The following is a 57,671-nucleotide window of genomic DNA, read 5'->3' as shown; positions in this document are numbered from 1 at the left end:
TAAAAATTTTTTTTGGTTAAAAATGCGAAATCTAAGCTGTAGCAAAAAATTTTAATTAAGGTAAATTTCACATATAGATTTTAACAGTGTATTACAAACGATCAATTGATGATCGATAAGGAAATATCCTGTTCAATTGCGGTTTTTCAGGATAAAGGGTAAGAATTTTGCGCTGAACAGACATTTTTTGGCTAATAATATTCTGAAATAAATTGATCAAACAATGATCAGTTAACTCTCTTGTAATTTAGTTGCGGTATTAAAAGCAGATTAATAATTATTATGGCAATCGAAAGGGGTTAAATTTGTTAGTTGAGTGTTAATTTCTGAGTGTTTACAGACGCGGCATATTGCTTTTCAATGCGTAGACGTTAAAAGGCATTTGATTTACTATTTATTCAGAAGCAACGTAACAGAAGATTTTAAATTTATTACTAACCACAACGTATTCAGTGTTATTTTCGGCCAGAAGTCATTCCTCAGTTGAAGGATATCTGTGTATGGCCTTCTGAAAATATACGGATTATCACCATGGGATGGACCCTGCTTTATTCTATAAGGTCGCGTCACCCATTCTGCTAAAAACCTTTCGGTGGCGTTTTTAAATCCTTATAGCGGTTATTGTACCTGGTACAACAAATCTATATCTGTTTAATTTACAGAGGGGAAAGTGTTCCAAATGAAAATCAAAAATGTGGCGCTGGCGATTGCCGCGGCGGGGCTGCTGTTATCTTCTCAATCAGTACTGGCAAGCAGTGATTCTGGCGTTAATGCTTCTCTGGATACCGGTGCGGGTTCGCAAAGTACGGGCGGGGTGATCAATTTTACCGGGAAGATTACCCTTATTTCCTGTGATATTACTCCGGCCTCTAAAAACAAAACGGTAGACCTTGGGGCGTGGGCAAAAAGCTACTTTGACGATCACAACGAAACGACGCCGCGCGAGTTCAAAATCAACGTGGAAAACTGCCCGGAGACGGTTGAATCGGTTGCGGTACTGTTTGACGGAACCAAAGATACGGTGAATGACACACTGCTTCAGGTTACGCCGGGTGAAGGTATGGCGACGGGTGTCGGCGTGAAGCTTTATAACAGCGATCGCAGCACCGCGATTAAACCGGGTACGGTATCTGAAACAACCGCACCGGATGATCAAGGCAATGCTGAATTAACTTTCTATGCCGCACTTGACAAAGATGGCACGGAAATCAACGCCGGCGATGTTAACGCCGTATCCAACTTCCTGATGGTTTATAACTGATTTCACTGTCAGCCACCTCCAGAGATAATAATGATGAAACGTTTATCGTATATTATGCTCACTGCATTAATGGTTAGTTCTGCGTCAGTTTCCGCTGGCGTTGTAATGGGGGGAACACGGATCGTATACCCGCAAAACAGCAAGGAGGTGGCATTTTCTGTTTCTAATATGGAAAGTGCGGTTCCCTATCTTATTCAGTCGTGGGTTGAAGGCGATGGGCCGGATAAAAATAACGCTGCGCCATTTATTGTCACACCACCTCTGTTCAGACTTGATCCGGAGCAGACCAACACGCTGCGTATTCAATATACCGGCGCTCCGCTGCCCACAGATCGTGAATCTGTATTCTGGCTCGATATTAAAGCGATAGCGCCAAAGCCAAAAGAGAGCAGCAACGAATTACAGGTAAACGTCAAATCGAAATTTAAAATATTCTACCGCCCGGACAACCTGAAAGGGGACGCCGCCACGGCCTGGCAGAAAATAACGTTTTCGCGAACGGGAAAAGGGCTTAAGGCCGCTAACCCGACGCCATACTACGTCTCTTTTTATCGTCTGACCGTTGGCGGGCATAAAATTGAGCAGCCGGGCATGATCGGTCCAGGGGAAACCCGGGAATGGCCTGTGTCCGCCTCCGGGGGCGTAAGCTGGTCGGCTATTAATGATTTTGGTGCCATCACCGCCACCCACACCCAGCCTCTTTAAGACCATGCCTTTTCGCCTGTTTCGTTACGCGCCGCTTTCGGTGTTGCTGCTTAGCTTCAGCCGCGCGGGGATGGCCGAGGATTACTTTGATCCCGCCGCGCTGGAGCTTTCCTCTACTGAACAGAAAACGGCGGATCTGCACTATTTCTCTGAAAAGGGCGGGCAGATGCCAGGCACCTGGCTCGTGACGCTGGAGATTAACGGACGCGAGGAGCGGCATCAGGAGATCACCTTCGTCAATGAGAAAGGCAGCCTGCAACCCGTTTTTAGCGTATCGCTGCTGGAAGCGCTTGGCGTAAATGTAGGGGCCATTCCTGCATTCTGCCGGTTGCAGGAGGGAGAAACGTTCACGCACCTCGAGGATTTTATTCCGGCAGCGCGAACTTCTTATGATTTCAACCAGCAGCGTCTCTTTCTCAGCCTGCCGCAGGCGGCAATGAAACACCGCAGCCGTGGCTACGTGCCGCAGTCGCAGTGGGACGATGGTATCCCGGCGGCATTTACTGATTACAGTCTGTCGGGCGGTCAGGCCCGTCATCAGAGCGGGGTCACAACATCCAGCTATCTGAGCCTGCGTAACGGCATTAATCTGGGGGCGTGGCGGCTGCGTAACACCTCGGCCTGGAGCTACAGCGACGCGGGCGGCGACCATTTTCAGTCGCAAAGTAGCTGGCTGACCAGGGATATTCGCCGTCTTAACAGCCAGCTACGGATCGGTGATGCCTGGACCGCAGGCGACGTCTTCGATAGCGTGGCGTTTCGCGGGGTACAGCTCTCATCAAGCGAAAGCATGTTGCCCGACAGCCAGCGCGGCTTCGCACCAACCATCCGCGGCGTCGCACACAGCTTCGCTAAAGTCTCCGTTTCGCAAAATGGCTATGTGATCTATGAAACCTGGGTGGCCGCCGGGCCATTTATCATTAACGATCTGTTTCCGGGCGCACAAAGTGGCGATCTACAGGTTACGGTCACGGAAAGTGACGGCTCAACGCGCGTCTTTACCCAGCCCTACTCTGCGGTGCCGTTTATGCGACGCCAGGGCAGCCTGAAATACAGTCTCAATGCAGGACGATTTCACTCCGGCTCCGGTGATGCGCGTTCGCCCGATTTTGTTGAAGGCGCTTTCTTCTACGGTCTGCTCTCCAGGATGACGGTGTATGGCGGCTTTCGTACGGCGAGCAACTATCAGGCCGGTGCAATTGGCGTAGGCAGAGGGTTTGGCGCATTTGGCTCGCTGGGTATTGATGATACGCTGGCAAAAAGCCGTTTACCCGACGGCAAAAGCGCGATGGGGCAGGCGTGGCGCATTCAGTACCAGAAAGATTTCAGCGCTACCGGCACCGCCTTCAACCTGGCGAGCTATCGCTATGCCTCGCGCAATTACTACGAATTTAGTGAACTGAATCAGTCTGACAGCCAACAGCTGCAACTCAATAATCGCCGTAGCCGCTCGCAGGTCACTTTTTCACAGACGCTGGGTCAGTTCGGCAGCCTCAGCGTCTCGGCATGGATGCAGGATTACTGGCATACGTCCGGGCAGGATAAAACCATCCACATTGGCTGGTACACCAGCTGGCGGGGTATTTCCTGGGGCGCGGGGTATGACTACACCGACTCAGCGCTTGAGCAGCATCCCGATCGCACCGTGTCGTTTAACGTCAATGTTCCGCTTGGCAACTGGCTGCCGGGCAGTTCGGTCAGTTACTACGCCAACCACAACAATCGTGGGATGACCACGCAGCAGGTGTCACTCAACGGCAGCGCGCTGGCGAACCGCAACCTGAATTACAGCGTTCAGCAGAGTAAGACCAGTGAGGGAGAGGCCGACAGCACCAGCCTGGCGCTGCAATACAACGGTGGCTACGGCAACGTCAGCCTCGGTTATGACCACAGCCGAAACGGTAGCAACGCGAGTCTTGGACTCGCCGGAGGCGTTATCGCCACGCAGTATGGCGTCACGCTTAGCCAGCCGCTGGGCGATACCGTCGCCCTGCTGCGCGTGCCCGGCGCGGCGAACGTTGAGCCGAAGGGCTATAACGGGATCCATACCGACAGCCGCGGCTATGCGGTCATGCCAACGCTCTCGGCGTATCGCAAAAATACCGTCAGCCTTGATACGGCGACGCTGGGTGAGAACGTCGACATTGAGCAAAGCGGTCTGACGCTCATTCCCACCAGCGGCGCGGTGGTGCTGGCCAATTACACAACCCACATTGGTTATCGCGTTCTGTTTTCCCTGCGCTACCACGGCGAACCGTTGCCGTTTGGCGCGCAGGCTGAAGTGGTGGAGCAGAACCGCCATTCTGCAAACCGAAGCATGGTCGCTGACGGCGGTCAGGCCTACCTGAGCGGAGTACCCGAGCGCGGCACCCTGCGCGTCACCTGGTATGAAAACGGGGAGCAGCAGCAATGCCAGACACCTTTCAGACTGGGGAAAGCTCATATGGCCCCCGGCATCGCTACGCTGTCTCTTGAGTGCCACTAGAGGAATATCATGCGTCACTTTATTCACTGGTTTTTCTATCTGAGCCTTCTTTCGCTTTTTGGCATGCTGAGTTTTCATGCGCACGCTCAGGCCTCGCCCTGCCGCACCACGCGCGATCAGTGGGTTGTCCAGGTACCCTACGCCATTGGATATGCTCCCGGCACCGCGGATTGGACGCCGGTTTCCGCGCCGATACAGTCTACCGGGCAAGACTTCTACAACTGTGATGGCGGTAGTGACCCCTGGCGTAGTATCGGATTTGTCGAGCTGGATAACCCCGTCGGCACCGTGGTGGGGGAAGACGGTGCGTCGCGGCACGTCTACAAAACCCAGATTGACGGCATCGGCTACGCGCTCGGGTTTCGCGAGCAGCAGTACTGCGGCGCCGATGCGATACGCTATATTGACGGCACAAGTCAGGTGAATGGCAATGAGTCCCGGCGCATTTGCGACGCATCGCAAAACCCCGCCTTTGCCAGCGCCTCAACGTACAAAATGCAGTTCTGGGTGGTGTTCTACAAAATCCCGACGACCAGCGCCATGCCTGACGATAACGCCAATTCCCAGGAGCAAAATGTCGGATCGCTGATATTGCAGGCGGGAGAAAATCAAGCCAGCGCCACCAACGTGGCGACACCGGTACAGATCCATCTCGCCAGCTTCACCGTCAGGCGTACCAGCTGTTCAGTGGGCTCTCGCAGCATTCTTGTTCCCATGGGGAGCGTGAGCCAGCGTGAATTTCACGGCATCGGCTCCCGCGCCGGAGGCGGACGCTTCAGCATTCCGGTGACCTGTGAAAATAACACGGCGGTTAAGATGGGTTTCTTTGGCGATACCACGCCGGGCAACGATCGGGCGCTGGCGTTGACGAAGCAGGAGGATAGCGCCAGCGGTGTCGGGATCGAACTGCTTTACGGTGACAATACCGGTTCGGTTCAGGGGCAGGTGGTATCGTGGAACACCCCGCAGGTGTCAGCGCTTGGCCAGGTGGGGGATAACCAGACGCAGACCTTCTGGTTTGATGCGCATTACATTCAGACGGAAGAGAACGTAACGGCGGGAAAAGCGGATGCGATGGCCACGTTTAACCTGATTTACAACTGAGTTTCCCCTGCGCAGCGGCAGGGGAGAGCGATCAGAACGCGGTCTTACTAAAACCCGTCATCTCTTTCAGGCCCATTTCGCGGCCAAGCTCAGTCATCGGGTGCACCACCACCAGGCCACGGACGCTTTTCTTCAGCTTGCCCATGTCGGCCTGCTCTTTTTTGGTGATCGCGCGGCGATGCGGCATGTTCATCAGCTTCTGCGCCTCTTTACTCAGCTTCTGGCCTTTCACATCGCGCAGGCGCTCAATTTCCGCCTCCAGCTTCTCGGACTCTTTTTCCAGCTCGGCATATTTCTCGGCGGAATCAACAAGGGAGAGGCCAGCCATCTGATGGCGGATCAGATCGAGACGGTCGCTCAGGCGTTTAATTTCGTTCTTTTCGACTTCTTTCATGACAAATAACTCTGAAAACGGGGAATTTACAGGGAAGGATACACCAATGTGTGCGGGCTTACTTCTGAAACGCTTTTTTTAAGCTGATTTTAGAAATCAGCTCAGTCAGGGAAAGCACCATGGTGGAGCGGACAACTTGTTGATAACGCAGCTTTTGCATCATGTACAGCTCTGGGTCGCTGTCATCAAACTGAGGTGCGGGAGGGAGCGCGGCTACGCAGTGCAGTTCGCCGAAGGGCCCCAGGATCTCATCATCGGTAAAGGTGTACTCATTGCCGTCATGATTGAGCTCTTCGCGCAGCGCCATTAACAGCTCGGCGTCTTCATACTCCTGACGGTTCAGCACGCCAAGACCGTAAATCAGCTTCAGCCGTACCGATAAATCGCCCAGCGGTCCGTCTCCGTCCAGTAACGGTTCTACAGCATACTTTACCGCGTAGTCGTCTTTGCGAAACACCTGAAGCACCAGAATGTTCACCGCCTCGGTTAACAGCTCAACGGCGGCAATCAGGAAACTTCGTACGGTTTTGCCAGCATTCAGACGCTCAAGCACACGATTTTCAAAGGCCTGGGTTTGTTCCATTATTGCCTGCATATCTGACAATCTGTTATTCGGGCGCAGGCTAACCTGCGCCGGACTCTGCATCATTTGGTTGCGTTGTATGCGCTGACCGCCTCCGCAACCACGTCACTGTTGGCATCCAGACCGGAAATCTGCGCCAGCGCAGCCTGTGCGCCTTTGTCATCAATCAGCTGAGCCAGCTCAATCGCCTGCGGGTCCTGCTCGCTGCGGTAGTGCATTGCGGCAGCGATTCCCTTCACCAGGTTAGCGTGCGGCAGACCGTATTCCAGCGTGCCCAGCAGCGGTTTAATCAGGCGGTCGCCCGCGCTCAGTTTACGCAGCGGCTGACGACCCACTCGCTCAACGTCATCTTTCAGATACGGGTTTTCAAAACGACCGAGGATTTTCTGGATGTATGCTGCGTGTTTATCAGCATCAAAACCGTAGCGTTTGATCAGCACCGCGCCGCTCTCTTCCATTGCCCCTTTGACCACCGCACGGATGTTCTCATCGAGGATCGCGTCACGAATCGTCTGATGACCGGCCAATTTCCCGAGGTACGCGGTTATAGCATGCCCGGTGTTCAGCGTGAAGAGTTTACGTTCGACAAATGCCATCAGATTATCGGTTAATTCCATTCCCGGAATGGTCGGCAGCGCGCCTTTAAACTGAGTTTTATCAACGATCCACTCGCTGAAGGTTTCCACCGTCACTTCCAGCGGGTCGTTGGTGGCGGATTCTGATGGCGGAACGATGCGGTCAACGGCGGAATCCACAAAACCAACGTGCGCTTCAACCCAGGCTTTATCTTCCTCAGCCACAGCGGCCAGAACGTGGCCTTTCAGCTGCGTGGTGCCGCGCACCATATTTTCACAGGCGATGATGTTCAGCGGCGTTTCAACGCCTTGTGCTTTACGCTTCGCCAGGCCTTTCGCGACCGCCGGGGCGATACGCTCAAGCACCACCGGACCCACGGCTGTGGTGACCAGATCAACGCTCGCGATGAGGTCAATCACGTCGTCGCCAATGCTGCTTACCGCGTTGACGCCAGAGACCGTTTCAACCTGTTCGTTTTCACCCACCACGTGAACCTGATAGCTATGACGGGCATTCAGGGCATCCAGAACCACCTGATTCACATCGGCGAATGTCAGGGTAATGCCTGCGTCTGCCAGCAGTTTACCAATAAAGCCACGTCCGATATTACCTGCGCCAAAATGTAATGCTTTCATAGTGTTAACCTTCATCAATGTTTTTACCCGAGAGGGCTGGGGTGAGGAACGTTTTCCCCTCACCCTAGCCCTCTCCCCGGGGGGAGAGGGAAGAGGCGCTGTTACTTGTTAAGCAGAGCCAGAACTTCTTCAACGCTGGTGGTGTTGGCCAGACGCTCAATAACCGTTTCGTCATCCAGCGCGTTGGTCAGGCTGGTAATCACCTGGATATGCTCGTTGTTGCGAGCGGCGATACCAATCACCAGACGGGCGATGTCGTCCTCTTCTTCACCGAAGCGCACGCCGTCAGGATACTGACAGAACACCACGCCGGTTTTCAGCACGCGGTCTTTCGCTTCAACCGTACCGTGCGGAACCGCGATGGATTCACCCAGGTAGGTTGGGGTCAGCTTTTCACGCTCCAGCATCGCCTCAACGTACTCAGGCTGAACGTAGCCGCCTTTCACCAGCTGCTCACCGGCGAAGCGAATGGCCTCTTCTTTATTGGTCGCCGTGCGGCCAAGGAAGATGTTTTCTGCGCCCAGTTTGAACAGATGCGCGTTGCTCTCGTCGAAGCTGTCTTGCAGGCTGGTGCGCACCTTCACTTCGTTATCTTCATGGCGCTGGGCCGCAACCAGACGTTCTGTCAGGCTGGTGTACAAGCCGCTGTCGAGGAAGTTGGTCAGGGAAATGTGCTGCGCCTGCGGCACCTGACGCATGGCGCGCTCGGTCAGATCGCGGTGCGTGATCACCAGGTCAACGTCCGGCGGCAGGTTGTTAATCGCGCTGTTGGTCACGGAGATGTTGGTCAGACCCGCATCCTGCACTTTCTTACGCAGCACGCCCGCACCCATTGCGCTGGAACCCATACCGGCATCACAGGCCACGATAATTTTACGCACGTGGCTCAGGTCGTTAGAGACATCACCCGCCGCCAGCGGCGTTGCGCCTTTGGATTCGGCTTTCATGTCATGCATACGACGGGTTGCCGCTTCGATATCGTCGTCTTCTTTCACCTTGCTGGTTTTCAGCAGGATAGCGGAGACCACGAAGGAGACGGCCATGGCCGCACAGATCGCCGCGATGTTCGCGAAGTAGGCGCCTTTCGGGGTCATCGCCAGCACCGCCAGAATAGAGCCTGGAGAAGCAGGAGACACCAGACCACCGCCCAGTACGCTCAGGGTGAATACGCCGGTCATACCGCCAAGGATAACGGCCAGGATCAGACGTGGGTTCATCAGCACATACGGGAAGTAAATTTCGTGAATACCGCCCAGGAAGTGAATGATAGCCGCGCCGCCAGCAGACTGTTTCGCGCTGCCGCGACCAAAGAACATGTATGCCAGCAGAACGCCCATACCCGGACCCGGGTTCGCTTCAATCAGGAAGAAGATGGACTTGCCGAGATCGTGTGACTGCTGAATACCCAGCGGTGAGAAGATACCGTGGTTGATGGCGTTGTTCAGGAACAGGATTTTCGCCGGTTCAACGAAGATAGACGCCAGCGGCAGCATGTCGTGCGCCACCATGAAGTTAACGCCCGCCGCCAGCAGCTTGGAGAGCACTTCAACCGCAGGGCCAATGCCGAGGAACGCCAGAATCGCGAGGATCATCCCGATGATGCCCGCGGAGAAGTTGTTCACCAGCATTTCGAAGCCGGATTTGATCTTGCCATCAACCCAGACGTCAAATTTCTTGATCGCCCAGCCGCCCAGAGGACCGGCAATCATCGCACCGAGGAACATCGGCATATCCGCACCGACAATCACCCCCATGGTTGTGATGGCACCCACGACACCACCACGGTCACCGCCCACCAGACGACCACCGGTATAACCGATGAGCAGCGGCAGCAGGTACGTAATCATTGGGCCAACAAGTTTCGCCAGCGTTTCGTTAGGCAACCACCCTGTCGGAATAAATAATGCGGTGATAATACCCCACGCGATAAACGCGCCGATATTTGGCATCACCATGTTGCTGAGGAAACGACCAAAGCTTTGCACTTTGATCTTAAAATCGGATGACATAAAACACCCCTTCTTATGTTTACGCTTAGGCTTGTGGCCCGAGGTTTATCGTTAATGTGCGGCGGCAGAGGTAGCCGGGCCCTGTTCTGATGCTGTGAAATCTGGCACTGAATCGTTCAACTGTCCAGACAGCGGAATTTTGTGTGATCTGAATCACATGAATGTAGGGGGTGAGGATATTAATGAAGTGATCGCGATCACATAATGGGTGTGTAAAAAAAATACATTGCTCAGAATTACGCCAAAATGAGGGCTATTTTGTGATTAATATCACAATGTTAAGTTGGCTGTTTGTTTCCAGATTGTGATTTGATTCACAAAATATTTTTATGCAGATTTATCCCGTATCCCCTCACGGCAGGAATGCGATACGTACACCTGCCTTTTTTCACGGCTTGATCCATACTGACCTCTTTATGGGCATTAAGGATAAGCAATGAAACTCATCGGCAGTTATACCAGTCCTTTCGTGCGTAAGATTTCGATTCTCCTGCTGGAGAAAGGGATTGAATTTGAATTCGTAAATGAACAACCGTACAACGCAGAGAACGGCGTTGCGCAGTACAACCCGCTGGGGAAAGTCCCGGCGCTGGTAACGGACGAGGGCGACTACTGGTTTGATTCCCCGATCATTGCGGAGTACATCGAGCTGCTTGGCGTTGCGCCAGCCATGCTGCCGGCGGATCCAAAAGCAGCGCTGGCGATGAAGCAAATTGAAGCCCTGGCGGATGGCATTATGGATGCGGCATTAACGTCCGTACGCGAGCAGGCAAGGCCCGCCGCCCAGCAGTCAGAAAATGAGCTGCTGCGCCAGCGCGAAAAAATCAGCCGCAGCCTGGATATGTGCGAACAGCTGATCCGCGACGGGAAAATTCAGAGCGATAGCCTGAATCTGGCGACGATCGCCATCGCCTGCGCCATTGGCTACCTTAATTTCCGCCGCGTCTCGCCGGGCTGGTGCGTGGATCGTCCGCTGCTGGTCAAACTGGCGGAGACGCTCTTCCAGCGCGAAAGTTTCGCCCGGACTGAACCACCAAAGGCTTGATGCGGGTTATAACACTTCCTGGCGGGAGGCGGTACAATCCCCCCACATGTTAACTCCCTCTCCCGTCGGGAGGGGGGAAGATATTTACTCGCCAGGCGCATTCATGACTACTCATCATTCCCTCTACAGCCAGATCCCCGCTACCGATCGTCTGCTTCGTGATCCGCGCATCACTGCGGTGCTGGAGCAGTTTGGCCATACTGCGACGGTCGACATGCTACGCCAGCTTCAGGACGATGCGCGTCGCCATATCCAGGCTGAAAACGCGCTACCCGGCTGGTGCGAGGCATGGGCGCAGGAAGTTGAACGCAGGCTGAGCAAGCACGCGCAAAGCGCGTTGCGCCCGGTTATTAACCTGACGGGCACGGTTCTGCACACCAATCTGGGCCGGGCACAGCAGGCAGAAGAAGCAATAGAGGCCGTCACCCGGGCCATGCGCTCGCCGGTGACGCTGGAGTACGATCTGGACGGCGCCGGGCGCGGGCATCGCGATCGCGCACTGGCGGATATTCTCTGCCAGATCACCGGCGCGGAAGATGCCTGCATTGTGAATAACAACGCGGCGGCGGTGCTGTTAATGCTGGCGGCCGCCGCGAGCGGAAAAGAGGTTGTCGTCTCTCGCGGCGAGCTGGTGGAGATCGGCGGGGCGTTTCGTATTCCGGATGTCATGCGCCAGGCGGGCTGCACGCTGCATGAAGTGGGCACAACCAACCGTACCCATGCAAAAGATTATCGCGCGGCGGTGAATGATAACACTGCCCTGCTGATGAAAGTGCATACCAGTAATTACCACATTGAGGGGTTCACCAAAACGGTGGAAGAGGCCGAACTGACCGCCATAGGGCGCGAGCTAAACGTGCCGGTGATTGCCGATCTCGGCAGCGGGTCGCTGGTGGATATGCGCCAGTACGGTCTGCCGAAAGAGCCAATGGTGCAGGAAATGGTTGCTGCGGGCGTAAGCCTGGTCAGTTTCTCCGGCGATAAACTGCTGGGCGGGCCGCAGGCGGGGATTATCGTCGGCAAGCGCGAGCTGATTGCGCAGCTACAGCAGCACCCACTGAAGCGTGTCCTGCGTGCCGATAAAATGACGCTGGCCGCGCTGGAAGCCACGCTGCGGCTCTATCTCCACCCGGAGAAACTGGCTGACCGCCTGCCCACGTTGCGTTTGCTGAGCCGTGATGAAGCCTCTGTTCGCGCGCGGGCGGAAGCGCTACTGCCGCAGGTTGCTCCTCATTACCCTGAGTTTGAAGTTCGTATCGAGCCTTGCCTGTCGCAAATTGGCAGCGGCTCGCTGCCCGTGGACAGGTTACCGAGCGAAGCGCTGACGTTCACCCCGCGCGACGGACGCGGAAGCCAGCTTGAGGCGCTGTCGGCGCGCTGGCGTGCATTACCGACGCCAGTGATTGGCCGGATCGGTGATGGTCGTATGTGGCTGGATTTACGCTGCCTGGAAGATGAAGGGCGGTTTCTGGAGATGATGTTGAAATGATTATTGCCACCGCCGGTCACGTTGACCACGGCAAAACCACGTTATTGCAGGCCATTACGGGCGTGAATGCCGATCGCCTGCCGGAAGAGAAAAAGCGCGGCATGACCATTGACCTGGGTTACGCCTACTGGCCACAGCCCGACGGTCGCGTGCTGGGCTTTATCGACGTGCCCGGCCACGAGAAGTTTCTTTCCAATATGCTCGCGGGCGTGGGCGGGATCGATCATGCTCTGCTGGTTGTCGCGTGCGATGACGGGGTGATGGCGCAAACGCGCGAGCATCTGGCGATCCTGCAACTGACGGGAAACCCGCAGTTGACCGTCGCCCTTACCAAAGCGGACCGTGTGGATGAGGCGCGTATCAACGAGGTGCGTGAAGAGGTACTGGCGGCGCTGAGTGAATACGGTTTTAAGGATGCCGCTCTGTTTGTCACCGTGGCGACAGAAGGCCGCGGTATCGACGCTCTTCGCGACCATTTGCAGCAGATCCCGTCTCGTGAACATGCCAGCCATCACCGCTTCCGTCTGGCGATCGACAGGGCGTTTACCGTGAAAGGGGCTGGGCTGGTGGTGACCGGTACCGCGCTGAGTGGCGAAGTTAACGTGGGCGATACCCTGTGGCTGACGGGCGTGAACAAACCGATGCGCGTGCGCGGGCTTCACGCGCAAAACCAGCCGGTGGAACAGGCCCATGCCGGGCAGCGTATCGCGCTGAATATTGCTGGTGATGCCGAAAAAGACCAGCTTAACCGCGGCGACTGGCTGCTGGCCGACGCGCCGCCGGAGCCTTCTGAACGGATTATCGTTTCTCTCCAGACCCACACGCCGCTGACCCAGTGGCAGCCGCTGCATATCCATCACGCGGCCAGCCACATCACCGGACGCGTGTCGCTGCTGGAAAACGATCTCGCCGAACTGGTGTTCGACTCCCCGCTCTGGCTGGCGGATAACGACCGCCTGGTTCTGCGCGACATCTCCGCGCGCGAAACCCTGGCGGGCGCCCGCGTGGTGATGCTGAATCCGCCCCGTCGCGGCAAGCGTAAGCCCGAGTATTTAGCGTGGCTGGCCTCGCTGGCCCAGGCCCGTGACGACAAGTCTGCGTTAGATATCCACCTTGAGCGTGGTGCGGTGGATCTGGCTGCGTTCGCCTGGGCGCGCCAGCTCAGCGGTGAAGGATTGCGTCTTCTGACGCAGGAGCCGGGTTTTATTCAGGCTGGCAACAGCCTGCTGAACGCGCCGGTGGCGGCGCGCTGGCAGCGTAAAGTGTTGAGCACGCTGGCGACCTACCATGAACAGCATCAGGATGAGCCAGGCCCGGGCCGTGAACGTCTGCGGCGCATGGCGTTGCCCATGGAAGACGACGCGCTGGTGCTGTTGCTGATTGAAAACATGCGTGAAAGCGGCGTGATTGCAAGTCATCACGGCTGGCTGCACCTGCCGGAACACAAGGCCGGTTTTACCGCTGAGCAGGACGCGGTCTGGCAAAAAGTGGCGGCGCTGTTTGGCGATGAACCCTGGTGGGTGCGCGATCTGGCGCGTGAAACCAATACCGATGAGCAACTGATGCGTCAGGTACTGCGGCATGCGGCGCAGCAGGGCATGATTGTGGCGATCGTGAAAGATCGTTATTACCGCAACGATCGGATCGTGGCGTTTGCGAACCTGATCCGGGAGCTGGATCAGGCGCGCGGATCAACCTGCGCCGCAGACTTCCGCGATCGGCTGAATGTTGGACGCAAACTGGCGATTCAGATCCTGGAGTATTTCAACCGCATCGGGTTTACGCGTCGTCGTGGCAATGACCATGTGCTACGCGACGCGCAGTTATTTCCGTAAGCGTTAAGCGCTGCGCGCCTGCTTCTGCTTAGCCAGCCAGACCGCGCCCAGCCTTCCCGCCTGGTTACCCAGCTCGCAGGGAAGGATGGGCACCCGGAGCGCTTCCCACTCCTCGAATCGCTGTAAATATTTATCCAGCAGGAGATAGATTTTCTCCTGCTCACTAATGCCGCCGCCAATCAGCACCGCCTGCGGATCAAACATAGAGATCACGCTGTAAATACCGCGCGACAGACAATGCGCCCACGCTTCAATGGCCTCGCGCAGATGCACGTCGCTGTCCATGCGTTTAAACAGCTCCTCACCATCAGGCATCTCATCTTCCGACACGGCCAGCGCGCGGCGGCAGGCTTTCATCAGGCCACTGGCGGACGCCACTTCATGCATCGGCTCGCCCTCATTGCCTACGGGCAGCACGCCAAACTCACCCGCCCGGTAGTGCGACCCGCGGTAGAGATCGCCCTCCATGACGATACCGCCGCCGATGCCGGTGCCGATGGTGATGCAGACGAAATGCTCATAGTCCTTGCCCGCGCCCTGCCAGCGCTCGCCCAGCGCCGCGCAATTGGCATCGTTTTCGATTGTCACGGGGAGATCGGTCAGCTGTGCGAACAGTTCGCACAGGTTTTCGCCGTCAAGATAGTCCAGCGCCCCGGCTTTGGCCGCTTCGCCGGTATGGTGATTGATATGTCCTGGAAAACTCACGCCAATACTGGCGATCTCGTGCTCCTGGCAGTACTTATCCACTACCGCTTTCCACTTCTCTTTGAAGGTGCTTTCATCGTCCGGCGTATCATATTCATCGGATGTCAGTTCTTCGCCGTTTTCATTAATTACGCCGTGTTTGATGTGGGTTCCACCCACGTCAAAGCCGATAAATAGCTGCATTGCATCGTTCCTCATGAGCCCTTGAGCTATTAAGTATGGCTGCGGCGGCAGAAACGAAACGTAAAGTACGGTAATCCGTGATGCGGCTCGTAAACCCGCTACCCGCTGGCGAGAAAATCACCAGCCGGAACTACCCTTGTTGTACAACAACAGCAAGGAGACGGTCATGACAAACAATCCTCCCTCATCGCGTATCCAGCCTGGCGAGTATGGTTTTCCCCTTAAGCTGAAGCCCCGCTATGACAACTTTATCGGCGGCGACTGGGTGGCGCCCGTCGACGGTGAATACTATTCCAACCTGACGCCCGTTACCGGCCAGCCGCTGTGTGAAATTGCCAGTTCGGGCAAGCGGGATATCGATTTAGCGCTGGATGCGGCGCATAAGGCGAAAGATAAGTGGGGGCAAACGTCCGTTCAGGACAGAGCGGCCATTTTGTTCAAAATCGCCGATCGGATGGAGCAGAATCTGGAGCTGCTGGCGACTGCAGAAACGTGGGACAACGGCAAGCCGATCCGCGAAACCATGGCGGCGGACGTGCCGCTGGCGATCGACCATTTCCGCTATTTTGCGTCCTGCATCCGTGCCCAGGAGGGGGGAATAAGTGAAGTTGACAAAGATACCGTGGCGTATCACTTCCACGAGCCGCTCGGCGTGGTGGGGCAAATTATTCCGTGGAACTTCCCGCTGCTGATGGCGAGCTGGAAAATGGCGCCCGCGCTGGCGGCGGGTAACTGCGTTGTGCTGAAACCTGCACGCTTAACGCCGCTTTCGGTGCTGCTGCTGATGGAGGTAATTGGCGACCTGTTGCCGCCGGGGGTCATTAACGTGGTCAACGGGGCCGGGGGAGAGATCGGCGAATATCTGGCTACTTCAAAGCGTATCGCCAAAGTGGCGTTTACTGGCTCAACGGAAGTGGGTCAGCAGATTATGCAGTACGCGACCCAGAACATCATTCCGGTCACCCTGGAGTTGGGCGGGAAATCGCCGAACATCTTCTTTGCCGACGTGATGGATGAAGAGGACGCCTTCTTCGACAAAGCGCTGGAAGGGTTTGCGCTGTTTGCGTTTAACCAGGGCGAAGTCTGCACCTGTCCGAGCCGCGCGCTGGTGCAGGAATCCATTTATGAGCGCTTTATGGAGCGGGCGATCCGGCGCGTGGAGTCGATTCGCAGCGGTAATCCGCTGGATAACGTTACCCAGATGGGGGCGCAGGTATCGCATGGCCAGCTGGAAACCATCCTCAACTATATTGATATCGGTAAAAAAGAGGGGGCCGATGTGTTGACCGGCGGTCGTCGTAAGGTGCTGGGCGGCGATTTGCAGGAGGGCTACTACCTTGAGCCGACTATCCTGTTCGGTAAGAACAACATGCGCGTTTTTCAGGAGGAAATTTTTGGACCGGTGCTGGCCGTCACCACGTTTAAAACCATGGACGAGGCGCTGGAGCTCGCCAACGACACGCAGTATGGCCTGGGGGCGGGGGTCTGGAGCCGTAACGGTAACCTTGCCTATAAAATGGGCCGCGGCATTCAGGCCGGACGCGTATGGACAAACTGCTATCACGCCTATCCGGCTCATGCGGCGTTTGGCGGCTACAAACAGTCGGGCATCGGGCGCGAAACCCATAAAATGATGCTGGAGCACTACCAGCAAACGAAATGTCTGTTAGTCAGCTACTTCGATAAACCGCTGGGGCTGTTTTAATCTCCCGGGCGGCCTGAGCCGGGTTAAAGCCGGGTGGCGGCTTCGCCTTACCCGGCCTACTTTTTACTCCCTCTCCCGTGGGAGAGGGCTGGGGTGAGGGCAACAGGCCGCAGTTATTCAGCCTTCATCCACCCATATCCGCATTTCCCCTTCTCCCCGGTTTGCCCAGCTGAACCACGGAATAAAGGTCAGCGTCTGGGGCTGACGTTCTACCGGCGAGTGGTCGTACTGCCACAGGGCATCAGTGTCCTTCGCCTGACACCCGATCCCTTCCGCCTGTATCAGCATCTTGTGCGCGAAAATGCCTTTGCCTTCAAATACCCGAAACGCGCTGTCTTGCGGCAAAGAAAGGTTATGCAGATTTGCGCCGTTATCGGCTTCTTCCAGGCAGTAAACCAGCGGCCCACGCTGCAATGCGACTTTCCCCGCCTGCTGGCGCACCTGCGGGTTGCCGTACACGCGGCGGACCGGCATCGGTAACGTCAGCGTCAGCGTGTCGCCTTCCTGCCAGTTGCGGTTTAGGTATAAGTATCCACGGGAGACCTCGCCTGTAATGGCTTGACCATTGAGCGAAACAGCCGGTTCCGCACACCAGTCCGGCAGCCTCAGGGCCAGCGTGTGAGTCACCGGAACTGGTGAGGTTATCTCGATTTTTACCTGCTCATGCCACGGATAGTTTCCGCTAATCCGCAGCTGGAGGGTGTTTTCCCCCACCGGAATGGCGACATCGTTTCCCACGTACAGGTTGATCAACAGCGCGTCCGGGCGAACGGTATAAATATAGTGCCCCAGCGAGGTCAGCACGCGCGCAATATTCGGCGGGCAACAGGCGCAGCCGAACCAGCGCTGGCGCACCGGTTTCACGTGGTCATAGATATGGTTAAAGGCCAGTGTTTTCGGGTGCACTTCCAGCGGATTTACATAAAAGAAATGCTTACCGTCCAGCGCCATGCCACCCAGCACCGTGTTGTATAGTGCGCGCTCCATCACGTCGGCGTAGTGGCCGTCCGCCTCCATCTCCAGCATCCGGCGGGCAAACATCATCAGGCCGATGGAGGCGCAGCTTTCGGCATAGACCGTATCGTTGGGCAGATCGTAATCGCTGCTGAATGCCTCGCCGCTGCTTTGCGAGCCAATCCCGCCGGTGATGTACAGCTGGCGCTGTGCCATGTTGTTCCACAGCCGCAGGCAATCCTGACGTTTCCCTTCGTCGTTGCTCAGGCGCGCCAGATGCGCCATGCCCGCCATCAGATAGACAAAACGCACGGCGTGGCCGATGGCCGTTTGTTGTTCGGTAAGGGGCTGATGCGCCTGGCTGTAGGCTTTGTCCTTGACCATCCACGCCGGGCCATAGGTGTTCCAGTATGACGTTCTGTCGCGCTTCTCATATTCGATATCGTAGAAGTGAGGCTGTGTGCCGCGTTCCTCAATAAAGTATTTCACCAGATTGAGATAGCGTGGCTCCTGCGTGACGTCGTACAGCCGCATCAGCGCCAGCTCGATTTCCGGGTGGCCAGGATAGCCGTGCAGCTGGTTTTCGCCCGGGCCAAACACGCTGTCGATATGATCCGCCAGCCTGCACACCACGTCCAGCAGGCGGCGCTTTCCGGTTCCCTGGAAATACGCCACACCCGCTTCAATCATATGCCCGGCGCAGTACAGTTCGTGGCACTCGGCCAGATTGGTCCAGCGCTCGGCCGGTGCTTTCACCGTGAAATAGGTATTGAGATAGCCATCTTCACACTGCGCCGCTGCGACCAGCTCGATCACCTCGTCGGCGGTTTTTTCCAGTTCGGCATCCGGCTTCTGGCACAGCGACCACGCCACGGCTTCGAGCCATTTCGCCACGTCGCTGTCCTGAAAGACCATCCCGTAAAACGCCCCCTGTTCCAGACCGGCCGCGATGCGGAAGTTGGCGATGGCGTGGCTGGGTTCAGCTTCCGCCACGCGATCGTTAAGCGCATCCCACTGGTAGGGGATTACCACATCGCGGACCAGCCGTTGGTACTGACCAAGAAACGGGTCGTTGATTTTCAGCTGATGCAGGTCGGCTTCCATTATGGTCATATCGTTCTCCTCAGGACTGTACATGACGCTGGCGCAAATCGGTTGCAATGCGCGACATCACGGGATTGTTAAGCCTGCACCAGCGGATAGCGACCGCCAGCAGCAGGTGGAAAAGGGCAGGGAGCAGCGTCTCCATGGCGGTGATGCCCTGCAATGAGGCGGGTGTCTGGTTGCCCGCGCCTGGCTGATAGGCCACGGCAATAAACACCAGGCTGATGATCCCGGCGCTGGATGCCCACGCGAGCTTGATGAAAAATAGATTGAAGGCGAAATTCATCCCCGAGGAGCGCACGCCGGTTTTCCATTCGCCGTAGTCATCGGCAAAGGCCATTAGCGAGAAGTGAAGCGGCAGGGTGAAGCCCAGGATCACGCCGTTACTTAAAATCACGATAAGCCAGAGCGTCTGGTGCGCCGGGCCACCTGGCAGGAACCACATTCCCATAGCAAGCGCAGCGAGTACCAGGTTGGTGTAGTAGTAGAGTTTGACGGTATCAATCCGCCGCGACAGCGGGTTGACGATCACCGCGCCCAGAATGGCGGCAAAGGTCACCATGGTGAAAAACAGCGAGGTGTACGCCGTGCTGCCCTGAAGCACATAGGTGATGAAGTACATGTAACCGCCGCCGCGAATGTTGAAGACGTTGATCAGCAGAAACGACATCACCAGCATCAGCAGCAGCTGATCGTTTTTACGCAGGCCCGCCAGGTGCTCGCGCAGGGTGAATTTCCCCATCAGCGCAAGCGGGACGCGCTCGCGCACCCAGAAGAAGCAGCACAAGAACATCACCACAGCGATGGCGCACAGTACGCCGACGCCCAACTGATAACCCCGGGCGGTATTGCCCTGTCCCAGCTCTGACACCAGCCACGGCAGGCCAACGGAGACCAGAAAGCCCGCCACGCCGCACAGTACGAAGCGCCAGGACTGGCAGGATATTACCTCGTTGTGGCGGGTGGTCATGGTGTTGATCAGCGCGCAATACGGCACGTTGATGGCGGTATAGCCTACGGACAACAGCAAATAGGTGCCGAACGCCCAGGCGATTTTCACGCCCATGCTGGCGTCCGGGACGGTGAAGGTCAGCACGCCGACGATCCCGATGGGAAGCGCGACCCACAGCTGCCACGGACGAAAACGCCCCCAGCGGCTCTGCGTGCGGTCGGCAATCACGCCCATCACTGGATCGGAAATCGCGTCAAATACCCGAAGAGCAATAAACAGCGTGCCCACCAGCGCGGGCGTCAGGCCAAATACATCGGTATAGAAAAAGGTCAGGAAGTTCATGATCAGGCAGGTAATTACCGTGCCGCCCGCGTCGCCCAGGCCGTAGCCAATTTTCTCGCGGACTGACAGTCGGTCATCGGCTGCCTGTTTTGCAACTTCTGCGTCTGTAATCGGTGTGGAAGTCATGGGGGAACTCCTCGATAAACGATTTATTATCGTATTTGTGCAAGGTACCCCATTTATTCTGCATTCAACGGGCAGACCAACAAGGGAAGGGAAAAGTATAAAAAGGTGACGATTCCGACCTGATGGTAAAACTGTGAGTTTGATCGAGCTGTTCTGCTGATATTTATTAATAATCAAACAATAAACGCAATATTAGCCACCATAAAAGCGGGAAATTGAATATCCATGCTTGAATTATCCATAGCACTTCCGATTAAGGTTCAAAATGGCGGGTTATTTATCTCCCGGGGCGTGGGTCGTCATCCCGCACGAAAATTATCTTCGTGGGAGATAATCTTTGTCGAAAAAGGGACATTAACGATCCAGGAGGAAAATACGCTGTTTGAGGTAAACGCCGGCGAGAGTTTATTACTTTGGCCGAAGCGGCGGCATGTCGGCGTGGAAGATTTTCCGGGCGATCTCAAATTTTACTGGCTGCATTTTGAGGTGGATGAAGGCTTGCCTGCGTTGCCAGGTGCGACGCCACTGTCGATTGAGCAACACTGTAGCGTGCGGGATCCGCAATATGTTATTGCGTTATTCCGTCAGTTTTTAAGCGAGCAGGAAAAATTACAGCGTAGCCAGGCGCTGGAGATAATTTTGCTGTTAATTTTGCAGCAGATATCGCTCTCGCCGGGATATGAAGATAAAGCGGATGATGCGGGCGCAGCAATGGCGTGGAAGGCCAAACAGCTTATCCGCACTCACTTTCATTTGCCCATATCCACTTCACAGCTGGCGAAAGAGCTGCACTGCAACGCAGATTACCTGGGGCGAGTATTTCGCCGGACGTTTCATTTAACCCTGACGGAGGCAATACACCGCCAGCGCGTCAGGGCCGCTGAAAAATTGTTGCTGAACGATGCGGCCTCATTAACTGAAGTGGCCACCCGGTGCGGTTTTAATGACGTGGGTTATTTCCGGCAGATATTCTCGAAACATACCGGGTTAACGCCCGCCGTCTGGAAACGGCGGTACTGTAAAGAGCATATTAATTCCGGATGATTACTGGCCGTAATAGGCATTTGCGCCATGCTTGCGCAGGTAATGCTTATCCAGCAATTCCTGCTGCATAACCGGAAGCTGTGGTGCAAGCTGGCGCGAGAAAAGCCCCATATAGGCGCACTCTTCCAGCACCACGGCATTGTGTACCGCATCGGCAGCGTCTTTGCCCCAGGCAAACGGGCCGTGAGAGTGTACCAGCACCGCCGGGACCTGCATCGGGCTTATGTCGCGCTCCTCGAAGGTTTTGATAATGACTTCCCCCGTCTGGTATTCATATTCACCCGCGATTTCAGCCGTGGTCATCAGCCGCGTGCAGGGGATCGCACCGTAGAAATAGTCCGCGTGCGTCGTGCCCCATGCGGGTAAATCCTGCCCCGCCTGCGACCAGATGGTGGCGTGGCGGGAATGGGTATGCACGATGCCACCAATTTCCGGGTAACGACGATACAGCGCGAGATGGGTCGGGGTGTCGGAGGAGGGTTTTTTACTCCCCTCGACCACTTTACCCGTGGCGATATTTACCACCACCATATCTTCTGCGGTCATCACGTCGTACTCCACGCCGGATGGTTTGATCACCATCATGCCGCTGTCACGGTCAACCGCGCTGACGTTGCCCCAGGTGAACGTCACCAGCTGGTGGGCGGGCAGGGCGAGATTTGCCGCCAGCACCTCGGCTTTGAGTTGTTCTAACATGTCATGCCTCCTTCCTGCATTCGTGCTTCAATCCAGCGGCGCGCCTGGATGATCTCCAGTACCGGCTCTTTGGCTTTTTCGGTCCACATTTCAATCAGAAATGCGCCGCGATAGTTAAGTTGATTTAGCGTGTTAAACACGCCAACGAAATCGACGCAGCCCTCGCCAAACGGCACATCACGGAACTGGCCGGGGCTTTTTTCGGTTACGGGCCGGGTGTCTTTCAGATGGATAGCGGCGATGCGGTCAATGCCCAACGTCAGCTCGGCGGTGACGTCGTTGCCCCACGCGCTCAGGTTGCCGACGTCCGGGTAAACGCTGAACCACGGCGAGGCGAGCATGTCGTCCCACTTTTTCCACTTGCTGATGGAGTTCATAAACGCGGTGTCCATGATCTCTACCGCCAGCATTACCTGCGCGGAAGCGGCCTGCTCTACGGCCCACGCCAGCCCTTCGGCAAAGCGCTGTTGCGTGCCCTCGTCATGCTCCTCGTAGTACACGTCATAACCCGCAAGCTGGATGGTGCGAATACCCAAATCACGGGCCAGCCGGATGGCTTTGGTCATGATCTCGCGGGCGCGTTCGCGCACGGTGTCATCGCGGCTGCCAAACGGGAAGCGACGATGGGCAGACAAGCACATCGACGGGATGGCCACGCCGGTCTCCAGCATCGCTTCCACCAGAGAGGCGCGCTGCGTGGTACTCCATTCAAGGCGCGATAAACGCTCGTCGGTCTCATCCACCGACATCTCCACAAAATCGAAGCCGCAGCTTTTTGCCAGAACCAGGCGCTCCGGCCAGGAGAGATCTTTTGGCAGCGCTTTTTCGTAAATGCCTAACGGATGCTGACGCATGGTTACTCTCCCCAGATGTCGCGAATTTGCGAATGGAATGCTTGTGCCACCTGCGGCGGATTGGCGGCGCCTGCCAGCGCGCGCCCGGCAATGAAGGCTTTGACGTTGATCTGCTTAAACAGCGGCAGGTCAGCGGGGGTGATACCGCCAGTGATGGAAAGCTGTAGCCCGATATCGGACAACGCCTTCATTTTGCTGAGATCCGCCTCGCCCCACTGCTGGCCGCTGGCCTGTGCGTCGCGCCCGCGGTGGTATATCGCCTGCTTCACCCCGATGCGGTGCCACGCGCGCGCGTCGTCCAGCGTCCAGTTGCCAAACAGCTCCATCTGGATCTCGCCGCCGCCGCGCAGTGCGACCTCGTGGCCACGTTCAACGGTGGCCAGCGGGGCGGCACAGATGATGGTCATCCAGTTTGCGCCTGCGCCAAACGCCTGCTCAGCCAGCGTTTCTCCGGCATCGGCGACTTTCCAGTCCGCCACGATAATTTTATCCGGACACTGAGCGCGCAGGGCGCGAACGGCGTTTAGCCCTTCGGTCAGACACAGGATGGTGCCGGCTTCGACGATGTCGACGTGATCGGAAAGCGTCGCGACATCCCGCTGCGCGGCCTGAAGTGAGGTGTGGTCGAGCGCCAGCTGCAATAATGGTCGGCTCATAGGTCGTACTCCTTAACACGGGCGTGATAGCCCTGTAATGCTGAAATCAGTAGCTGGTAACGGTGATATTTGCGCTGGTAGGCGGCATGGGCACGCATGTCAGGTTCAATCATCCGGATGTCATGCCTGAGGGCGCGCTGAGCGGCGTAAAAATCGGGATAGAGACCTGTACCGACGAGCGCGGCCAGCGCCGCACCGGAACAGCCGGTCTCTTCCACCTGCGGGAGTTCAATCGCCAGGCCGCTGACGTCCGCGAGCATCTGCATCCACACGTCCGAATGGGTGGGGCCGCCCGTCACGCGCAGGGTCTGCACGTGGGGAAAGCGTTCGAGCATACGGTTGAGGTGGGTCATGTGGCTGAATACCACCCCTTCATAAACCGCCTGGAGAAGGTGCGCGCGGGTATGCAGCGCCTGCAAACCATAGAAGCCGCTGGTCATCTCCAGTCCGGCGTTGCTGCCGTAGAGGAAAGGCAGGAAGAACACATCGCTTTCAGCTTTTGGCAGGCTGGCCACGGCGTGGTTAATCTCATCGAATGACATTTCGCCCCATTGGGCCGTCAGCCATTCCAGGTTGCCGGACGAGGTGGGGCTGGCTTCGTGAACGATGAACTGCTGCGGATGGACATAGCGGCCATAGACGTAGGGGAACGGCTCGTTGTCGCGGATGCCGTGGGCAATCCCACTGGTCACGGCCCAGGTCCCCATTACGGCATTCAGCGTATTTTCGTCATGCAGCCCGGCGCAGATCGCGGTGGAAACCACATCAAACAGTCCACCAACGACGGGAGTACCCGCCGTGAGACCGGTCAGTGCGGCTGCCTGAGCGGTGATTTCCCCGCAAATTTCTGCTGAACCGATAATAGGCGGCAGGGCACCGTCAATGTCGCTGATGCCGAGCCAGCGCGTGAGCTGCGGATCGTACTGCCCGGTATTCATGTTGTAGAGATTGGATTCCGAGATGTTGCTCTCTTCGCAGCCTTTGACTCCGGTCAGACACCAGCGCAGGTAATCGTGCGCCATCATCACGCTGCCGATTTGCTGATACCGCTGCGGCTCGTTCTCTTTAACCCAGCGCAGGAGTGAGGCCGGATGCCCCGTCCACAGCGTCTGGCGAGTATGCGGATAGAGCTTTTCGGGTATACCGTCCTGCTGCCAGCGTTGCACGATCTCCAGCGCACGGCGATCGGAGGAGAGTATGGCGTTACCCAGGGGGCGATCCTGTTTATCGAGCAAAAATAGCCCCTTGCCCTGGGCTGAAATGCCAACGCCTTTAATCTGACCGCCGTCAGCGCCTGAATTTTTAAGCAGCAGGGCGACGGTTTTGTGGCAGTGCTGCCAGAGCTGGTGCATATCCCGCTCGGCGTAGCCAGCGCGTGGGCTGAGCGTGGCCACTGAGCGGCGTTCAATACAGACTTCTTTGCCCTGGCTGTTGTATAAACCGGCTTTCAGATAAGTACCGCCACAATCGATACCCAGCCAGAAGGGCTCTTTTTCACTCATCTTCTTCTCGCTTAATTGCCGGGTGGCGCTTCGCTTACCCGGCCTACGGTTTGGTTTAGTGAATCAGGTGAGGGCCTCAGGCCGCACGCTTATGCGAGTTCACCGTGGGGTTGGGCTCTGCTCCGGCATCGCATTTCGCCGGTAACATCAGGGCCAGCAGCGATGCCAGCGCCAGCGAAACCGCCAGGCAGTAAACGCCTGCGTCTTTGCTGTACAGGGTGATCAGTACGCCTACCGCATAAGGACCGCAGAACCCGCCGAGGTTGCCCAGGGCATTAATCACGCCGCGTGCGCCACCCGCCATCTCAGCGCTGAACAGACGCGCCGGGATGGTCCAGAACACGCCCGCTGCGGATTGCAGGAAGAAGCCACAGCCCACCAGCGCGGCATAGGCCAGCCAGGTGTGCTCTTTCAGCGCCACGGAGAGGAACATGCAGAGCGCAAAGCCAATCAATGGCAGGGAAACAAACAGCTTGCGCTTGCCGGTGCGGTCAGAGAGCGTAGAGAACAGGAACATGCCGGCAATGGCGCCGATGTAAGGCAGAATGGCGAGCATTCCCACCTGGCCGATGCTGGTGTGCGTCAGTTCTTTCAGAATGGTGGGCAGCCAGAGGGTGTAACCGTAAATGCCGGTCTGGTAGAAGAAGTTGAGGGCGATCAGCTGCCACATGGTTTTGTCAGACAGCACTGCGCTGAGCGAGGCGTTTTTCACCTCTTTACCCGCAATGGCCTGCTGCTCTGCCGCCAGTGTTTGTACCAGGTAGTTTTTCTCGGCCTCAGAGATCCAGCGCGCTTCCTGCGGCCGGTCGTAGACGGTGAACGCCCACAGCACCAGCACAACAACGGACATCAGACCTTCAATAATGAACAGCCAGCGCCAGTCGAGAGCGGTGATAATCCAGCCCGACAGTGGGGCGGTGATGATCCCGGCGATGGGCACGAACATGATCACAATCGCGTTGGCGCGGCCGCGCTCGGCATCCGGGAACCAGTTACTGATCATCGTGAGCACAACGGGCAGCATCCCGCCTTCCGCCACGCCGAGTAAGAAGCGCAGCACCAGCAGCTGATACTGGTTGGTTACAAGCCCGGTCAGAACCGAGATCACCGCCCAGGCAACCAGCGACCAGCCGATAAACTTCTTACCGCTGCCGTGCACGGCAATTTTGCCGCCGGGAACTTGCAGGAACAAATAGCCAATAAAAAAGATCCCCCCCGCCAGGCCCGCCATCGTGGCGGAAATGCCCAGCTCTTCATCCATACCGCCGGGCATCGCAAAAGCTATATTTACGCGGTCCATATAGGAAATAATGCAGGCGATAAGAATAGGGGGAATGATCCTTAGCCAGCGCTGGCGCGGAATGTCCGCGTGTAGAGCATTAGAAGAAATATTCATAGTTAATATCTCAGTGAAGGTAACCGGAAAATGTATTCTTTATTTTTATTGTGATGCTTTATTCATAGCGCTAATGCCGTCGCGCAAAATAGCGATGCGATGGCTGACGTCAGCATTAGCATTTATTTCCAGTAATTTAATACCGGAGAATTTCAATGTTGCGGCGCTCGCCGCAGTAAACAGCGTTTTTACATGTTCAGTGGACATGAGACTGTCGGCACAGAACGAAGAAAACGGCGCGTGCAGATCCTGCCATTCTCCGTACTCACCGCGAGGGGTCGTGCCCGAGAACATCAGCGCCCCCAGTTTCCCGGCAGCGAGTGCCGCCTGAACATGTTCCAGCGGAAGGGCGGTGTTGCGACCTTCGATGGCCGAACGTGCCCAGTTGATACAGACGCTGATATCGGTCTCTCTCACTACCTCCAGCACCTGCTCTAAGGGCAAGAACCCTTTACGCGGCGCCGGGCTATTCATCGCATCACAGTGTTCCAGCACCAGATCGCAGCCCCAGTCCCAGCTCGCGATTTCCCTTACCGAGCGGGAGAATGCTTCTGTCGCTTGCTCGACAGAATCATTACCCGCCTGTGGTGCGGCCTGCATTTCCAGAGCGACCACTTTCCCGGGAAAGCGGGTGTTAACGGCATCAATCTTTTGATGCAGATGGCGGTAATATTCAATGCACGCTTTACGTTGTTCTTCGTCCGCGGACGCCAGGCCAAACGCGCCGTTGCTGCCGCGGCGGCGCATGGTTTCCATAACGGCTGTGACAACGATCTGCCAGTTGCCCGGCGTATGACGAAACAGCCATTCATCACCAAACGGATGGAGATTTTCAAGGCAAGGTTGTTCCAGCCCGCGAATATTTGGCGTGTCGGAAAGTTCCCGCCAGAAGGCGTGTTCTTCCTGCTCCCCTTTCTGGTGAAACGAGGGTGCGCAGGGGTACGCACCAATAATAAAACCGGTGTTGGTCATTTCGCATTCCTGTATTTATCAGAAAATTAATCTAATTCGCTGATGGCCACTTTCACCACAATTTTACGAATTGCGGATCCCTTGTTTTTAATACAGGCAGGACGGTGAACATCCTGCGGGAAAAATATGGCGTAACTGCCAGGGATCATTTCGATAAACGACTCGTGTTCGCTGTCGTGATAAAAAATAATATCCCGTTGCTCCAGCAATGATTCGCTGATTTTGTTATTCCCGGTATCAATAGCAATACCGATTTTTTCTTCGCCCCAGGCCAAAAACTGGATATCCAGATAGCGGCGATGGACTTCAGGGCGGTTCTCGTGCTGTTCCTTTGTGGTGAGGTCGAGAACCTGGGCAAAAATGTTGCGGCCTTCAATTTCGATCACGCCCGGCGCCAGGGTGGTGAAATCCGTGGTACGCAGAAAATTAAGCGCCTTTTCAATCGCCAGCGGCAGGCGACATGGATTTGGCTGTGTAATATGTCCGAATATCATGACCCACTCCTTACAGAGACTGGATTTTCGCCCACACGCTGTCGTCAATCGTGATGCCGTTGCGGCGGTTCTCCTCCAGCAGGCGTGTGAACTCATGGCCTGGCAGACGGACGGCGACGTTTTCATCAGCGCGTTCTGCGGTGGTGATGAAGTCCATGATGCGCTGTAGTTTGGCATCGCGGGTTGGGCCGTCGATCAGGCGATTCACTTCGATGGCGATAAAGATCTGCGATACGCCGTATTCGTCGCTGTTGTCCTGGGTCACTTCCGCAACGGATGCGCCGTCAGAGAGCAAGGTGGCGATCATGTCGAGCACAATCGATAAGCCAGAACCTTTCCAGTAGCCCATGGGCAGTATGCGGCGGTTTTTCTCAATCACGCCCGGCTCTCTGGTTAGATTGCCCTCATCGTCAAAGCCGCCGTCGACCGGTAATTCGCGTCCGGCCAGGCGATTCACCTCCAGCATGCCGTAGGAGAACATCGACATCGACATATCGACCATGGTGATTGGATTCGACGGAATGGCAACGATCAGGGGGTTTGTGCCGATGCAGCATTCTTTTGATCCCCACGCGGGCATCACGGCAATAGAGTTGGTCCAGCAGATGCCGATATAGCCTTTCTCCGCCGCCTGCCAGCCGTAGCTACCGCCGCGCATCCAGTGGTTAGCATTACGCAGCGCTACCAGGCCGATCCCGTGATCGGACGCCAGCTCGGTAGCACGGTCCATCATCTTCTTCGCCGTCAGGTTGCCGATGGAACGCTGCGCATCCCACTGTTCGATGGCGCCTAATGTCGTTACGCGTTTCGGCTGGGCGTCAGGGAGGATGTCGCCTGCGTCAAGCTGCTGAATAAATCGCGGGAAGCGGTTGACGCCGTGTGAATAAACGCCGGACTCCGTGGTGCGGGCGAACATCTCAGCGCAGGCGTCTGCGGTATCCGCTTTTACACCGCGATCGAGCAGAACCCGATTGAACGCCGCTTTCAACTCTTCGAAGGTCACTTTCATCCCTGTTCTCCTGTTTTTTTAGGGGCAAGTGCGAGTGCTTTTTTATCGCTAAATTTCACTATGCGAAATCTGATTTCAAATATAGCGATCAAATTTTGTCAGATCAACGACATTCACGTTTTTCAAAACCGATTAAAATCAAATGGTTGTGTTTTTTCTGTTGAGATCGTGAACTAAACCACACTTTGCGCTACCATCAGGGCGCGATAAACAGGAGCCATTTGATGAGCATAAAAGAGAGCGAAATGACGCAAGAAAAAGAGAGGCCAGCAGGTAGCCAGAGCTTGTTTCGCGGCCTGATGCTGATTGAAATCCTCAGTAACTATCCAAACGGGTGTCCGCTTGCGCATTTATCAGAACTGGCGGGGCTGAATAAAAGCACCGTGCACCGGTTATTGCAGGGGTTGCAGTCGTGCGGGTACGTGACGCCGGCGCCGGCGGCAGGGAGCTATCGTCTGACCACCAAATTTATCGCCGTCGGGCAAAAGGCGCTTTCATCGCTCAATATTATTCACGTGGCGGCGCCGCACCTCGAGGCGCTGAACATTGCCACCGGCGAAACGGTCAACTTCTCCAGCCGTGAAGATGATCACGCGATCCTGATTTATAAGCTTGAGCCAACAACCGGTATGCTGCGCACGCGCGCATATATCGGCCAGCACATGCCGCTCTATTGTTCTGCGATGGGCAAAATCTATATGGCGTTTGGTCATCAGGATTACGTGGCGAGCTACTGGGAAAGCCACCAGGAACAGATCCAACCTTTGACCCGCAACACCATCACCGAACTGAGCGCGATGTATGATGAGCTGGCGGAAATTCGCGATCACAGTATGGCGATGGATAAAGAAGAGAACGAGCTGGGTGTGTCATGTATCGCCGTGCCGGTCTTTGATATTCACGGGCGCGTGCCCTATGCCATCTCCATTTCGCTGTCGACGTCGCGCATGAAGCAGGTGGGCGAGAAAAACTTGTTAAAACCGCTGCGTGACACGGCGGAAGCTATCTCGAAAGAACTGGGGTTTAACGTGCGCGAGGCGTAACTGATGAACCGATTTATTCTGACGGATCCTGAAAAATGTATCGGGTGCCGCACCTGTGAGGTGGCGTGCATGATGTCGCATCAAAGCAGCGCCACGCCAGAAGCGTTTACGTCACGTATCCGCGTGGTTAAGGGGGGAACCTTCACCACAGCCGTGGGCTGCCATCAGTGTGAAGATGCGCCCTGCGCGAATGTCTGCCCGACGGGGGCCATTCACCGTGCTGCGGGAGCCTGGCTCGTTGAGCAGGCTCGCTGTATCGGCTGCAAAAGCTGTATGGTGGCGTGCCCGTTCGGGGCAATGCAGGTTCGGGTTGTGGGAGATCGCGTTCAGGCGCTGAAATGTGATTTGTGCATGCATCGCGAGGGCGGTCCCGCCTGCGTCGAAGCCTGTCCCACCCACGCGCTGCGCTGCATAGACCCCGCCAGACTACGCGTGGAACGGCTGCGTAATCTGGCCTGAGGTTTTATTAACCGGCCTCGCGCCAGGCGTTCTCAATCTCTTCGGCGAGAATTTTCACACCCGCTTCGATTTTTTCCGGGTCCGGGACGTAGTTCATGCGCATGCACTGGTGCGTATGCGGCCACGGCTTATCCAGACCCGGGAAGAAGTAATCCCCCGGGACCATCAGCACGCCACGCTTTTTCAGACGCTGATAAAGCAGCTCTGTCGTAATGGGCAGATCCTTAAACCACAGCCACAGGAAAATTGCCCCTTCCGGTTTATGGATCAGGCAGCGTTCCTCCGGTAAGTAGCGGCGAAGGATGGCGATAGTTTCCTGAACGCGCTGAGAGTAAAACGGCTTGATCACCTCATTCGACAGGCGCAGCAGGTCGTTACGCCTGATCATCTCGCACATCATCGCCGGGCCGATGCCGCCAGGGGAAAGGCTGATAATGCCGTTCATGTTGGTAATGGCGGTGATGATTTTCTCGTTAGCAATGATAATGCCGCAGCGGCTGCCCGGCAGGCCCAGCTTGGAGAGGCTCATGCAGAGGATGATGTTCGGGTTCCACAGCGGACGCGCTTCGCTGAAGATGATCCCCGGGAACGGTACGCCATAGGCGTTATCGATCACCAGCGGGATGCCGTGCTGATTCGCCAGCACATCCAGCTTCATCAGCTCGTCGTCGGTGATCACGTTCCCCGTCGGGTTGGTGGGACGAGATACGCAGATCATGCCCGTCTCTTCACCGATATGCAGATGTTCAAAATCGACGTGATATTTGAACTGGCCCTCTGGCAACAACTCGATATTCGGACGTGCGGAAACAAACAGGTCTTCTTCGAGGCCGGCATCGGCATAGCCGATATACTCCGGTGCCAGCGGGAACAGCACTTTTTTCGTTGTGCCGTCGGCGCGGCGTCCGGCGAACAGATTGAATAAGTAGAAAAACGCGCTCTGACTGCCGTTTGTCAGTGCAATGTTCTGTGGTTCGATATCCCAACCCAGCGCTTCCCGCAGCATTGCCGCCAGAAGCGTCAGTAGTTCTGTTTTACCCTGAGGGCCGTCGTAATTACATAGCGCATCGGTTGCTTTACCGTTTTCCAGCATGTCTGCCAGCAGCGTCTGGAAGTAGGTGTTCATCTCCGGAATTTGAGCCGGGTTTCCGCCGCCAAGCATGATAGCGCCTGGGGTGCGCAGCCCGTCGTTGAGGTCCTCCATCAGGCGGGTAATGCCTGAATGGCGGGTAAATTTGTCGCCGAATTGTGAAAACGTCATAGCAGGTGATCTGTCGGGCTTAATATGAAAGGCAGTAACCATAACGCCAGCACCGTGTTGGTGCAAATCGGCGGATGTGGTCGGATTTGTTGTTTTGTATGGTGGAGAGGGATTATTGCAGTGAATCGTTCTGATGAATGTCTCCTCACCCCGGCCCTCTCCCCAAAGGGGCGAGGGTGAAAGACCGCACCGTGCAATCCCCTTGCCCCTTAGGGGAGAGGATTAGGGTGAGGGGGCTGTTCTACTGATTACCCGCCCACACCACCATCACCTTATCGCCCTTGTGCTCGCGCACAAAGCCGTAGCCTTCTTTCATTGACAGCGTTGTTTGCTTGCCTTCACCCACAGCCGGATGACGGGCGCGGAACTGCCCCAGAAGCTGCCAGTGGGCGACAGTTAACGCCTGTTTACCCGTGACGTCCTGCCAGTTCATATCCGAACGGGTTCCCTGTAGCGGATCGGAGCCCGTCGGACCAAATGGACGCTCTGATTCATCGCCGTAATAGATCTGCACGCTTCCCGGCGCCAGCAGCAGTAACTCAGCGGCGCGCTGACCCCCTTCACGGAACAGACGCGTATCGTGGGAGGAGAGATAGCTCAGCACGTTAAAACTTTGCAGCTTTTCTGCCATTTGCTGCCAGGTCAAATCCATATCTGCCAGACAGTCCACTGCTTTCGCCGCCTGCTCCTGATAGTCAAAGTTGATCATCGCATCGAAGCCGTGGCGGTAATAATCGCTCTGCATCACGCCGTGGCCCCAGGATTCACCGGTCATCCAGAACGGCGCATCGTCGAGTTTTTTGTCCGGGTTGGCTGCCTTCCACGCGGCCAGCGCCTGGCTGGCCTGGTCTTTCAGTTGCTGCCAGGCTTCATGCTCAACGTGTTTGGCGGTATCGACCCGGAAACCGTCGATGCCGTAGTCACGTACCCACTGGCTAAGCCAGTGGGTCAGGTAATCTCGCGGCGTGAAATTCGTCATCACTTTCGCGTTGGTGTCGGGCTTGTGTTGATAAAAGTTCGGCAAACCTGACGGGGTTTTTGATTCCGTTTTCAGATCCGGCAGGAAGGCCAGGGACATGGTCAAGTCGTCAAAGCCCGGGTTGTCGTAATCACCGATATCGGTACGGATCCATTTTTTACCCCACCATTTTTCCCATGCGGCTTTGTCACTGAAGTTGATGTAATCGTTGAAGCTGTGCCAGCTTTGACCCGCGCCTGGCTTCCAGTCAGTCCAGCGTTCGCCGAGCGTTTTTTTCAGCTCATCTCCCTGTAAATAGAGTGCGCCAAACTGATATTGCTGCATATCTGCAAGCGTCGCATAGCCCGCGTGGTTCATGACAACGTCAAACAGGACGCGGATACCGCGCCTGTGCGCGTCGTCGACAAGCTGGCGTAAATCATCTTCGTTGCCCATGTTGGCGTCGAGTTTCGTCCAGTCCTGGGTGTAATAACCGTGATACGCGTAGTGGGGGAAATCCCCTTTGGTGCCGCCGCCAACCCAGCCGTGGATCTGCTCCAGCGGGGAGCTTATCCAGAGCGCATTCACGCCCAGTTGCTGAAGGTAATCCAGTTTGCTGGTAAGCCCTTTCAGATCGCCGCCGTGGAAAGTACCTATCTCCTGCATACCATCTTTATGGCGGCCATAGCTGTTGTCGTTGGTGGGGTCGCCATTCACGAAGCGATCGGTCAGCACGAAATAGACGGTGGCGTTTTGCCAGCTGAACGGCGCGGGTTTGTCCGTTTCGGCGCGCTCAAGCAGCAGCAGGCCATCGCTGTTGGCGGCTGGCTGAAGAGTCACTTTGCCATTTTGAACGGTCGCGGTCTGTTTGCTGTAAAAATCACGCACCACCGTGCCTTCCGGGAACGTGTTAACGACGTCGATCGTGAGCGGTTTGCCGTCCCACTTCGGGCACTGGCGGGTAACGTTTGCGACAGGCTGTGGCGCCGCACTTTGTACCGCCAGCATCAGCGTCGGCGTTCCAGAGCGCGTATCAATACGCATCTGATAAACGCCGTCACGGAATAATCGCCACTGCGGTGGCGTGCCTTCGCACGGTTTGAGCGACAGCATCTCGTTGAGCTTAATGGCCTTTGTCGGCTGCCAGCACGCGTTGTCAAGACTCAACGTCAGTGGACGGGTACCCTTCGCAAGCGTTGCCTGGCTGGTAAAGACGCCGGTACCTTCAGCGTTGAATGCGTCAAATCCCGGCGATGACCAGTCGGCATGCGCGAATGCGGGTAACATCAGAACAGCTAATGCAGTGCGTTTCATTCCATTTTCCTGTCGCGGCATTTTTGACCAGTGTGCCATTCGGCTCAGGGGAAAAACTCCTCCTCTGAGGCTTTCTGCCAGGAGGACGCGTAGGGATGAGTGATCCCGCGCAAAATTAGGCAGTTATCTGCGATATCGCGCACATTTTTCCAGTGTTGGTGCTTTAATGAGCATGTTCCGGATGACATAGTTTCGGAATTGGACTATTTATAGACGTGCTCTTGAAGACTATTTTTGGTACGATTTGAGATTCCGCTCTCAAATTTTGAAGAAAATAAGGTGTTGGAATGCTTATATCCGACCAGGAGACCTAATGATATCGACTCCCATTCGACGATATGGGGCCGCGATACTCATGTTACTCACCATGGCATTTTCAGGTGAGGTGCTTGCAAAGACGCACACGGATACAACGAGTAAGAAAGCCCACGTAATAAAGACGACAAGCAGTAAGGTTAGCAGTAAACAAGAGTATTCTCGCAATAGTGCAAAGAGTAGTTCACTTCCTGATTTGCGAAAATACCCTTCCGGGACACCAAGGAAAAAAGCGTTTCTCCGGACGGTAATGCCTTACATTAAAAGTCAAAATGCCGCGATTACTGCGGATCGTAACTGGCTGATCGCCAAACAGTACGATAGCCGCTGGTCGCCGTCTGAGCGCACTCGCCTGAAAGACATCGCCAAACGCTATAAAGTGAAGTGGAGCGGGAACACGCGTCGTGTGCCGTGGAACACTCTGTTAGAGCGTGTGGACATTATTCCAGGCAGTATGGTCGCGACAATGGCCGCCGCCGAAAGCGGTTGGGGCACCTCGAAGCTGGCGCGCAACAACAACAATCTGTTTGGCATGAAATGCGCAAAAGGTCGTTGTACTAATGCACCCGGCAAGGTGAAGGGCTATTCACAGTTTGAATCGGTGAAAGATTCCGTGAATGCCTATGTGGTGAATCTGAACACCCACCCGGCCTACTCTTCGTTCCGTAAGTCACGCGCGCAGCTGCGTAAGGCGGATCAGGAAGTGACGGCCACGGCGATGATCCACAAGCTGAAAGGTTATTCCACCCAGGGACAGCGCTACAACAACTACCTGTTCTCCATGTACCAGGATAACCAGCGTCTGATTGCCGCACATATGTAATAAAAAACGCCTTCCACTGGAAGGCGTTCTTTTTTCTAGAGCAGGACTTCACTGTACCGTTCCCGGTACTCCTTCGGCGTGGTGTCATACTCTTTCCTGAACACCGAATAGAAATACTGAAGCGACGGGTAGCCGCACATCTGTGAAATCTCGTTGATCGACAGCGAGGTGGAGATCAGCAGACTTCGCGCTTTCTCCAGCTTTTCCGCATGGATCACGGCGTGGATCGTCTCACCGACTTCCTCTTTAAACCGCTTCTCCAGATTCGAACGTGAAATGCCGACCGAATCCAGCACCTGATCGACCTTGATCCCTTTGCAGGCATGATTGCGAATGTAGTGCATCGCCTGAATCACGGCCGGATCGTTTAAGGAACGGTAGTCAGTTGAGCGACGCTCGACCACGCGAACGGGCGGAACCAGCAGACGCTGGAGCGGCAGGGATTCGTTGTCTAACAGTCGGTGCAGCAGCTTTGCGGCCTGATAGCCCATCTGACGGGTACCCTGCGCCACGGATGAGAGCGCCACGCGCGACAGATAGCGCGTAAGCTCTTCGTTATCAATACCAATCACGCACAGCTTTTCAGGCACAGGAATATGCAAATGTTCGCACACCTGTAATACGTGGCGGGCGCGGGCGTCCGTCACGGCGATAATCCCTGTCTGGGGCGGCAGTGTTTGCAGCCAGTCAGCCAGGCGATTCTGTGCGTGCTGCCAGTTTTCTGGCGCGGTTTCCAGCCCCTGATAAACGACGCCGCGATACTTCTCCTGGGCAACCAGCTGGCAGAAGGCATACTCACGCTCCATCGCCCAGCGCTTTCCGCTGGTGGCGGGCAATCCGTAAAACGCAAAACGATGGACGCCTTTCTCCTTTAAATGGAGGAAGGCGGTCTCAACCAGGGCATGGTTATCCGTGGCGATGTAGTGAACGGGGGGGTAATGTTCCGCTGAATGGTAAGAGCCGCCAACGCCCACGATAGGTACGTCGACACCACTCAGCAACTGTTCAATCACGGGGTCGTCAAAGTCAGCGATAACCCCGTCTCCCAGCCAGTCTTTGATGTTCTCCAGACGGGTACGGAAATCTTCTTCGATGAAAATATCCCATTCGGATTGCGACGCCTGCAAATATTCACCAACCCCCTCAACCACCTGACGGTCATAGGCTTTGTTGGCATTGAATAACAACGTAATGCGGTGACGCTTTTCAAACATGGCTCACTTTCCCAAATTAGTCACGATACGGTTCTCAGGCGCGCCGCTTGGTGGCAGAGTCCATCCAGACTGCCAGCAAAAGAATGGCCCCTTTGACGATATACTGCCAAAACGTCGGCACGTCCATCATACTCATCCCGTTATCCAGCGAAGCCATAATAAATGCGCCCATCACCGCCCCCGCCACGCTGCCAATGCCTCCGGCGAGGCTGGTCCCGCCAATCACGCAGGCGGCGATGGCGTCCAGCTCGGCAATATTACCGGCAGACGGGGAACCCGCACCCAGTCGTGAGCTGAGGATCAGCCCCGCGATGGCTACCATCAGGCCGTTGATGGCAAAGACGGCGAGTTTGGTGCGCTCGACGTTGATACCAGATAAACGCGCGGCTTCAAGATTGCCGCCGATAGCATAAATACGGCGACCGAATGCGGTACGTGTGGCCATAAACATCCCACCTAACAGCAACAGCGCCAGCAGCAGAACGGGCGTTGGGACACCGCGATAATCGTTTAGCAGCCAGATGGCCCCCAGCACAATCACCGCAGTAAGCGCCTGACGGCCGACAACCGAGGTTGAGGCAGGCGAGGCCAGCCCCAGCGCCTGGCGACGCATGCGTCCTCGCCATTGCCACGCGACAAACGCCATCAGCCCAACCACGCCGATCGTAAAACCGACGCCATCAGAGAGGTAGCTTTGGCCAATCTGGGACATCGAGGCGCTGGTCGGGGAGACGGTAGTGCCGTTGGTGATCCCAATCAGAATACCGCGGAAGGCCAGCATCCCTGCTAAGGTGACAATAAACGACGGGACTTTACGGTAGGCCACCCACCAGCCGTTCCACGCACCCAGCAGCAGACCCAGTACCAGCGTGACCGCAATCGTCAGCGGCAGCGGCCAGCCGAGCCAGACGTCAAAAATTGCCGCCACGCCGCCGAGCAGACCCATCATCGACCCTACCGACAGGTCAATTTCCGCTGAGATAATCACAAAGACCATCCCCACCGCCAGGATCCCGGTGATGGCGGTCTGACGCAGCAGGTTAGAGACGTTACGTGCGCTCAAATAGGAGCCATCGGTCATCCAGGTAAAGAACAACATGATGACGATAATGGCGGCAATCATTACAAAAACTTGCAGATTCAGCGATTTAAGTCCTGCGAACGCACCGGGCGTCGGAACAGCGACTTTGATATCAGACGGGTTGCTTTTCGACATGGCGTTCGCTCCTTAAGGCAGCTTCCATCACCTGCTCTTGCGTCAGGTTCTGGTTGTTCAGGTTGGCTTTGAGTTTCCCTTCATGCATGACCAGCACGCGGTCGCTCAGCCCCAGCACTTCAGGCAATTCGGACGAGATAACAATGACGGCAATCCCTTGCTGCACAAGCTGGTTGATCAGCTTGTAGATTTCATACTTCGCGCCGATATCGATCCCGCGCGTGGGTTCGTCCAGAATTAAAATGCGCGGATTAAGCAACAGGCAGCGTGCCAGAATCGCTTTCTGCTGGTTGCCGCCGCTCAGGCGACCTATCGCCAGTTCCGGCGAGGAGGTTTTCACCTTGAGCCTGGCAAGTGACTGAAGAATACACTGCTGTTCTGCGGCATCATCCAGGCTGCTCAGCGCGCCGGAAAACTGGCTGAGCGCCGCCAGCGTGATATTTTTTCCCACCGCCATGACCGGCACGATGCCGTCTTTTTTGCGGTCTTCGGGCACCATAGCAATGCCTTTGGCAATGGCCTGCTGGCAGTTGTCGATTTTTACCGGCTGACCGTCGATATAAATTTTGCCTTCCCAGCGCCCCGGCCAGACGCCAAACAGACACTGCACGGCCTCGGTTCTTCCGGCACCCACTAAACCCGCAATACCGAGAATTTCGCCGCGGTGCAGCGAGAAGGAGAGGTTATCCACGCGCTTGATGTGGCGGTTAACGGGATGCCACGCCGTCAGGTTTTCCACGCGCAGGAGTTCTTCGCCTATGGTGTGTGGTTCGTTGGGATACAGTGCGGTGAGTTCGCGACCCACCATCATGGTGATGATGTCATCTTCGCTCATGCCTTCTGCTTCACGCGTGCCAATGTGCTGCCCGTCGCGGATGACGCAGATGGTGTCGGAAATAGCTTTCACCTCATTGAGCTTGTGCGAAATATAGATGCAGGCGATACCGTGGTTTTGCAGGTCGCGGATGATATTGAGCAGAACGGCGGTTTCCTGTTCGGTGAGCGAGGCGGTTGGCTCGTCGAGGATCAGCAGGCGTACCTGTTTATTTAGCGCCTTGGCGATCTCCACCAGCTGCTGCTGGCCCAAACCTAAGTCGCCCACGCGCGTATCCGGTGAGATAGCGAGACTCACCTGGGCCAGCAGTTTTTCGCAGCGCAGCGTCATGGTGTCGTAATCCAGTACGCCGTGGCGCGAGAGTTCGGCCCCAAGAAAGATATTTTCCAGCACGGTAAGGTGCTTCACCAGCGCCAGCTCCTGGTGAATGATAGCGATGCCTTTACGTTCGGTATCACGAATGTGCGTGGCCTGAAGCACCTCACCGGCAAAGACGATTTCGCCCTCGTAGCTGCCGTGCGGATAGATTCCGCACAGCACCTTCATCAGCGTGGATTTCCCCGAGCCGTTTTCGCCGCACAGCGACATCACTTCGCCGGGGTTCAGCCGCAGGCTTACGTTGTCGACCGCTTTCACCGCTCCGAAGGCTTTGGTGATGCTTTTCATTTCAAGTAAATAAGACATAACTGCTCCGCATAGCCCGACAGATGAACAGGGCAGGTCGATGCGCCCCCGCCGGGCAGGGGCTGCGCTGGATTACAGTTCACTCTTCTTATGGAAACCGTCTTTCACCACCGTGGCGTCAATATTCTCTTTGTTGACTTCGATAGGGGTAAGCAGGCGAGCTGGCACGTCTTTCAGGCCGTTATTTAACGTCGCGTCTGCTTTAGGTTGCTGGCCATTGCCCAGCTCAACGGCAATTTCGGCGGCGGTATTGGCAAGCTCGGTAATGGGCTTATAGACCGTCATAGTCTGGGTACCCGCGATAATGCGTTTTACACCCGCAAGGTCGGCGTCCTGTCCGGAAATAGCGACTTTCCCGGCCAGACCCTGCGCGCTCAGCGCCTGAATGGCGCCCCCCGCAGTGGCGTCGTTAGAGGCCACCACTGCATCGATTTTGTTGTTATTTGCGGTCAACGCGTTTTCCATAATTTTCAGCGCGTTTTCCGGTAACCAGCCGTCAGCCCACTGATCGCCGACGACTTTAATTTTGCCCTCGTCGATATACGGCTTCAGCACTTTCATTTGTCCCTGACGGAACAGTTTGGCGTTGTTATCCACAGGTGAGCCGCCCATCAGGAAATAATTCCCTTGAGGCACTTTTGCGATCAAGCTTTTAGCCTGTAATTCACCCACCTTTTCATTGTCGAACGAAATATAATAATCAATATCCGCATTATTAATCATGCGGTCATAAGCCAGGACTTTTATGCCTTCCTGTTTTGCTTCTTTCACCACGTTGCTTAATACCTGGCCGTTATACGGGATAATGACCAGCACATCGACGCCACGGTTGATCATATTCTCAATTTGCGACATTTGCGTCTCTTCGTTGCCGTTAGCGGACTGAACGAACACCTCCGCGCCGAGAGATTCCGCTTTTTTAACAAAGATATCGCGATCTTTTTGCCAGCGCTCCAGGCGTAAGTCATCAATCGCCATGCCGATTTTGACCTCTTTGGCGTGGCCGGCAAAGCTTGCAAGCAGGAGAGTAGTGCAGAGCGTTAGGGTCAGGTTCTTTATCTTCATAATTATTAGGCCTTTTTGTAGGGGTATGTGTAGCTGAGATAAAAGAAACATTCACTGCTGAGACGCAGCAAATTTTTAACGTGGAAAGGCCTGCTGGCAATTACAGATTTTTATCTTCTCATTACGATATTTGGTTTATTTCTGAATTTATGACCGCGATCGGATTTTATAAAACGTAACCTATTAATTACATTTGATTCTGGAATGCGCGCCGAAAAATAGTTTGTCTGCACATTATTTTGCGAGCCAGCGCACAATTGCGCATTCTCTCAATAGCAGTGTGAAATAACGTAATTGAGCAACCTCCAATGTCTATTCACTATTACTCCAGAAGCAAGACCACGCCGCATACCCTGATTATGGAGCTCAATATGCAAGCTTATTTCGACCAACTCGATCGCGTTCGTTTCGAAGGCACGAAAACGACCAATCCTTTAGCATTTCGTCACTACAACCCGGATGAGCTGGTGCTGGGTAAGCGCATGGAAGATCACTTGCGCTTTGCCGCCTGCTACTGGCACACCTTCTGCTGGAACGGTGCCGATATGTTCGGCGTGGGCTCTTTTGACCGTCCATGGCAACAGCCGGGCGAGGCCATTGAGCTGGCGAAGCGTAAAGCCGACGTCGCGTTCGAGTTCTTCCATAAGCTGAACGTACCGTACTACTGTTTCCACGATGTGGACGTGTCGCCGGAAGGGGCATCCCTGAAAGAGTATCTGAACAATTTTGCGCAGATGGTCGACGTGCTGGCTGAAAAACAGCAGCAAAGCGGCGTGAAGCTGCTCTGGGGTACGGCTAACTGCTTTACCAACCCTCGCTATGGCGCGGGCGCGGCAACCAACCCGGACCCGGAAGTCTTCAGCTGGGCGGCAACCCAGGTGGTGACTGCGATGAACGCCACGCATCAGCTGGGCGGTGAGAACTACGTTCTCTGGGGCGGTCGTGAAGGCTATGAAACGCTGCTGAATACTGACCTGCGCCAGGAGCGTGAGCAGATTGGCCGCTTTATGCAGATGGTGGTGGACCACAAGCACAAAATCGGCTTCCGCGGTACGCTGCTGATTGAGCCAAAACCACAGGAGCCAACCAAGCATCAGTACGACTACGATGTCGCCACCGTGTATGGCTTCCTGAAGCAGTTTGGTCTGGAAAAAGAGATCAAAGTGAACATTGAGGCTAATCACGCCACGCTGGCGGGCCACTCGTTCCATCACGAAATCGCCTCTGCGATTGCGCTGGGCATCTTCGGATCGGTGGATGCGAACCGCGGCGATCCGCAGCTGGGCTGGGATACCGACCAGTTCCCGAACAGCGTCGAAGAGAATGCGCTGGTGATGTACGAAATCATCAAAGCGGGCGGTTTCACCACCGGCGGCCTGAACTTCGACGCCAAAGTGCGTCGCCAGAGCACCGACAAATACGATCTGTTCTACGGGCATATTGGCGCGATGGACACCATGGCGCTGGCGCTGAAGGTGGCGGCCCGTATGATTGAAGACGGTGAGCTGGATAAGCGCGTGGCGAAGCGCTACAGCGGCTGGAACAGTGAGCTGGGCCAGCAAATTTTGAAAGGTCAGTTATCGCTTGCGGAGATCGCGAAGTACGCTGAACAGCATCAGTTGGCACCGCAGCATCAGAGCGGCCATCAGGAACTGCTGGAAAACCTGGTCAATCACTACCTGTTCGATAAATAACAGCATCCAGGCCCGGTAAGCGCAGCGCCACCGGGCATTTCTGTCAAAGGAGTCACCACATGTATATCGGGATCGATCTTGGCACGTCGGGGGTGAAAGCCATCCTGTTAAGCGAGCAGGGCGATGTGTTAGCCACGCAGACTGAAAAGTTGCAGGTTTCACGCCCGCAGCCACTTTGGTCGGAACAAGATCCGGAGCAGTGGTGGCAGGCGACGGACCGCGCGATGAAAGCCTTAGGTGAGCAGCACAGCCTGCGCGACGTGAAAGCGCTGGGCATTGCCGGGCAAATGCATGGCGCCACGCTGCTGGATAGCCAGCATCGCGTTCTGCGCCCGGCTATTCTCTGGAACGATGGCCGCTGTGCGGAAGAGTGCGCGATCCTTGAGGAGCGTGTGCCTGCGTCCCGCGAGATTACGGGCAATCTGATGATGCCCGGTTTTACCGCGCCAAAACTCCTGTGGGTGCAGCGCCATGAGCCTGAGATTTTTCGCCAGGTGGCGAAAGTTCTGTTGCCGAAAGACTACCTTCGTTTTCGCATGACGGGGGATTTTGCCAGCGACATGTCTGACGCCGCGGGCACGATGTGGCTCGACGTGGCGAAACGGGACTGGAGCGAAGCGATGCTGGATGCCTGCCAGCTGACGCGCGATCATATGCCTGCGCTGTTTGAAGGCAGTGATATCACGGGCGCTTTGCAGCCTTCTGTTGCTGAACGCTGGAATATGCCAGCCGTACCTGTCGTTGCCGGCGGTGGCGATAATGCGGCGGGTGCGGTCGGCGTGGGGATGGTGGAGACAGGACAGGCCATGCTCTCGCTCGGCACTTCCGGCGTCTATTTTGCCGTCAGTGACGGCTATCGTAGTAACCCTGAAAGCGCCGTACACAGCTTCTGCCACGCGTTGCCGGGTAAATGGCATTTGATGTCGGTGATGCTGAGCGCGGCATCCTGCCTCGACTGGGCGGCAAAGCTGACCGGAATGGCGGACGTCCCGGCGCTTATCGCAGCGGCACAGCAGGCGGATGATACTGCCGGTGCGGTCTGGTTTTTACCGTACCTTTCAGGCGAGCGGACGCCGCATAACAACCCGGAAGCGAAAGGGGTCTTCTTCGGCCTTACCCATCAGCACGGCCCGGCAGAGCTGGCGCGCGCGGTGCTTGAAGGGGTCGGTTATGCGCTGGCGGACGGCATGGATGTCGTGCATGACTGTGGCCTGACGCCATCCAGCATTACGTTAATTGGCGGCGGGGCACGAAGCAGCTACTGGCGGCAAATGCTTTCTGATATCAGCGGGTTGCAGCTGGACTATCGTACTGGGGGAGATGTTGGTCCGGCGCTCGGTGCGGCACGGCTTGCGCAAATTGCGCTGAACCGGGATAAACCACTGCCCCAGCTTTTGCCCCAGCTGCCGCTTGAACAGCAGCATCGTCCTGATGCGAAAAATCATGCTCGCTACGCTGAAAGACGAGACGTTTTCCGCAAAATCTATCAGCAGCTTTTACCGCTAATGTCATAAACAGGAGCCGGGTGGCGCTAACGCTTACCCGGCCTGCCAGCCTTCAACCGGGTTAGCTCACAAACCTGCGTGTATCGATGCGTTGCAGCAGCATTGAGAGCAGCAGGCTGACAACCAGCGTAACGGTAAATATCCAGACAATATCCAGCACCGGCCAGCTTTTAAGCTCAACGCCGCGGGTGCGCAGGGCGTGGATCACCAGCGCGTGAAAACCGTAAATGCCCAGCGAGTGGCGAGAGATAAACCCCAGCACCGGAAGCGGGCGGGCATTCAGGGTGTTTTTAAACAGGGTCAGCAGCGAAACCGCGCAGATAAAGACCATCGGCCCGCAGTAGAGATACCAGGTATCGGCAAAGTTTCCGCGCCATTGCAGCTCGTGCAGCGTCCCTCGAGAGATAATAAACACACCGGCGATAAATGCTGCCGCGCAAAGCCAGTTTATTCCTCGCTTTTGCGTCTCCATCGTGCCGATGGCGCGCCCCAGCATGCCGTACAGCACGTAATAAAACGTATCGCCGTTGATATAGAGGTTAACGGGCAGCCATTCAAAGCCATCAATTTTCTGTGAGACGGTATTCGGGTTTGCCACGATCCCGATTATTACCATCAAGGCCAGCAGCATTTTACCGCTAACGTTTTTTACCTGAATTAACGGCGAAACCAGATAGATAACCATTATCGCGAAGAAAAACCACAGATGATAGAACACCGGTTTTTGCAACAAATTGAGCAGGGAACGTTCAGCGTTAATTGAAGTGAACAGGATGATATAGAGCAGCGAAATGGCGCTGTAAAACAGCAAACAGGATACAATACGGATGAAATGTCTCGGCTGCGCGCTACGCTCGCCAAAAAAGAGAAAACCGGAAATCATAAAGAACAGCGGGACGCTCACGCGTGAGGCTGAGTTCAGAATATTGGCGACATCCCAGTTAACAGGGCTGATACTGTGCGCGTTCGTGACATACCAGGTCGTAGTGTGGATCATCACCACCATCAGACAGGCTATTCCCCGCAGGTTATCAATCCAGTTAATTTTTGACTGCATCAGTTCCTCTGTATTCCTGATAAAGAAAGTGTGACTGCGATTGCGTAAAACTTTTCCCTTGGAAAATTCTGAGTTTAACCAGGCTGTCTTGTCGGGAGCTGGCGAGATTCGCAGAATGTTGAACATTAATCTATAAACGTGTTGCTACTAAAAATAACAGCCACTGACCAGGGCGGTAATAAAAATGATGATGAAGCGTGGGGCGTCACTCTTTCTGCTGCTTTTATTAGCAGGGTGCAGTGCTTCTCAGGAGGCTCCAGTCCAAAAAGCGCAGCAGGGGAAAATGAGCCCGGAGCGTTCCCTGAATATGGAACAGCTGTGCAGGGATCAGGCGGCTCACCGTTATAATTCCGAAGCACAGAAAATTCATATTAACGGCTTCGAGCGCTTTCAGGGCAGCTATGAACTGAAAGGCTATACGGCGCGTAAAGAGGGCTTTGTCTGCTCTTTTGATGCAGACGGCCAGTTTTTACATCTCTCAATGCGCTAAATTGCTCGTATAAGCAGCAACCAGAGCCTTCGCAGGTTCTGGCTGTAGGGCTTATTCCCCAATTTTCCCTAAACAACCCCGTTTCGTACTGTATATCTTGCAGCCAGCGGGTATACTGATCCCTTCCATTTAAAACCACACGTATCCAGCACGAAATACTATGCAAAAGTTTGATACCAAGACCTTCCAGGGCCTGATCCTGACCTTACAGGATTACTGGGCTCGTCAGGGCTGCACCATTGTTCAACCTTTGGACATGGAAGTTGGCGCAGGCACCTCACACCCGATGACCAGCCTGCGCGCGTTAGGGCCAGAGCCGATGGCGACCGCCTATGTTCAGCCATCCCGTCGTCCGACCGATGGCCGTTACGGCGAAAACCCGAACCGTTTGCAGCACTACTATCAGTTCCAGGTGGTGATTAAGCCATCACCTGACAATATTCAGGAACTGTACCTCGGGTCACTGAAAGAGCTGGGTATGGATCCGACCATTCACGACATTCGTTTCGTGGAAGATAACTGGGAAAACCCAACGCTGGGTGCCTGGGGTCTGGGTTGGGAAGTGTGGCTGAACGGCATGGAAGTGACCCAGTTCACCTACTTCCAGCAGGTTGGCGGTCTGGAATGTAAACCGATCACCGGCGAAATCACCTATGGTCTGGAACGTCTGGCCATGTACATTCAGGGCGTAGACAGCGTTTACGACCTGGTCTGGAGCGACGGCCCGCTGGGTAAAACCACCTATGGCGACGTGTTCCATCAGAACGAAGTGGAGCAATCCACCTATAACTTCGAATACGCGGACGTGGACTTCCTGTTCACCTGCTTCGAGCAGTACGAGAAAGAAGCCCAGCAGCTGCTGGCGCTGGAGACTCCGCTGCCTCTGCCTGCCTACGAGCGTATTCTGAAGGCTGCCCACAGCTTCAACCTGCTGGATGCCCGCAAAGCGATCTCCGTGACTGAACGTCAGCGCTACATTCTGCGTATTCGTACCCTGACCAAAGCCGTTGCTGAAGCTTACTACGCGTCCCGTGAAGCCCTTGGCTTCCCGATGTGCAACCGAAACAAATAAGAGGCGGCCATGTCTGAGAAAACTTTCCTGGTGGAAATCGGCACTGAAGAGCTGCCACCAAAAGCCCTGCGCAGCCTGGCTGAATCTTTCGCTGCGAACGTCACTGCTGAGCTGGATAACGCTGGCCTGGCGCACGGTAAAATTGAGTGGTTTGCTGCGCCGCGTCGTCTGGCGCTGAAAGTGGCAAACCTGGCGGCGTCTCAGCCGGATCGCGAAGTTGAAAAACGTGGCCCGGCCATTGCCCAGGCGTTCGACGCGGAAGGCAAGCCGAGCAAAGCGGCTGAAGGCTGGGCGCGCGGCTGCGGTATCACCGTCGATCAGGCCGAACGTCTGACCACCGACAAAGGTGAATGGCTGCTGTATCGTGCCCATGTGAAAGGCGAAAGCGCGGAAGCGCTGCTGCCAGATATGATTGCGACCTCGCTGGCTAAGCTGCCGATTCCTAAGCTGATGCGCTGGGGCGCGTCTGACGTTCACTTTGTGCGTCCGGTTCACACCGTGACCCTGCTGCTGGGCGATACCGTTATTCCGGCGACCATTCTGGGCGTGGCGTCCGATCGCGTGATCCGCGGCCACCGCTTTATGGGCGAGCCGGAGTTCACCATCGACAATGCTGATCAGTACCCGCAGATCCTGCTGGAGCGCGGTAAGGTCATTGCTGACTACGAACAGCGTAAAGCCAAAATCAAAGCTGACGCCGAAGAAGCGGCGCGCAAAATTGGCGGTAATGCCGATCTGAGCGATAGCCTGCTGGAAGAAGTGACCTCTCTGGTCGAATGGCCGGTTGTGCTGACCGCGAAATTCGAAGAGAAATTCCTGGCCGTTCCGGCTGAAGCGCTGGTGTACACCATGAAGGGTGACCAAAAGTACTTCCCGGTTTACGCCAACGACGGCCAGCTGCTGCCAAACTTCATCTTCGTCGCGAACATCGAATCGAAAGATCCGAGCCAGATTATCTCCGGTAACGAGAAAGTGGTGCGTCCACGTCTGGCGGACGCCGAGTTCTTCTTCAACACCGACCGTAAAAAACGTCTGGAAGATAACTTGCCGCGTCTGCAAACCGTACTCTTCCAGCAGCAGCTGGGTACGCTGCGCGACAAGACTGACCGTATCGCGGAGCTGTCCGGCTGGATTGCCCGTGAAATTGGCGCCGACGTTAACCACGCTACCCGCGCGGGCCTGCTCTCCAAGTGCGACCTGATGACCAATATGGTGTTCGAATTTACCGACACCCAGGGCGTGATGGGCATGCACTACGCGCGTCATGACGGCGAAGCGGAAGACGTGGCTGTGGCCCTGAACGAGCAGTATCAGCCGCGCTTTGCCGGTGACGATCTGCCGTCTAACCCGGTTGCCTGCGCCGTGGCGATTGCCGATAAGATGGACACCCTGGCGGGTATCTTCGGTATCGGTCAGCATCCGAAAGGCGACAAAGACCCGTTTGCGCTGCGTCGTGCTGCGCTGGGCGTGCTGCGCATCATCGTAGAGAAGAACCTCAATCTCGATCTGCAAACGCTGACCGAAGAAGCGGTCCGTCTGTACGGCGATAAGCTGACCAACGCGAAGGTTGTGGATGATGTTATCGACTTTATGCTCGGTCGTTTCCGCGCGTGGTATCAGGACGAAGGTTACTCCGTTGATACCATTCAGGCGGTGCTGGCGCGTCGTCCGACCCGTCCGGCAGATTTCGATGCGCGTATGAAGGCGGTATCCCACTTCCGTACGCTGGAAGCGGCGTCTGCGCTGGCCGCGGCCAACAAGCGTGTATCCAACATCCTCGCGAAATCCGACGAGACGCTGAACGAACGCGTAAACGCTGCAACCCTGAAAGAGCCGGAAGAGATTTCTCTGGCGATGCAGGTTGTGGTGCTGCGCGACAAGCTGGAGCCGTATTTCGCGGAAGGTCGCTACCAGGAAGCACTGGTGGAGCTGGCGGAGCTACGTGACGTCATCGATGCCTTCTTCGAGAAGGTGATGGTGAACGTGGAAGATAAAGAGCTGCGTATTAACCGTCTCTCGATGCTTGAGAAACTGCGTGAGCTGTTCCTGCGCGTGGCGGATATTTCGCTGCTGCAATAATGTAAAAAACCCGCCCCTGACAGGCGGGAAGAACGGCAACTAAACTGTCTCTCTTCGCCAATGGCGCCATAACTGCGTTGGCTGCGCTCGTTCACCCGAATCACTTACTAATGTAAGCTCATCGGGATTCGCTCGCTTGCCGCCTTGTTCTGACGTCATTGGCTTTAAGATACTTTTCCTTATTTACATTTACACTCTCTCAAACACCGTCGCGATCCCCTGACCCAACCCGATACACATCGTCGCCAGTCCGAACTGGGCATCTTTGCGTTCCATCAGGTTGATCAGCGTGGTGCTGATACGCGCCCCGGAGCAGCCCAGCGGGTGACCGAGGGCGATCGCGCCGCCATTGAGGTTAATCTTCTCGTCGATCTGATCCATCAGCCCCAGATCTTTAATGCACGGCAGGATCTGCGCGGCGAACGCTTCATTCATCTCAAAGAGGTCGATATCACTTGCGCTCAGCCCCGCTTTTTTCAGCGCCAGTTTTGACGCCGGGACCGGACCGTAACCCATGATGGAAGGATCGCAGCCCACGACTGCCATCGAACGCACGCGGGCGCGTGGCGTCAGGCCTAATTCGCGGGCGCGGCTTTCGCTCATCACTAACATGGCGGCGGCACCGTCGGACAGGGCAGACGAGGTGCCCGCCGTTACCGTGCCGGTGACCGGATCAAACGCCGGACGCAGGGTAGAAAGCGCTTCAACAGTGGTTTCAGGACGGATAACTTCGTCGTAGCTGAACTGCTTCAGTACGCCGTCTGCGTCGTGACCGCCGGTTGGGATGATCTCATTTTTAAAGGCACCAGACTGCGTGGCGGCCCAGGCGCGGGCATGCGAGCGCGCGGCAAAGGCATCCTGCATTTCACGGCTGATGCCGTGCAGACGGGAGAGCATCTCGGCGGTCAGGCCCATCATACCGGCGGCTTTCGCCACGTTGCGGCTCATGCCCGGATGGAAATCGACCCCGTGGCTCATCGGCACGTGGCCCATGTGCTCCACGCCGCCCACCAGACAGGCCTGCGCATCGCCGGTCATGATCATCCGTGCCGCGTCGTGCAGCGCCTGCATCGACGAGCCGCAAAGACGGTTGACGGTGACCGCCGGAACCGAATGCGGGATCTCCGCCAGCAGAGACGCGTTACGGGCGATGTTGAAACCCTGCTCCAGCGTCTGCTGGACGCAGCCCCAGTAAATATCGTCCAGCGCAGCAGGGTCCATCGCCGGGTTACGCGCCAGCAGGCTACGCATCAGGTGCGCCGAGAGATCTTCCGCACGCACGTTACGGAATGCACCGCCTTTTGAACGGCCCATCGGGGTGCGAATTGCATCAACAATGACAACCTTTTCCATTGTGACTCCTTAAGCCGTTTTCAGCGTGCCAACCGGACGGGCTGGCTCAACTGCTGGATAGTAGGGTTCGTTATGGCGCGCTTTGTTACGCAGACCTTCCGGCACCTCATAAAGCGGACCGAGGTGCTGATATTGCTGAGCCATATCGAGATAGCGAGCGCTGCCGAGCGTATCCAGCCAACGGAACGCGCCGCCGTGGAACGGAGGGAAGCCGAGGCCGTACACCAGCGCCATATCCGCTTCTGCCGGGCTGGCGATAATGCCTTCTTCGAGGCAACGCACTACTTCGTTGATCATCGGGATCATCATCCGGGCGATGATCTCATCGTCAGTGAAGTCGCGTTTTGGCTGACTGACGTCGGCCAGCAGGCCATCCACCGCCGGATCTTCTTCTTTCTTCGGTTTGCCTTTGCTGTCTTCTTTATAGCGCCAGAAGCCCAGACCGTTTTTCTGCCCAAAGCGGTTGGCGTCGAACAGGGCGTCAATGGCGTCGCGATAATCTTTCTGCATGCGCTGCGGGAAGCCCGCCGCCATCACCGCCTGCGCGTGATGGGCAGTGTCGATGCCGACAACGTCCAGCAGGTACGCCGGGCCCATCGGCCAGCCGAACTGTTTTTCCATCACTTTGTCGATTTTGCGGAAGTCTGCGCCGTCGCGCAGCAGCTGGCTGAAACCGGCGAAGTACGGGAACAGCACGCGGTTAACGAAGAAGCCCGGGCAGTCGTTAACGACGATTGGCGTTTTGCCCATCTTGCTCGCCCACGCCACCACTTTGGCGATGGTTTCGTCGGAGGTTTTTTCCCCACGGATCACTTCGACCAGCGGCATGCGATGCACCGGGTTAAAGAAGTGCATCCCGCAGAAGTTTTCCGGACGCTTCAGCACGCTCGCCAGTTCGCTGATAGGAATGGTGGAGGTGTTAGAGGCCAGCACGGTTTCCGGACGTACCTTGTCTTCGGTTTCGGCCAGCACCGCTTTTTTCACTTTCGGGTTCTCGACGACCGCTTCAACCACCACGTCCACACGGTCGAAACCGCTGTATTCCAGTACTGGCTGGATGGTGGAGATCACGCCTGCAAGCTTCAGACCGTCAATTTTGCCGCGCTCAAGCTGTTTATTCAGCAGCTTGGCCGCTTCGGTCATGCCCAGCGTCAGGGATTTCTCGTTGATGTCTTTCATCACTACCGGCACGCCTTTCCATGCAGACTGGTAGGCGATGCCGCCACCCATAATGCCCGCGCCGAGTACCGCCGCGTGTTTTGGCGTTTCAACGTTTTTGGTGAGTTGTTTGGCTTTGCCCTTCACGAACTGATCGTTAAGGAAGATACCAACCAGCGCGCGGGCTTCGTTGGTGTGCGCCAGCGGGACAAAGCTCTGGTTTTCCAGCTTCAGGGCTTCATCACGGCCCAGACGGGCTGCCGCTTCAATGGTTTTCACCGCCGTGATCGGCGCCGGGTAGTGTTTACCCGCCGTCTGCATCACCATGCCCTTGGCGATGGTGAAGCTCATGGTGGCTTCAATTTTGCTGAGCTTCAACGGCTCCAGCTTTGGCTGACGTTTGGCTTTCCAGTCGAGATCGCCGTTAATCGCCTGACGCAGTATGGCGACAGCGCCTTCAATCAGTTTTTCAGGCTTAACCACGCCGTCCACCAGACCGATTTTCTGCGCCTGTTCCGCGCCGACATCTTTACCTGCGGCAATGATTTCCAGCGCGCTGTCGGCACCCAACATGCGCGGCATACGCACCGAGCCACCAAAGCCCGGCATAATGCCCAGTTTGGTTTCCGGCAGGCCGATGCGCAGGTCTGGGGTCGCCAGACGGTAATCAGTGGCTAACACGCATTCGCAGCCGCCGCCCAGCGCGTAACCGTTAACGGCAGAAAGGGTCGGGACAGGCAGATCTTCCAGACGATTAAAGACGCTGTTCGCAAAGTGCAGCCACTGGCTCAGCTGCTCTTCGGGCACCAGGAACAGCGACAGGAATTCGGTGATATCCGCGCCAACGATAAAGGCCGCTTTGTTGGAGCGCAGCAGCAGCCCTTTCAAATCTGATTGCTTTTCAAGTACATCCAGCGCCTGGCCAAGACTGGCCACCGTCGCGGTATCAAGCTTGTTCACTGAGCCGGGGGCATCGAACACCAGTTCGGCAATGCCATCTTCCAGCCAGTCTACGTACAGGGTGTCGCCTTTGTAGAGCATGTCGGTCTCCTGAATCCAGCAATTGGATCTGGTCATACCAGATGAAACGGAGTGTGGAATTTATGTTAATAAAATGCAAATTAGTCATTAAGAAATTGCTGCGCTGATCACGGTCGGTGGAAATCACGCAGCCGGAGTGAGGTGTGCTAAGATGCGATGACTTGAGGTCAAAAAAACGAAAGGAAGAATGATGGACTCACTGGCTTCGCTTTATAAAAATCATATCGTTACCCTACAGGAACGTACCCGCGATGTACTGGCCCGCTTCAAGCTGGATGCCCTGCTGATCCACTCCGGCGAGTTGATGAATACTTTTCTTGATGACCACGCTTATCCCTTCAAGGTTAACCCGCAGTTTAAAGCCTGGGTGCCTGTCACGCAGGTTCCAAATTGCTGGCTGCTGGTGGATGGCGTGAACAAGCCGAAACTGTGGTTCTACCTGCCGGTCGATTACTGGCACAACGTGGAGCCGCTGCCGACCTCATTCTGGACCGAAGAAATTGACGTGATTGCGCTGCCAAAAGCAGACGGCATTGGCAGCCAGTTGCCAGCGGCGCGTGGGAACATCGGCTACATTGGTCCGGTTCCTGAGCGTGCGCTGGGTCTGGATATTCCGGCAGATAAACTCAACCCGAAAGGCGTGCTGGATTATCTGCACTACTATCGCGCCTACAAGACCGACTACGAACTTTACTGCATGCGTGAAGCGCAAAAAACGGCGGTGAATGGCCACCGTGCGGCGCACGAAGCGTTCCAGTCCGGTATGAGCGAGTTCGATATCAATCAGGCCTACCTGACGGCGACCGGCCACCGCGATACCGACGTGCCGTACAGCAACATCGTGGCGCTGAATGAACATGCCTCGGTTCTGCACTACACCAAACTGGATCATCAGGTTCCGGCTGAGATGCGCAGCTTCCTGCTGGACGCGGGGGCTGAGTACAATGGCTATGCGGCAGACCTGACCCGTACCTGGGCGGCGAATGCGGATACTGATTTTGCGCAATTGATCAAAGACGTGAACGACGAACAGCTGGCGCTGATTGGCACCATGAAGGCCGGAACCAGCTACGTGGATTATCACATCCAGTTCCATCAGCGCATCGCTAAACTGCTGCGTAAACATCAGATTGTCAAAGACATGAGCGAAGAGGCGATGGTTGAGAACGATCTGACCGGGCCATTTATGCCGCACGGTATCGGCCACCCGCTGGGTTTACAGGTTCATGACGTCGCGGGCTTTATGCAGGATGATACCGGTACGCACCTGGCGGCACCGTCTAAATATCCTTATCTGCGCTGCACCCGCGTTCTGGCGCCGCGTATGGTATTGACCATTGAGCCGGGCATCTACTTTATTGAATCCCTGCTGGCGCCGTGGCGGGAAGGGCAGTTCAGCAAGCACTTCAACTGGGAGAAAATTGAAGCGCTGAAGCCGTTTGGCGGCATTCGTATCGAGGATAACGTGGTTATTCACGAGAACAGCATTGAGAACATGACGCGAGATCTGAAGCTGGCCTGATGGAAAGCTGGCTGATACCGGCCGAGCCGGTCACCTTTGTTGAGGAAATCAAGAAAAGCCGCTTTATCACGCTGTTGGCGCATACTGACGGCGTGGAGGCGGCGAAGGCGTTCGTCGAGTCCGTCCGCGCGCAGCACCCCGATGCCCGCCATCACTGTGTGGCGTGGGTCGCAGGGCCGCCAGACGACTCACAGCAGCTCGGGTTTTCTGACGACGGTGAACCGGCGGGTACGGCCGGAAAACCGATGCTATCCCAGTTGATGGGCAGCGGCGTGGGTGAAATCACCGCCGTCGTGGTCCGCTACTACGGGGGCATTTTGTTAGGCACCGGAGGGCTGGTTAAAGCCTACGGAGGGGGTGTCCAGCAGGCGCTTAATCTGCTGATAACAACCCGCAAAACGCCACTTACGGAATATACTTTGTTATGCGATTACGCCCAGCTATCGGGTATCGAAGCACTGCTTAAACAGTTTAACGGCGTCATCGCACACAGTGATTATCAGGCAATGGTGCAATTACGCGTGGCGCTTCCTCAGGCGGAACTGGCTGCTTTTTCAGCAAAACTCGCTGATTTTAGTCGCGGTTCATTGCAATTACTGCCGATTGAAGAATAATCCCCACCTCACAATTTTGAATACCTAAGGAAGCGGCAGAGATGCATTTTCGTGCCATTACCCGAATCGTTGGATTGCTGGTCATACTTTTCTCCGGGACAATGATCATTCCCGGACTGGTGGCGCTTATCTACCGGGACGGCGCGGGGCGTGCATTTACGCAAACCTTTTTTGTCGCGCTGACGATTGGCTCCCTGCTGTGGTGGCCAAACCGCCGTGAGAAAGGTGAACTGAAATCCCGGGAGGGTTTTCTGATCGTGGTCCTGTTCTGGACGGTACTGGGAAGCGTGGGTGCGCTGCCGTTTATCTTCTCTGAACAACCGAATCTCACCGTCACGGATGCGTTTTTTGAATCGTTCTCCGGATTAACGACCACCGGGGCCACCACGCTTGTGGGGCTGGATTCACTCCCGCATGCAATTCTCTTTTACCGGCAGATGCTCCAGTGGTTCGGCGGTATGGGGATCATCGTGCTGGCGGTGGCTATCCTGCCGATTCTGGGCGTCGGGGGGATGCAGCTTTACCGGGCTGAAATGCCTGGCCCGTTGAAAGATAACAAGATGCGCCCGCGTATTGCGGAGACGGCGAAAACCCTTTGGCTTATTTATGTCCTGCTGACGGTGGCCTGCGCGCTGGCGCTGTGGTTTGCCGGGATGCCTGCGTTTGATGCCATCGGGCACAGCTTTGCCACTATCGCTATCGGCGGGTTCTCCACCCACGATGCCAGCGTTGGGTACTTCGACAGCCCGACGATCAATACCATCATTGCCATCTTTTTGCTGATCTCAGGCTGTAACTACGGTCTACACTTCTCGTTGCTTAGCGGCCGGAGCCTGAAGGTGTACTGGCGCGACCCGGAATTCCGGATGTTTATTGGCGTCCAGTTGACCCTGGTGATCATCTGTACCCTGGTACTGTGGTTCCACGATGTCTATAACTCGGCGGTCACGACCCTGAACCAGGCCTTCTTCCAGGTGGTATCGATGGCGACAACCGCCGGTTTCACCACGGACAGTATTGCGCGTTGGCCGCTGTTCCTGCCGGTGCTGCTGTTGTGCTCTGCGTTTATCGGCGGCTGTGCCGGGTCGACGGGCGGCGGCCTGAAGGTGATCCGTATTCTGCTGCTGTTCAAGCAGGGGAACCGTGAACTTAAACGTCTCGTCCACCCGAATGCGGTTTACAGCATCAAGCTGGGCAATCGTGCACTGCCGGAGCGTATCCTCGAAGCGGTGTGGGGATTCTTCTCCGCTTATGCGCTGGTCTTTATTGTCAGTATGCTGGCGATTATCGCCACGGGCGTGGATGATTTCTCTGCCTTCGCCTCTGTGGTGGCAACGTTAAACAACCTGGGGCCGGGGCTGGGTGTCGTGGCGGATAATTTCGCCAGTATGAACCCGGTGGCAAAGTGGATCTTAATCGCCAATATGCTGTTTGGTCGTCTTGAGGTCTTTACGCTGCTGGTGCTGTTTACCCCAACATTCTGGCGTGAGTAAGGAGACATTGGTGAAAACGTTAATTCTTTTCTCAACGCGTGATGGGCAAACGCGTGAGATTGCTTCATATCTGGCTTCTGAACTCAAAGAGCTGGGCATTTATTCTGATGTGGTGAACCTGAATCGCACTGAACAGCTTGCCTGGCAGGATTACGACCGTGTGGTCATTGGCGCTTCAATTCGTTACGGTCATTTCCATCCGGCGCTGGATCGCTTTGTGAAAAAGCATACGGCGGAGCTCGCTAAGCTGCCCGGCGCGTTTTACTCGGTCAACCTGGTTGCCCGTAAAGCAGAGAAGCGTACACCGCAGACTAACAGCTATACGCGCAAGTTTTTGCTGAGCTCGCCATGGCAGCCCGATATCTGTTCTGTCTTTGCGGGCGCGCTGCGTTATCCGCGTTACCGCTGGTATGACCGCTTTATGATCCGCCTGATCATGAAGATGACGGGCGGGGAAACGGATACGCGTAAAGAAGTGGTTTATACCGACTGGGATCAAGTGGCCAGTTTTGCCCGTGAAATTGCACGTTTAACGGACGATTCGCGGGTTAAATAAGCGTTGAGTTTGAAAAGTGAGCGAACGAAAAGTTTTTTGTATTTAGTGCTTGTCACTTCAGAAGAACTCCCTATAATGCGCCTCCACTGACACGGAACAACGGTACACACGCCGCCGGGTCAGCAGAGAAAAGCAAAATAAACGCTTGACTCTGAAGCGGGAAAGCGTAATATGCACACCCCGCGCCGCAGCGAAAACGTAGCGGCACTGCTCTTTAACAATTTATCAGACAATCTGTGTGGGCACTCAAAGTGACATGGATTCTTAACGTCCTCGGACGAAAAATGAATACCAAGTCTCTGAGTGAACATACGTAATTCATTACGAAGTTTAATTCACGAGCATCAAACTTAAATTGAAGAGTTTGATCATGGCTCAGATTGAACGCTGGCGGCAGGCCTAACACATGCAAGTCGAACGGTAACAGGAAGCAGCTTGCTGCTTCGCTGACGAGTGGCGGACGGGTGAGTAATGTCTGGGAAACTGCCTGATGGAGGGGGATAACTACTGGAAACGGTAGCTAATACCGCATAACGTCGCAAGACCAAAGAGGGGGACCTTCGGGCCTCTTGCCATCGGATGTGCCCAGATGGGATTAGCTAGTAGGTGGGGTAACGGCTCACCTAGGCGACGATCCCTAGCTGGTCTGAGAGGATGACCAGCCACACTGGAACTGAGACACGGTCCAGACTCCTACGGGAGGCAGCAGTGGGGAATATTGCACAATGGGCGCAAGCCTGATGCAGCCATGCCGCGTGTATGAAGAAGGCCTTCGGGTTGTAAAGTACTTTCAGCGGGGAGGAAGGCGACAGGGTTAATAACCCTGTCGATTGACGTTACCCGCAGAAGAAGCACCGGCTAACTCCGTGCCAGCAGCCGCGGTAATACGGAGGGTGCAAGCGTTAATCGGAATTACTGGGCGTAAAGCGCACGCAGGCGGTCTGTCAAGTCGGATGTGAAATCCCCGGGCTCAACCTGGGAACTGCATTCGAAACTGGCAGGCTAGAGTCTTGTAGAGGGGGGTAGAATTCCAGGTGTAGCGGTGAAATGCGTAGAGATCTGGAGGAATACCGGTGGCGAAGGCGGCCCCCTGGACAAAGACTGACGCTCAGGTGCGAAAGCGTGGGGAGCAAACAGGATTAGATACCCTGGTAGTCCACGCCGTAAACGATGTCGACTTGGAGGTTGTGCCCTTGAGGCGTGGCTTCCGGAGCTAACGCGTTAAGTCGACCGCCTGGGGAGTACGGCCGCAAGGTTAAAACTCAAATGAATTGACGGGGGCCCGCACAAGCGGTGGAGCATGTGGTTTAATTCGATGCAACGCGAAGAACCTTACCTACTCTTGACATCCAGAGAACTTAGCAGAGATGCTTTGGTGCCTTCGGGAACTCTGAGACAGGTGCTGCATGGCTGTCGTCAGCTCGTGTTGTGAAATGTTGGGTTAAGTCCCGCAACGAGCGCAACCCTTATCCTTTGTTGCCAGCGGTTAGGCCGGGAACTCAAAGGAGACTGCCAGTGATAAACTGGAGGAAGGTGGGGATGACGTCAAGTCATCATGGCCCTTACGAGTAGGGCTACACACGTGCTACAATGGCGCATACAAAGAGAAGCGACCTCGCGAGAGCAAGCGGACCTCATAAAGTGCGTCGTAGTCCGGATTGGAGTCTGCAACTCGACTCCATGAAGTCGGAATCGCTAGTAATCGTGGATCAGAATGCCACGGTGAATACGTTCCCGGGCCTTGTACACACCGCCCGTCACACCATGGGAGTGGGTTGCAAAAGAAGTAGGTAGCTTAACCTTCGGGAGGGCGCTTACCACTTTGTGATTCATGACTGGGGTGAAGTCGTAACAAGGTAACCGTAGGGGAACCTGCGGTTGGATCACCTCCTTACCTTAAAGAACCTGCCTTTGTAGTGTCCACACAGATTGTCTGATGAAAAACAGCAGTAAAAAATCTCTGCAGGCTTGTAGCTCAGGTGGTTAGAGCGCACCCCTGATAAGGGTGAGGTCGGTGGTTCAAGTCCACTCAGGC

The 57,671-nt window shown here is 55.8% G+C and carries 45 protein-coding genes, 1 tRNA gene and 1 rRNA gene (1 of these 47 running past the window's edge); 23 read left to right on the top strand and 24 right to left on the bottom strand.

Going from position 1 to position 57,671, the window contains the following annotated elements:
• Positions 1-679 precede the first annotated feature (679 nt).
• Genes ACQG0S_RS21760 through ACQG0S_RS21745 form a run of 4 tightly spaced genes read left to right on the top strand, consistent with a single transcriptional unit; the run spans position 680 to position 5,555 of the window.
• A complete protein-coding gene (locus ACQG0S_RS21760) occupies positions 680-1,261 on the top strand; it encodes a fimbrial protein (RefSeq protein ID WP_032621994.1) in 582 nt (193 codons plus the stop codon).
• Between the two features lie 30 nt (positions 1,262-1,291).
• Positions 1,292-1,966: a fimbrial biogenesis chaperone gene (locus ACQG0S_RS21755; RefSeq protein ID WP_022649767.1), complete on the top strand. Its 675-nt coding sequence runs from the start codon at positions 1,292-1,294 to the stop codon at positions 1,964-1,966.
• A gap of 4 nt (positions 1,967-1,970) precedes the next feature.
• Positions 1,971-4,451 (top strand): fimbria/pilus outer membrane usher protein, encoded by a 2,481-nt coding sequence (locus tag ACQG0S_RS21750; protein WP_225303528.1) that lies wholly within the window; start codon positions 1,971-1,973, stop codon positions 4,449-4,451.
• Between the two features lie 9 nt (positions 4,452-4,460).
• Complete coding sequence (locus ACQG0S_RS21745; protein WP_045622158.1) at positions 4,461-5,555, top strand: fimbrial protein; 1,095 nt, start codon at positions 4,461-4,463, stop codon at positions 5,553-5,555.
• A gap of 31 nt (positions 5,556-5,586) precedes the next feature.
• Here the strand turns inward: ACQG0S_RS21745 and ACQG0S_RS21740 are convergent, their stop codons facing one another.
• From ACQG0S_RS21740 to ACQG0S_RS21725, 4 genes are all read right to left on the bottom strand, one after another.
• The gene (locus ACQG0S_RS21740) at positions 5,587-5,949 is read right to left on the bottom strand and encodes a YibL family ribosome-associated protein (RefSeq protein ID WP_063138190.1); all 363 of its coding nucleotides are present in this window, start codon (positions 5,947-5,949) and stop codon (positions 5,587-5,589) included.
• A 58-nt stretch (positions 5,950-6,007) separates the two neighbouring features.
• Entirely contained in the window at positions 6,008-6,598 is a 591-nt protein-coding gene (gene mtlR, locus ACQG0S_RS21735; protein WP_023298873.1) for a mannitol operon repressor MtlR, read from the bottom strand.
• Positions 6,595-7,758, bottom strand: coding sequence for a mannitol-1-phosphate 5-dehydrogenase (gene mtlD, locus ACQG0S_RS21730; protein WP_041907503.1), 1,164 nt, complete (start codon positions 7,756-7,758; stop codon positions 6,595-6,597). The genes mtlR and mtlD overlap by 4 nt, the downstream gene beginning before the upstream one ends.
• Positions 7,759-7,844: 86 nt before the next feature.
• Complete coding sequence (locus ACQG0S_RS21725) at positions 7,845-9,752, bottom strand: PTS mannitol transporter subunit IICBA (RefSeq protein WP_022649761.1); 1,908 nt, start codon at positions 9,750-9,752, stop codon at positions 7,845-7,847.
• 436 nt (positions 9,753-10,188) lie between these two features.
• Between ACQG0S_RS21725 and ACQG0S_RS21720 the strand changes: the two genes are divergently transcribed.
• The 3 genes from ACQG0S_RS21720 to selB all read left to right on the top strand — a co-directional run bounded on the left by ACQG0S_RS21720 (position 10,189) and on the right by selB (position 14,121).
• Positions 10,189-10,797 carry a glutathione S-transferase gene (locus ACQG0S_RS21720; protein WP_015572763.1) on the top strand — a complete coding sequence of 203 codons (609 nt, stop codon included), beginning with the start codon at positions 10,189-10,191 and terminating at the stop codon, positions 10,795-10,797.
• A 103-nt stretch (positions 10,798-10,900) separates the two neighbouring features.
• Positions 10,901-12,286 carry an L-seryl-tRNA(Sec) selenium transferase gene (selA, locus tag ACQG0S_RS21715; protein ID WP_063138189.1) on the top strand — a complete coding sequence of 462 codons (1,386 nt, stop codon included), beginning with the start codon at positions 10,901-10,903 and terminating at the stop codon, positions 12,284-12,286.
• Entirely contained in the window at positions 12,283-14,121 is a 1,839-nt protein-coding gene (gene selB / locus ACQG0S_RS21710) for a selenocysteine-specific translation elongation factor (protein ID WP_023298869.1), read from the top strand. Before selA ends, selB begins: the two co-directional genes overlap by 4 nt.
• 3 nt (positions 14,122-14,124) lie before the next feature.
• Here the strand turns inward: selB and ACQG0S_RS21705 are convergent, their stop codons facing one another.
• Positions 14,125-15,009 carry an ROK family protein gene (locus ACQG0S_RS21705; protein WP_023298868.1) on the bottom strand — a complete coding sequence of 295 codons (885 nt, stop codon included), beginning with the start codon at positions 15,007-15,009 and terminating at the stop codon, positions 14,125-14,127.
• 166 nt (positions 15,010-15,175) lie between these two features.
• Between ACQG0S_RS21705 and aldB the strand changes: the two genes are divergently transcribed.
• The gene (gene aldB, locus ACQG0S_RS21700) at positions 15,176-16,714 is read left to right on the top strand and encodes an aldehyde dehydrogenase AldB (protein WP_426750765.1); all 1,539 of its coding nucleotides are present in this window, start codon (positions 15,176-15,178) and stop codon (positions 16,712-16,714) included.
• Positions 16,715-16,831: 117 nt separating this feature from the next.
• Here aldB and ACQG0S_RS21695 read toward each other — a convergent pair whose 3' ends face one another.
• Both ACQG0S_RS21695 and ACQG0S_RS21690 read right to left on the bottom strand, forming a co-directional pair.
• Positions 16,832-18,781, bottom strand: a complete 1,950-nt coding sequence (locus tag ACQG0S_RS21695; protein WP_063138188.1) for a glycoside hydrolase family 127 protein — start codon at positions 18,779-18,781, stop codon at positions 16,832-16,834.
• A gap of 10 nt (positions 18,782-18,791) precedes the next feature.
• Positions 18,792-20,192: an MFS transporter gene (locus tag ACQG0S_RS21690; RefSeq protein WP_022649754.1), complete on the bottom strand. Its 1,401-nt coding sequence runs from the start codon at positions 20,190-20,192 to the stop codon at positions 18,792-18,794.
• A 225-nt stretch (positions 20,193-20,417) separates the two neighbouring features.
• Between ACQG0S_RS21690 and ACQG0S_RS21685 the strand changes: the two genes are divergently transcribed.
• The gene (locus ACQG0S_RS21685; RefSeq protein ID WP_022649753.1) at positions 20,418-21,236 is read left to right on the top strand and encodes an AraC family transcriptional regulator; all 819 of its coding nucleotides are present in this window, start codon (positions 20,418-20,420) and stop codon (positions 21,234-21,236) included.
• Here ACQG0S_RS21685 and araD read toward each other — a convergent pair whose 3' ends face one another.
• From araD to yiaK, 8 genes are all read right to left on the bottom strand, one after another.
• Positions 21,237-21,932: an L-ribulose-5-phosphate 4-epimerase gene (gene araD, locus ACQG0S_RS21680; RefSeq protein WP_038416909.1), complete on the bottom strand. Its 696-nt coding sequence runs from the start codon at positions 21,930-21,932 to the stop codon at positions 21,237-21,239.
• The gene (locus ACQG0S_RS21675) at positions 21,926-22,786 is read right to left on the bottom strand and encodes an L-ribulose-5-phosphate 3-epimerase (RefSeq protein WP_038416908.1); all 861 of its coding nucleotides are present in this window, start codon (positions 22,784-22,786) and stop codon (positions 21,926-21,928) included. Before ACQG0S_RS21675 ends, araD begins: the two co-directional genes overlap by 7 nt.
• Before the next feature lie 2 nt (positions 22,787-22,788).
• Entirely contained in the window at positions 22,789-23,442 is a 654-nt protein-coding gene (ulaD, locus tag ACQG0S_RS21670; RefSeq protein ID WP_023298862.1) for a 3-keto-L-gulonate-6-phosphate decarboxylase UlaD, read from the bottom strand.
• Positions 23,439-24,944 carry an FGGY-family carbohydrate kinase gene (locus ACQG0S_RS21665; RefSeq protein WP_048966139.1) on the bottom strand — a complete coding sequence of 502 codons (1,506 nt, stop codon included), beginning with the start codon at positions 24,942-24,944 and terminating at the stop codon, positions 23,439-23,441. The genes ulaD and ACQG0S_RS21665 overlap by 4 nt, the downstream gene beginning before the upstream one ends.
• Positions 24,945-25,020: 76 nt before the next feature.
• On the bottom strand, positions 25,021-26,340 hold the full coding sequence (locus ACQG0S_RS21660) for an MFS transporter (protein ID WP_038416906.1): 1,320 nt from the start codon (positions 26,338-26,340) through the stop codon (positions 25,021-25,023).
• 45 nt (positions 26,341-26,385) lie between these two features.
• A complete protein-coding gene (locus ACQG0S_RS21655; RefSeq protein ID WP_023298859.1) occupies positions 26,386-27,312 on the bottom strand; it encodes a DUF4862 family protein in 927 nt (308 codons plus the stop codon).
• A gap of 26 nt (positions 27,313-27,338) precedes the next feature.
• Positions 27,339-27,806, bottom strand: coding sequence for a YhcH/YjgK/YiaL family protein (locus ACQG0S_RS21650; RefSeq protein WP_045308999.1), 468 nt, complete (start codon positions 27,804-27,806; stop codon positions 27,339-27,341).
• A 10-nt stretch (positions 27,807-27,816) separates the two neighbouring features.
• Entirely contained in the window at positions 27,817-28,815 is a 999-nt protein-coding gene (gene yiaK / locus ACQG0S_RS21645) for a 3-dehydro-L-gulonate 2-dehydrogenase (RefSeq protein WP_048966138.1), read from the bottom strand.
• A gap of 224 nt (positions 28,816-29,039) precedes the next feature.
• On the opposite strand from yiaK, the gene yiaJ reads away from it, so the two are divergent.
• Together yiaJ and ACQG0S_RS21635 are read left to right on the top strand one after the other, a co-directional pair.
• Complete coding sequence (yiaJ, locus tag ACQG0S_RS21640; protein ID WP_015572751.1) at positions 29,040-29,858, top strand: IclR family transcriptional regulator YiaJ; 819 nt, start codon at positions 29,040-29,042, stop codon at positions 29,856-29,858.
• 3 nt (positions 29,859-29,861) lie between these two features.
• Positions 29,862-30,317 carry a 4Fe-4S dicluster domain-containing protein gene (locus ACQG0S_RS21635; protein WP_045309001.1) on the top strand — a complete coding sequence of 152 codons (456 nt, stop codon included), beginning with the start codon at positions 29,862-29,864 and terminating at the stop codon, positions 30,315-30,317.
• Positions 30,318-30,324: 7 nt separating this feature from the next.
• Here the strand turns inward: ACQG0S_RS21635 and avtA are convergent, their stop codons facing one another.
• On the bottom strand, positions 30,325-31,578 hold the full coding sequence (gene avtA / locus ACQG0S_RS21630) for a valine--pyruvate transaminase (RefSeq protein ID WP_045622149.1): 1,254 nt from the start codon (positions 31,576-31,578) through the stop codon (positions 30,325-30,327).
• A 241-nt stretch (positions 31,579-31,819) separates the two neighbouring features.
• On the bottom strand, positions 31,820-33,850 hold the full coding sequence (locus ACQG0S_RS21625) for an alpha-amylase (RefSeq protein WP_063138187.1): 2,031 nt from the start codon (positions 33,848-33,850) through the stop codon (positions 31,820-31,822).
• A gap of 313 nt (positions 33,851-34,163) precedes the next feature.
• On the opposite strand from ACQG0S_RS21625, the gene ACQG0S_RS21620 reads away from it, so the two are divergent.
• Positions 34,164-34,988, top strand: coding sequence for a protein bax (locus tag ACQG0S_RS21620; protein ID WP_022649749.1), 825 nt, complete (start codon positions 34,164-34,166; stop codon positions 34,986-34,988).
• A 35-nt stretch (positions 34,989-35,023) separates the two neighbouring features.
• Here the strand turns inward: ACQG0S_RS21620 and xylR are convergent, their stop codons facing one another.
• From xylR to xylF, 4 genes are all read right to left on the bottom strand, one after another.
• Positions 35,024-36,202, bottom strand: coding sequence for a D-xylose utilization transcriptional activator XylR (gene xylR, locus ACQG0S_RS21615; RefSeq protein ID WP_038416899.1), 1,179 nt, complete (start codon positions 36,200-36,202; stop codon positions 35,024-35,026).
• A 34-nt stretch (positions 36,203-36,236) separates the two neighbouring features.
• Positions 36,237-37,418 (bottom strand): xylose ABC transporter permease XylH, encoded by a 1,182-nt coding sequence (gene xylH / locus ACQG0S_RS21610; protein WP_003860151.1) that lies wholly within the window; start codon positions 37,416-37,418, stop codon positions 36,237-36,239.
• Positions 37,396-38,937, bottom strand: a complete 1,542-nt coding sequence (locus ACQG0S_RS21605) for a xylose ABC transporter ATP-binding protein (protein ID WP_015572746.1) — start codon at positions 38,935-38,937, stop codon at positions 37,396-37,398. Before ACQG0S_RS21605 ends, xylH begins: the two co-directional genes overlap by 23 nt.
• A 72-nt stretch (positions 38,938-39,009) precedes the next feature.
• Entirely contained in the window at positions 39,010-40,002 is a 993-nt protein-coding gene (gene xylF / locus ACQG0S_RS21600; protein ID WP_022649746.1) for a D-xylose ABC transporter substrate-binding protein, read from the bottom strand.
• 371 nt (positions 40,003-40,373) lie between these two features.
• Here xylF and xylA point away from each other — a divergent pair, with 371 nt between their 5' ends.
• Both xylA and xylB read left to right on the top strand, forming a co-directional pair.
• Positions 40,374-41,696, top strand: coding sequence for a xylose isomerase (gene xylA / locus ACQG0S_RS21595; RefSeq protein ID WP_026080557.1), 1,323 nt, complete (start codon positions 40,374-40,376; stop codon positions 41,694-41,696).
• 59 nt (positions 41,697-41,755) lie between these two features.
• Positions 41,756-43,210 carry a xylulokinase gene (gene xylB / locus ACQG0S_RS21590; RefSeq protein ID WP_022649744.1) on the top strand — a complete coding sequence of 485 codons (1,455 nt, stop codon included), beginning with the start codon at positions 41,756-41,758 and terminating at the stop codon, positions 43,208-43,210.
• A gap of 52 nt (positions 43,211-43,262) precedes the next feature.
• Here the strand turns inward: xylB and ACQG0S_RS21585 are convergent, their stop codons facing one another.
• On the bottom strand, positions 43,263-44,258 hold the full coding sequence (locus tag ACQG0S_RS21585) for an acyltransferase (RefSeq protein ID WP_045622141.1): 996 nt from the start codon (positions 44,256-44,258) through the stop codon (positions 43,263-43,265).
• 184 nt (positions 44,259-44,442) lie between these two features.
• Here ACQG0S_RS21585 and ACQG0S_RS21580 point away from each other — a divergent pair, with 184 nt between their 5' ends.
• From ACQG0S_RS21580 to glyS, 3 genes are all read left to right on the top strand, one after another.
• Entirely contained in the window at positions 44,443-44,748 is a 306-nt protein-coding gene (locus ACQG0S_RS21580) for a YsaB family lipoprotein (RefSeq protein ID WP_022649742.1), read from the top strand.
• Between the two features lie 160 nt (positions 44,749-44,908).
• Positions 44,909-45,820 carry a glycine--tRNA ligase subunit alpha gene (gene glyQ, locus ACQG0S_RS21575; protein ID WP_003860141.1) on the top strand — a complete coding sequence of 304 codons (912 nt, stop codon included), beginning with the start codon at positions 44,909-44,911 and terminating at the stop codon, positions 45,818-45,820.
• 9 nt (positions 45,821-45,829) lie between these two features.
• Complete coding sequence (gene glyS / locus ACQG0S_RS21570; protein ID WP_022649741.1) at positions 45,830-47,899, top strand: glycine--tRNA ligase subunit beta; 2,070 nt, start codon at positions 45,830-45,832, stop codon at positions 47,897-47,899.
• A 189-nt stretch (positions 47,900-48,088) separates the two neighbouring features.
• Here the strand turns inward: glyS and fadA are convergent, their stop codons facing one another.
• Both fadA and fadB read right to left on the bottom strand, forming a co-directional pair.
• Entirely contained in the window at positions 48,089-49,252 is a 1,164-nt protein-coding gene (gene fadA / locus ACQG0S_RS21565; protein WP_048965886.1) for an acetyl-CoA C-acyltransferase FadA, read from the bottom strand.
• Between the two features lie 9 nt (positions 49,253-49,261).
• Positions 49,262-51,451: a fatty acid oxidation complex subunit alpha FadB gene (gene fadB / locus ACQG0S_RS21560; RefSeq protein ID WP_023307160.1), complete on the bottom strand. Its 2,190-nt coding sequence runs from the start codon at positions 51,449-51,451 to the stop codon at positions 49,262-49,264.
• Positions 51,452-51,641: 190 nt separating this feature from the next.
• Between fadB and pepQ the strand changes: the two genes are divergently transcribed.
• The 6 genes from pepQ to ACQG0S_RS21530 form a co-directional block, all read left to right on the top strand.
• Positions 51,642-52,973 (top strand): Xaa-Pro dipeptidase, encoded by a 1,332-nt coding sequence (pepQ, locus tag ACQG0S_RS21555; RefSeq protein WP_022649738.1) that lies wholly within the window; start codon positions 51,642-51,644, stop codon positions 52,971-52,973.
• On the top strand, positions 52,973-53,587 hold the full coding sequence (locus ACQG0S_RS21550; RefSeq protein WP_015572737.1) for an IMPACT family protein: 615 nt from the start codon (positions 52,973-52,975) through the stop codon (positions 53,585-53,587). The genes pepQ and ACQG0S_RS21550 overlap by 1 nt, the downstream gene beginning before the upstream one ends.
• A 41-nt stretch (positions 53,588-53,628) precedes the next feature.
• Positions 53,629-55,080 carry a Trk system potassium transporter TrkH gene (trkH, locus tag ACQG0S_RS21545; RefSeq protein ID WP_022649737.1) on the top strand — a complete coding sequence of 484 codons (1,452 nt, stop codon included), beginning with the start codon at positions 53,629-53,631 and terminating at the stop codon, positions 55,078-55,080.
• A 10-nt stretch (positions 55,081-55,090) separates the two neighbouring features.
• Positions 55,091-55,636: a menaquinone-dependent protoporphyrinogen IX dehydrogenase gene (gene hemG, locus ACQG0S_RS21540; RefSeq protein ID WP_023298846.1), complete on the top strand. Its 546-nt coding sequence runs from the start codon at positions 55,091-55,093 to the stop codon at positions 55,634-55,636.
• A gap of 352 nt (positions 55,637-55,988) precedes the next feature.
• Positions 55,989-57,530: ribosomal RNA gene (locus ACQG0S_RS21535) — 16S ribosomal RNA — on the top strand.
• Between the two features lie 70 nt (positions 57,531-57,600).
• Positions 57,601-57,671 (top strand) — tRNA-Ile (locus tag ACQG0S_RS21530) (it continues 6 nt past the right edge of the window).

Origin of the sequence: Enterobacter cloacae complex sp. 418I7, from assembly GCF_050030705.1 — a bacterium.
GTDB lineage: Bacteria > Pseudomonadota > Gammaproteobacteria > Enterobacterales > Enterobacteriaceae > Enterobacter > Enterobacter intestinihominis.
The sequence above is the reverse complement of the archived record's forward strand: the minus strand, read 5'-3'. Positions and strand labels throughout refer to the sequence as shown.

Bases quoted from the DNA above. Each gene is read 5' to 3' on its own strand.
- ACQG0S_RS21760 (WP_032621994.1), top strand. From the start codon at position 680: ATGAAAATCAAAAATGTGGCGCTGGCGATTGCCGCGGCGGGGCTGCTG.
- ACQG0S_RS21755 (WP_022649767.1), top strand. From the start codon at position 1,292: ATGATGAAACGTTTATCGTATATTATGCTCACTGCATTAATGGTTAGT.
- ACQG0S_RS21750 (WP_225303528.1), top strand. From the start codon at position 1,971: ATGCCTTTTCGCCTGTTTCGTTACGCGCCGCTTTCGGTGTTGCTGCTT.
- ACQG0S_RS21745 (WP_045622158.1), top strand. From the start codon at position 4,461: ATGCGTCACTTTATTCACTGGTTTTTCTATCTGAGCCTTCTTTCGCTT.
- ACQG0S_RS21740 (WP_063138190.1), bottom strand. From the start codon at position 5,949: ATGAAAGAAGTCGAAAAGAACGAAATTAAACGCCTGAGCGACCGTCTC.
- mtlR (WP_023298873.1), bottom strand. From the start codon at position 6,598: ATGATGCAGAGTCCGGCGCAGGTTAGCCTGCGCCCGAATAACAGATTG.
- mtlD (WP_041907503.1), bottom strand. From the start codon at position 7,758: ATGAAGGTTAACACTATGAAAGCATTACATTTTGGCGCAGGTAATATC.
- ACQG0S_RS21725 (WP_022649761.1), bottom strand. From the start codon at position 9,752: ATGTCATCCGATTTTAAGATCAAAGTGCAAAGCTTTGGTCGTTTCCTC.
- ACQG0S_RS21720 (WP_015572763.1), top strand. From the start codon at position 10,189: ATGAAACTCATCGGCAGTTATACCAGTCCTTTCGTGCGTAAGATTTCG.
- selA (WP_063138189.1), top strand. From the start codon at position 10,901: ATGACTACTCATCATTCCCTCTACAGCCAGATCCCCGCTACCGATCGT.
- selB (WP_023298869.1), top strand. From the start codon at position 12,283: ATGATTATTGCCACCGCCGGTCACGTTGACCACGGCAAAACCACGTTA.
- ACQG0S_RS21705 (WP_023298868.1), bottom strand. From the start codon at position 15,009: ATGCAGCTATTTATCGGCTTTGACGTGGGTGGAACCCACATCAAACAC.
- aldB (WP_426750765.1), top strand. From the start codon at position 15,176: ATGACAAACAATCCTCCCTCATCGCGTATCCAGCCTGGCGAGTATGGT.
- ACQG0S_RS21695 (WP_063138188.1), bottom strand. From the start codon at position 18,781: ATGACCATAATGGAAGCCGACCTGCATCAGCTGAAAATCAACGACCCG.
- ACQG0S_RS21690 (WP_022649754.1), bottom strand. From the start codon at position 20,192: ATGACTTCCACACCGATTACAGACGCAGAAGTTGCAAAACAGGCAGCC.
- ACQG0S_RS21685 (WP_022649753.1), top strand. From the start codon at position 20,418: ATGCTTGAATTATCCATAGCACTTCCGATTAAGGTTCAAAATGGCGGG.
- araD (WP_038416909.1), bottom strand. From the start codon at position 21,932: ATGTTAGAACAACTCAAAGCCGAGGTGCTGGCGGCAAATCTCGCCCTG.
- ACQG0S_RS21675 (WP_038416908.1), bottom strand. From the start codon at position 22,786: ATGCGTCAGCATCCGTTAGGCATTTACGAAAAAGCGCTGCCAAAAGAT.
- ulaD (WP_023298862.1), bottom strand. From the start codon at position 23,442: ATGAGCCGACCATTATTGCAGCTGGCGCTCGACCACACCTCACTTCAG.
- ACQG0S_RS21665 (WP_048966139.1), bottom strand. From the start codon at position 24,944: ATGAGTGAAAAAGAGCCCTTCTGGCTGGGTATCGATTGTGGCGGTACT.
- ACQG0S_RS21660 (WP_038416906.1), bottom strand. From the start codon at position 26,340: ATGAATATTTCTTCTAATGCTCTACACGCGGACATTCCGCGCCAGCGC.
- ACQG0S_RS21655 (WP_023298859.1), bottom strand. From the start codon at position 27,312: ATGACCAACACCGGTTTTATTATTGGTGCGTACCCCTGCGCACCCTCG.
- ACQG0S_RS21650 (WP_045308999.1), bottom strand. From the start codon at position 27,806: ATGATATTCGGACATATTACACAGCCAAATCCATGTCGCCTGCCGCTG.
- yiaK (WP_048966138.1), bottom strand. From the start codon at position 28,815: ATGAAAGTGACCTTCGAAGAGTTGAAAGCGGCGTTCAATCGGGTTCTG.
- yiaJ (WP_015572751.1), top strand. From the start codon at position 29,040: ATGAGCATAAAAGAGAGCGAAATGACGCAAGAAAAAGAGAGGCCAGCA.
- ACQG0S_RS21635 (WP_045309001.1), top strand. From the start codon at position 29,862: ATGAACCGATTTATTCTGACGGATCCTGAAAAATGTATCGGGTGCCGC.
- avtA (WP_045622149.1), bottom strand. From the start codon at position 31,578: ATGACGTTTTCACAATTCGGCGACAAATTTACCCGCCATTCAGGCATT.
- ACQG0S_RS21625 (WP_063138187.1), bottom strand. From the start codon at position 33,850: ATGAAACGCACTGCATTAGCTGTTCTGATGTTACCCGCATTCGCGCAT.
- ACQG0S_RS21620 (WP_022649749.1), top strand. From the start codon at position 34,164: ATGATATCGACTCCCATTCGACGATATGGGGCCGCGATACTCATGTTA.
- xylR (WP_038416899.1), bottom strand. From the start codon at position 36,202: ATGTTTGAAAAGCGTCACCGCATTACGTTGTTATTCAATGCCAACAAA.
- xylH (WP_003860151.1), bottom strand. From the start codon at position 37,418: ATGTCGAAAAGCAACCCGTCTGATATCAAAGTCGCTGTTCCGACGCCC.
- ACQG0S_RS21605 (WP_015572746.1), bottom strand. From the start codon at position 38,937: ATGTCTTATTTACTTGAAATGAAAAGCATCACCAAAGCCTTCGGAGCG.
- xylF (WP_022649746.1), bottom strand. From the start codon at position 40,002: ATGAAGATAAAGAACCTGACCCTAACGCTCTGCACTACTCTCCTGCTT.
- xylA (WP_026080557.1), top strand. From the start codon at position 40,374: ATGCAAGCTTATTTCGACCAACTCGATCGCGTTCGTTTCGAAGGCACG.
- xylB (WP_022649744.1), top strand. From the start codon at position 41,756: ATGTATATCGGGATCGATCTTGGCACGTCGGGGGTGAAAGCCATCCTG.
- ACQG0S_RS21585 (WP_045622141.1), bottom strand. From the start codon at position 44,258: ATGCAGTCAAAAATTAACTGGATTGATAACCTGCGGGGAATAGCCTGT.
- ACQG0S_RS21580 (WP_022649742.1), top strand. From the start codon at position 44,443: ATGATGATGAAGCGTGGGGCGTCACTCTTTCTGCTGCTTTTATTAGCA.
- glyQ (WP_003860141.1), top strand. From the start codon at position 44,909: ATGCAAAAGTTTGATACCAAGACCTTCCAGGGCCTGATCCTGACCTTA.
- glyS (WP_022649741.1), top strand. From the start codon at position 45,830: ATGTCTGAGAAAACTTTCCTGGTGGAAATCGGCACTGAAGAGCTGCCA.
- fadA (WP_048965886.1), bottom strand. From the start codon at position 49,252: ATGGAAAAGGTTGTCATTGTTGATGCAATTCGCACCCCGATGGGCCGT.
- fadB (WP_023307160.1), bottom strand. From the start codon at position 51,451: ATGCTCTACAAAGGCGACACCCTGTACGTAGACTGGCTGGAAGATGGC.
- pepQ (WP_022649738.1), top strand. From the start codon at position 51,642: ATGGACTCACTGGCTTCGCTTTATAAAAATCATATCGTTACCCTACAG.
- ACQG0S_RS21550 (WP_015572737.1), top strand. From the start codon at position 52,973: ATGGAAAGCTGGCTGATACCGGCCGAGCCGGTCACCTTTGTTGAGGAA.
- trkH (WP_022649737.1), top strand. From the start codon at position 53,629: ATGCATTTTCGTGCCATTACCCGAATCGTTGGATTGCTGGTCATACTT.